Genomic DNA, 57,671 nt, shown 5'->3' on the forward strand with positions numbered 1-57,671 from the left:
CCACCAGACGCCGACCAGCAACAGCCCCGCCGCCAGAATGTGCAGCTGCGACGACGCTGACCGGCCCAGCGACGACATGAATGGACCGCTCCCTTGCGTGGTGATTGCCTGATTAAGTTGCAGGGGGGCAACGCGCGCATTGAGGTCGGCCAGCAGTTGCTCGCGTTCGGGGTCATTCAGATCGCGGTAGCGGCCCTGGAAGCCAAGCATCAGGACCCGCTGAAAGGCCGTCAGTACCAGCACCTCAGGTGCGGGCTGCAACAGTGCTTCGCGCATCTGCTCGTACAAAAATTCACCGGCCTGGTGGCTGCTGAAAAAACGCGTCTGCAAGGGTTTGCCGGCCCAGTCGGCATGGGCATTGTCCGTGGCGCAACCAAGGACTGTTTCATCCAGCAAGGCGCACTGGGCGTGGCTGATCAACTCGAGGCTGTGCTTGCTTACACCGGCGTCTTTGAGGCCCTGCTGAACCTGCTCGACCTGCTGCTCGCAGCGGGTCCATAAACCCGGGCTGTTTTGCATCGAAGCGCCCTGGCGCAACTCGACCACCAGCAGGTAGCTGTCTTGCAATAAGGCATCCAGGTCCGACGCGGTAAAAGCGGTTTTTATGCTGATGTTCAGGCTCATGTGCGCAGTACCGCAAACAGTTCAAGCTTGATGTCGGGCAAGGTGCCCGGCACGTAAAAGGCGCAGGTCCCTTCAGCCAGCATCGCCTGCCCTTTGGGATGATCAAGGTCGAGGGCGAAGTACTGGTTTTCCAGGCGCAGCGGAATGGCCGCCGGCACATGACTGAGGGCCTGCAATGGCACGCCGTCGAGTGCTGCGTTGACCAGATAATCCACCTCGTCCGGAGGCCCCGCCTTGCACAGGCGCGGGAACTGGATCTGCAACTGCGCAGCCGGCATGCGGCAACGCACCGAGAGGTAGAAGTCGGCACCTTGCGGCTCACGCAGGCGGGCATCATTGAGCGTGACTTGCCAGCGATTGGCTCCCGTCGCCTCCAGCTCCAGGGCAATAACCCGCGATGGCAGGCTGGCTTCCAGCAAGGTCGAAAGGGTGCGCATCAAGGGCGCAAATACGGTTTCCAACCGCTCATGCCGATAGGCTGGAATCTTGTCGATATCGTGTTCCAGAGAAAAGGTCAGCAGGCTGCCGGCCAGCTTGATCAGCTCCAGGTACACCTGCTCGGGATGACGGGCCGGCTGTGCCTTGAGATCGGCCAGTACCGGTTGATAGGTGTTCAACGCGTTGAGCAGCCAGAACAGCGACACATCGGCCACGGCAAAATCCGCCATGCGCTGGTTGCTCTCGCGCCGCATGCCCATCAACCGTTGCCGCTTGGCAGACAATTGGGTCAGCAGATTATCCAGTTGGACCAGCAGCCCCGGATGGGCCGCGAAGCTGAGCAGTGGCGGCACATAGTCAGGGTCTAGGTGCCAGGCGCCCTGCCCGTCGCGCACCAGACGTGCGACCGGGCACGTCAGATAATCGGCATTCTCATCGTTGGCCAGGCGCAGGCTCAGGACGTGCCCCAGCACCCCCATCGACTGCACCTCATCGGCGTAGATGTCCTGCACTTGGCGCCAGTGCTGGCGATAACGGGTCGGCCGGTCGGCCCGCGAGCCGTCGAACAGGCAGTTATTGCCATTGCCTTGCTCCAGCGGCAACGCCAGCAGCAAGGTTGCAGTCCGGGCGTTGCCGGGCAACAGGGCGGCCAGCTCCAGAGCAGGCGGCAGCCGATCCACATGGTCGGAATCGATCAGGGTGCCATCGGGCATGCGTACCCGCAGTTGAGTCGCCTTGAGCTTGCCCAGGCGTAAGGCCTGCAGGTCGAAGCCGACCGCCTCGACCCCCCAGGGGTGAACGAGGGCCAGGTGGGCCAGGCTCTCGTTGGCCCAGGCTTCCCAGCGAGCCTGCTGCTGGAATTGTTGCGGGGACAGCAAGGCACCCGCAGCCCACAGGGGGCGGTCGATTTTCATGACATCGTTTCCCTACGAAGGAGTGACTTAAGCTTTTGCCTTGGGCATCTGCGAAACCAGCGACAAGTTGACGTCCATGCCTTCAACCTGAAAGTGCGGTACCGCGTACAGCTTGACGCGGAAGAAACCGGGGTTGTCCTCGATGTCTTCTACCGTCACCTTGGCATCGCGCAGCGGATGGGAAGCCTGCAGATCGTCGCTCGGGTCAGTCATTTCGGTGACCAGGCCACCGATCCACTTGTTCAGTTGCAGTTCCAGCAAACGGCGGTCCTTGGTGGTCCCGATGTTTTCGCGCTGGATCAGCTTGAGGTAGTGGGCAATGCGCGACAGCAGGAATATGTACGGCAGGCGCGAATTGATACGGCTGTTGGCAGTGGCGTCGGCGGTGTCGTACAGCGCCGGTTTTTGCGCCGAGTTGGCCGAGAAAAAACACCCGTAGTCACGGTTCTTGTAGTACGAAAGCGGAATGAAACCGAGGTTGGCAAACTCAAATTCGCGGGTTTCCGGGATCATCACTTCGGATGGAATCTTCACCTGGTTGCCCGTACCCAGGTCATACAGGTGGATCGGCAGTTCGGTGACCGCGCCACCCGATTGCGGGCCGCGAATCTGCACGCACCAGCCGTTGCTGATAAAGCTCTTCACCATGTTTGCAGCGAAGGCGAACGAAGCGTTGGTCCACAGGTATTTCTCGTGGTCCGGGCCTTTGACGCTTTCGATGTAGTTGAAGCTGCGCACCGGCACGGTGTCCGGACCATAGGGCAGGCGGCCCAGTACGCGCGGCATGAGCAAGCCGATGTAACGGGAATCGTCGCTCTCGCGGAACGCCTTCCACTTGATGTATTCGGCACGGTCAAAGTAGTTGCCGATGTCTTTGATGGCAGCCACTTCTTCCATCGACTGCTTGCCAAAGAACGCCGGGCCTACCGATCCAATGAACGGCATATGGGCTGCGGCTGCCACTTTGGACAGGCTGCGCAGCAGGGCTATGTCCTGCGGGCTGCGGTTGAATTCATAGTTGGAAATGGCCGCGGCGATCGGCTCGCCACCCGGGGTGTCGTACTCCTGGGTGTAGGTATGGAAATACAGGCCGCTCTGGGCAATTTCAGGCGCGTCTTCGAAGTCCTGAACCAGATGTTCCTTACTGATATCCAGCAGTTCGATCCGCACGTTCTGGCGAAAATCGGTCTGGTCGATCAACGACTTCACGCCGCGCCAGGTCGACTCTACACGCTGGAAGTCAGGATGATGCATGACGGCGTCAAGTTGCCGGCTGATCTGTGCATCGAGGGACGCGATATGCTCATCGAGCAGCATCTTGTCCAGACGCTCGACTTTATGCGAAGACTGTTGGAGCAGGTCAAGGAATACACTTACAGCTGCTGTCACCCGTTCATCCGCAGAGGCTTCCGACAAGGACTCGGGGTTTTGAAAAGTTTCAATCGCTCCCAACTCCGCAACCGGGCTGAGGTTAATCTTGGCAAACAAGGCGCCGTATACACCCTGTGCGTTATCTGCATCGCGGGTTTTAGTGTGTTGCAGGGATGTTTGTTCTACCGACATGACGCTTAACTTCCTTATTAACGGGCCGGATGGCAATTAACTGTTTGCTTGTGGTGCCAGGCCAGCCAATTCGGCTCGCAGTTCATCGCTCAGTGCGTCGTCCTTGAGAATGCGCTCCAGCTCATGGCGAAAGGTGGCGTTGTCCAGCAGGTTGGATTTAAGGTCGCGCAACAGGTTGCGCATGGCCAGTAGAGCCCGCAGCTGCGGGATTTGCCGGGCTACCTGTTCGGGCTACCTGTTCGGGCTCAAAGTCTTTCATGCCCTGGAAATTCAACTCGACCGGGGTGTCGCAGTTGTCATCGAGCAAGGTATTGGGCACCGCCAGCGTCAAGGCTGGAGCAAACTCGGCCAGCACACTGTCAAAGTTGTTTTTATTGACCCCCTGTTTGTTTCTTTCCGATAACGTACGTTGCTCTTTGCCATTACTGTAATCGCCCATCACCATCAATTTAAGCGGCAGTTCCATCTTCTTCTGCGCACCGCCGGTGTGCAAATCAAGCTTGATATTGACCCGCGATGTTGGCACTTCATTCTGAAAACTGTTTGCAACCATAAATCCTCCAGACACAACTCTACGAGACGATAACCCGTCACACCACCAGACAACCCAGAGTAAAAGTTATACGTGGCGCCCCACAGGGACCTGTGTTTTTTGCTCGGCGCGGATTCTAGTCAATTCACAAGACAAAAAACAAACAATAAATGGCGAACTATTACTCAATAGTTACGAGCCCTTATAAATTTTATCTTGTATGTAAGAAGGGTCTGAAAGTTTATGGGAGTTATCTGAAAAACATATCCTAATGTTCTTATTAATTCCTAAACAGCAATAAAAGTACAGGCTTATTACACGATTCAAGCGAATCTTCAACAATCTCCCTGTTGGCAGCTCTGGTATGTAGGGCAATCCCGTTTCAACAACCATGAGGGAGGCGCGGTGATTTGCCGGGCGCACATCAGGCGACTGACCGGGGCCGGTCAGTCGCCTGATGTGCAGCGCTGGATATCAGGTTTTGTGCTTCAGCTCACCAGACCTGGCGCCGCGCCCCCTGACTTAATCGCCGGCGTTACGCTAAAGGCAATCCTTACAGAGTCGGCACTATTGCCATTTTGGGTGACCCGCACTTCCCTTGGACCGGCCGGGAACGCAAGCCCCTCATGGGACCAGTCACCGTTGGTATTGACCAGGGCCCTGCCCACCCGACGCCAGCGGCCGGCGGGCGTACCCTGTTCGATGGCAACCGTAGCGCCGGGTGTGCCCTTGCCGGCATAAGTCGGGGCATGGTTTTCATCGAACGACCCGCCATTGACGGGGAACGTCAATGTCACAGGGATCTGGACCACCTGCTCGACGTTGAAGCTATGCCTTGCACCTGCGCCATGGTCATTGTTCTGTACCGCCGCGACCCCCCAACGGCTGGCAGTGAGTTTCTTGCCGACGAAAGACCAGTCACCCCGGGGCCCGACCAGCACCGTCCCCACCACATACCAGCCACCGGTATCCGTGCCCTGGTTGATGGTGATCATCGCGCCCGGCGTCCCCCGGCCTTGATAGACAGGCACGTGGTTCACATCAAACAGGGCCTCTGCTCCCGGCGAGAGCAATGTCACCGGAACCTGAACTTTTGTAACGGTAAAGGTATTTCTTGTGGAGACGGAATTATCGCTGCCTTGTATCGCCCGCGCTTCCCGTGTGGCGGCAGGAAGCTTCTGACCAATACAGGACCAGTCACCGTTGGTATTGACCCTGGCCTCTCCCACCCGATACCAGTTACCTGTGGTTGTACCCTGCTGGACTGTGACCATGGCGCCCGGCGTGCCCCGCCCCTGATAGACCGGTATGTGGTGTTCATCGAACGTCGCCCCACGTTCAGGAGAGGTCAATGTGACGCGCACCTCAACCGCCCGGGCAACGGTGAAGGCATTCACTGCAATACTGGCCCCGATGCCGCTTTGGGTTGCCCGCGCCTGGTACTCTGCGGCGGCGAGTTTCTCACCGGCCAGGGTCCAGTCACCGGAGCTATTGACCGTTGTCCCGCCCACCAAAACCCATGAGCCCGAACCTGTACGCTGCTCGATAATTACCGTAGCACCCGGTGTTCCACGACCTCGGTAGACTGGCTCGTGATTGACATCAAACAAGGCCCCCTCCCCGGGAGAGCTCAATGCCACAAGAACCGGGGGTACAGCCGTTACCATGAAGGGGGTGACATCAGAACCGCTTGCGCCGTTGCTTTGTGTCGCCCGCGCTTCCCGAGAGGCAGCGGGAAGTTTCTGACCGGTCAAGGACCAGACACCGTTGGTATCCACCAGGGTCGCTCCCACCGCATACCAGGCGCCTGTGACCATACCCTGCTCGATCGTGACCCTCGCGCCCGGCGTCCCTCGCCCGCCATATACCGGCTCATGATTGGTATCGAACGCCGAACTGCCCACAGGAGACATCAGGGTTAGCGGGATAGTGACCGCCTGGGCAACGGTAAAGGCATTTACCGCAAAACCCGTACCGCCGTGACTGAGTGTTGCCCGCGCTTTGCGTTCACCAACAGTCAAACACTGGCCGATGAACAACCAGTTCCCGCAAGCATCGATTGTGGTTGTGCCCACCCGCTCCCAGTCGCCGCCGGGAGCCGCCTGCTCAATGGTGACCATCGCACCCGGCGCACCACGCCCCTTGAACACCGGTACGTGGTTCACATCAAACAAGGCACCCTCTGCCGGGCTGGTTAACGTACCGGGAACCTCCAGGGGCGAAACATTGGACTCAATAAGGTCGGTCGACCGGTCCATGTTGTCCCAGATGGGGTGGCGCAGTGCAGAGAACCGCGCGAGTTTGCTGCGGGTGTCAGCCTCCAGCGGCATGCCCCACTCTTCAAAAAACGGAGTGAGATCACGCTCTGCCACGGTCGCAGCCGTGATCATGAAGTGCTGCATCACAGCGAGATCGGTTGGCGGTTCGGGGATGCCTTTCGCGTTCTCCAGGCGAAACTGCTGGGACAGCCGTGCATAAAAATCAGCGCCGAAGCCACGGCGCAATTGATCGAACATCAGAAGCTGGACCCAACCATTGGTGAGCCCTAAAAAATTACGTTCAGCAATCGGTGTCTGGCGAAACTGCGCGACCGCATTGCGCACCGACACACTGTCGATACGGTTGGGGTAGCCCTGTGCCTCCTGCACTGCAAGCGCGGGGATATTCACGGTGACCTCAATAGCGCCCCTGTAATTGAACTCCTTCATCTGATAGGTGTGGCCGACTTCATGGTAAAAGCCCCACTGATCATTTTCAGGGCCTGCCAGAAGGTGGCGGCCCGCCGCGGTGGCGTTCTGGAAGGTGATGTGATAATCCGTCGCCGACGCGTAACCGGGGCCGACGTCAGGATTAATAATGTGGATACGGTGCGCGGATTTGTGTGCGGCATCATTGGCGTACTTAGATAGCCCATAGAGCGCGTTGGTGGTGGCGACAACGGAGTCCATCATCTCAATCCTGCGGTCCAGATCCAGACCCGGCAAAGATGTCGCCAGAACCATCTGAACATCAAACAGGACGTATTCTCCGACAAGTACGAAAAATGGAGCCGTATTCCAGGTCTCGACCTGCACGTCGAAGTCCGCCCGACTTGTCACACCTTTGACATAGGTTGGAACGGGTTGTCCGCCGTATATTTCGACGGTCGCTGGCGTGTTGTAGATCCGGTTTTGTACATAAACCATGCCATCCACTAATGCCTCAATCCGGTTTTGGCCGGGATTCAAGGCAACTAGCTGGCGTCCGGTGACCTTTCCATCATTATGGTTTGCATATTGGCCATATAGGCCTACCACCAGTTCAAGCCCCCTGACCGAGGGTTCTACGGTGACGGTCAATACTGTGCCTCTGCGCACATAACGGCCAGTGGGCTGGAAATGACTGTGATAATTCTTTCTGCCCTCCATTTTATAAGCCGCTTCTGCACTGCCCAGGGCTTCAGCGCGAAGGGTGGACTTTTGGTCGGTGACCACAAGTTGCAGAGTAGCATTGCACTCAGAAGCTAAACGTTTGTTTACGGACGCATTCATAACGATCTCTTTTTAGGCGATTGATAATAAAAAATAGTGGCGGGTCATACAGGGGTTCTAACAACACCTGCCGATGGGCACATTTAAACTTCAAGACCGCTCTGAAACAGAACTTTCAGAGCATCTCGAAAGCAGCGCAGTACTTCTGACCGGTGTTACCGGCGCTGAATAAATCTATAACTTTGCGGGCGATATAGTTAAGACACCCATCCCCCACATCTACCAAACATACACTTGCGGCGCAGACGCCATTGTCCTACCGGCACCTGCGGACAGACCCAACTAGCGACGTATATTGGTAATAGCGGTATACCAGGTGTCCCGACAGATCGCCCAAGTGGTATCCAGGGTTATATGTTGAGAAAGTTGATTCGTTAAACGCACTTTGGTGATGTTCCGCGGCGAGCTTATATGCCAATTATAAAACTCGGCACTCAATGATTTTTGAGTCCAGGGATCTATATTTGCGCGGCGCAATTCGGAGGGCAGATACATGGGGTGTTTATCGGCGGCAATCAGTCTGACTTCGTTAACATAATAGGGATTATTTTCGAACACGGACAATATGGGCTCGCCCGCGGCATTTTTAATAACCACATTGGGAACAATATTCTCTGGCAAAACCAATGGCGCTCTGGAGAGTCTGTAATATTCCCGAACCTCGTCAAACGCTTGCAAACTGGTGTTGCCGTACCGTCTTGCAGCAAGGGGGATAACATGTTTTGCAGGGCCGTAAGGGTTCAGGTTACGCGTTCCAAGCCATATTTCCCTCGGATCACCTTTGTTGAAAGACAGGTCCTGAAGTTTTGGCACGCCCCCCGCATGTTGCAGCTTGTACTGCCCGCGGCCCACGGCGTTGCCTACACTTTTAACCGCCTTGCCCGCTGCCCCGGCAATCGACGGCGCCGCCGATGCCAGGCCCGTGGCCATGCCCACATAGCCCAGAATCCGCCCTGCGTTTTCATTGCCGGTGGCCAGCAAGGCCATCGAGGCGACGTCTGCGGCCAGTGACACCGCGCTCAGGGTCGCGGTGGTCACCGCCGTTATGTAACTGGCCGTCAGGGCCGCGGTCGGTGCCGCCAGGGCACCAAAAGAGGCCACGGTGCCGACCACTGCCAGCGCTATCCCCACCGCCGGCAGCAACCAGTCCAGCCACGAATGGCCCGACGGGTCGATGCGGTTCACCGGGTCGCCCGCGCAGTAGGCATAGCCATTAAGGCCGCCTTCACCGAAAGGGCTGAGGCTGTCACGGCTGTGGAAGCGCATCAGCACCGGGTTGTAGATGCGGTAGTCGCCGAGGAAGTACCAGCCGCTGTCTTCTTCACGCAAGACCCCCGCATACCCCAGACGGCTGGCGCCGGGCTGGCTCTGACCGTAGGCGCCGTAGACCGGGGTCTGGATTTGGTCTTTGGCCTCCGTAGTTACTGAACCCTGGGCATCGGTGCCCAAGAGCATGACTTCACGCACCGCTGAGGCCAGCCGGCTTTCGGCCACCGGAACATTTCCGGCAAGGACCCAGCGGGTTTGTGTGCTTTCACCCACCTCGCAGCTGAGCTGGCCGCCGGTGTGGTAGCGCCAACGTGGACCGGCAGCGTCTTCGGTCTTGATGATGTTGCCACCCGGTCCGTAGTGCCAACGGCGCTGGCCGGTAGGCAGAGTTACCCCGATCAGTCGGCCTAAGGCGTCGTAGTGCAGCGGATTACCGCGCTCGTCGCGTTTGAGATTGCCCAGAGCGTCGTACTCCAGGGTGACCGGTGCCGGGTAATCGGGTCGGCTGTGGTTGATGTGTATTAGCTGGGTAAGGTCGGAAGGGTTGTAGCCAAACACGCTGACATTGTTTTCGCTGCCGTCGGCAAATACCGTTTCGAGGCGGCATACGTTGTCGAGGGCGTCGTACTGGAAATGCTGCTCGCGGTAGGTTTTGCCGTGGGCGTCTTCGGGTAATTTCTCGCCCACTAGCTGCTGGGTAATCATCCGTCCGCGCAGGTCGTAATCGAAGGTTTCACTGCGTACCAGTGTGCCGTCACGGGTCAGTTCGCGTTTACTCAGCTTGCCGTCTTGGCGCCACTGTTGGGTTTGCACTTCCACCTGTTGCCCGGACGGGGTACGGGTGTCGGTAATGCGACGGGCCGGACGGCCGAGGCTGTCGTACCCCAGGGTCACGGTCATGTCTCGCGAGCCGTCTTTTGATTGGGTGCGCTGCTGGTGAATCCGCGAGGCCGCATCGTAGGTAATGGTGACCGTGACGTCTGGGCCTTGCTGCGTACTAAGGCGCCCGAATTTGTCGTACTGGCAGCGCTGTTCGGCGCCGTCAGCATCGGTCAGACGCGTGACCTTGCCCGCTGGTGTGGTGGTTTGCTGTTGTGAACGAGGTTGATCACCGTGCCAGGCGTAATCGGCTTGGGTCAGCAAACCCGACGGCGACCAATGATCTTTTTGCAGCCCCAGATTGCCCTGTGTTTCCAGCAAACGGCCACTTAACGGATCGTATTTGTTGAACACGCTGATGCCGGGCGCCTGCATCGACAGCAGCGCACCGCCCAGTTCTGGTTGGCGTTCTGTGACTACTTCGGTGCCATCGGGCAGTGTCCGGGTATGGGCGTGGATTTGTCCTTCGGCGTATTGCCATTCAGAGACACTCTGGCCGACCTTTTCCCACACCAATCGGCCCAGACCGTCGTATTTACGCTCGCCCAATACGACTTCGTTAATACCCAAAGAAGGATGAGAGATCGAGACCGTGGCTGGTAACTCACCGTCATGCCCTTCGGCGTAGGTGCGCTTGATCACACTGCCATCAGGCAGCGTGGTCGACACCAGTCGATCCCGCACATCCCATTCCTGCAAGGTCTTGCGGCCCATGGCGTCGGACTGGCTGATGCAACGTCCAAGCCCGTCATAGCGCCAGCTCAGCTCGTGCTGCAGCACGCCGTCGGCGCTGTACAACTGCTCGGTCAGCGGCTTGCCATCGAGGGTGTGGGTCGTCACGGTTTTGGCCCCGTCCACGCCATTGGCGTCGGTCTGCCAACGGGTGCCGGTCAGTGCTACCGGGTCGGCAACCGTGTGTTGGGTGACGCCATCGGCGGACGTTTCAGTCAGCACATTGCCCCAGTCGTCAAAGGTGCGTTCGGTGGTCAGGCTCAGGGCTGGAGTGTCTTCGTTACCGGGGTCGTAGCTGGTCTCACGAAATACCCGGCCCAACACGTCATATTCGCCGGTCCAGGCGGTATAGGTCTGACCACTGTCGGACTGTTTCTCACGTCGTACTTCCCGACCCATACCATCCAGCCAGACCGTTTCCTTACGCCCGGAAGCGCCGATTCGGGTCTGGCAGCGTTCGTTCGCTGACAACGAATAGGCCCAATTGACCTCGGCCTCGAACGCCGAATCCGGGGCGGCGACCTCTTGTACTACACGGCCCAGGGCATCGTGGGCAAAGGCGATGCGCATTTGCTCATCGGTCTGCTCGGTGACCATCAAACCCGAGTACAGATCTTGCGAGGATTGGGAGCTGGACTCATGACCGTCGTGCCCGGTGATGGTCACGTTTTCCTGCAACACCGCACGCTCAAGCGACCGTGCATTGCGGGCTTGGTTGAGCTGGTAGCTGTAGGAGCGGGTGGTGCTTTTACCCTGCACGGTCTGAGTTTCACTGAGCATGCGACCGTGGTGGGGCGATGCTGGATCGACGATAAAGGTCTGGCTGGAACGGCCCAGCTCGGTACGTTTTTCGCCCTCCACCAGCAACAGTTTCTCCTCGCTGCTCTGGATAAAGGTCGGCAGTGCAAACTCGGGCGCATCCTGGCGCACAGGCAATGATTGATAACGGTATCGGGTCTGTTTGACCGGGCCCTCGGTGCCGGGTGGCGGGCTTGCGGTGCGACTTTTCAGACGGGTGATGCGACCCAGCGGATCGGCCGGGCAATGGTCGGTCTCACCGCTGACCGGGTAGTACTCCGACGCTTCAATGCCACCCAATGCATTGCGGTGCCACACCGGATTGCCCAAGTCGTCATAGCGGGTCTCTTCCTCGGTACTTAACTCACGCAACACTCGCTGCCCGTCCAGATGCGCCTTGCGAGTGATCACCTTGTGCGGGAACTGGAAGTAAGGCAGTTGCCGGGCAATCGGTAGCCAGGGCTCGTCGTAATAGGTGGTCTGGGTTTCCTGCAGGGTCTGGCCCTGTAACGTGCGTTCGCGGGTCAACAAGTGAAAACGGTTAAAGGTGCGGGACACTGTTTGCAAAACAGTACCCCGGGCATCCATAAGGGTTTCGGTAGAGCCATAAAGGAAATCGCCACCCCCTGTCAGGTTGTAAAGATTGTCCTCGCGGTTGCGCCACTGGCGCACCGCCGGCCAGCCGAAGTAGTTGTTGGAGCCATAAAGGCCGTAGTCATAACGAACCAGCTGCACCGGCTGGCCGTCCCCCGGTTCCTTGCGGGTCTGACTAACCACCGGCATCCGTGGGAACGGCGCGCCCGGCGGCAACGCCAGGCCGTTGGCCTCGCTGTAGGTCACTTCCTCGGTACTGCCGGTGGGCTGGGTGCATTTGCTCAACAGCAACAGACCCGAGCTCGCAGTGCTGTAGTCAAACTGCCAGACATTGTCGGGAAGTCCGTCCACCGTCACCCGGCGTAACTGCCCGGAGATGCGCTGAAAAGTCATCACCATCTGCGAAGGAGTATCCGGCTGCAGGGTCAGATGGGTTTGCAAGCCGTCGTAGGAAAGCGCCACCACAGTTCGGCCCTGGGCATCGCTGATCTTTTGCAAGTAGGCGGCGTTGCCAATCGAGCTCCAGTCAAAACTCAGGGCACTGCCATCGGCCCCCACCAGGGTGCTGACCACCCACAGGCTCGGATGCCCGGCCAACGGAATCAGGCGCTCGGAGGTGCCGTCGTTATGCCGCACCCACATTTCCTGGCGCTGCACCGTGACCGTCACCACCGGCAAGCGAACGTCCGCAAAGCGCATGTTCTGGCCAACAATCTCCCCACGAAAACGCTCGCCGGAATTGAGCTGCAACTGCTGACTGGCCCCGTCCCAGGACGTGGTACCGAGCATCCAGCCCAGACCGAAACCCTGATCCTCGGTCATCAACGGGCTGTAGCCGAGGCGCAATTGGCTGATCGGCCCGCGCAGATCGTTGGCGGCTCCAGTGGGCAAGGTCACCGAGGCCGAAAACATGCCGGTGCGTGGATCAACCCCGGCACTGATGCTGCTCATGAAGTTGTAGGCGCCGGAATAAACGTCGCCGCTTCCAGGCAGGCTGGCTGCAGATCGGGCCTCGGGAATGTGCTCAGAAGGGTTAATCATGCTTGCAACTTCTTGGTTTGCTGGAAGAAGTCACAGGATAGAAATGCCGGGTTGCGGCTAACAACGGGCGCACGTTGTAGAAGGCATCGCGACACAAACACGCAGGTTAGACGTTTGGTTTACGCACGGGTGCCATGTGCGGGCGTAGCCAGCACCACATCAAAAAACGAAGTGATCACACGACTGGAGCGACGCTCGGCCAGACCGAACAGATGATCCATGGCGCGATGCAGGGCGCGAGAGGTAAACACTTCACCGGTGCTGCACCGGCATTTACACCAACCGCCCTACCCTGTAGGGGCGAACTTGCCCCGCGATGATCTCAGGCCCACCCCAGTCATTGCACCTGTGCGCGTGGCTTTCAAACAGCTCGCGAGCAAGCTCGCTCCTACAGAGATAGAGACCATCCGTCCTGTAGGAGCGGGCTTGCCCGCGATGGTCTCAGGTGCACCGCAGTTATCACCCCAATTCGCGTTGTTTTTACACAGCTCGCTCCACCCCGCCGGGGGCAATCTGCGACCGCACCGGCTCTTGTCCCTGGCGCAAGCGCAGCGCTGCCAAAGCGGCAACCACCAGCACCAGCGCCATTACTTTCAGGCCGTTCACAGCGTCGCCGGTGCTCATTTCGATGGCGCCCATGACCGACGGCCCGACGAAACCACCCAGCAGACCGCATGCATTGACGAAACCCAGGCCGCCAGCCAGTGCAACGCCCTTAAGCCGCGAGGCCGGGTACAGAAAGATGATCGACTGCACCACAAAGAACATCACCGCCGACAGGCAGAAACCCATCAGGCTGAACACTGGCCCCGATACCGCGGCAATCCCCAGCCCCAGCGCCATGGTCAGCAAGCCTGCCACCAGCATCTGCCGCGCGCGCCGGGGGGTGGTCGCGTAACGCGGCAGCCAGACCGCGCCCAATGCCGCCGCGATCCATGGCAGGGAGGTCAGCAAACCGACACTCATGGTGCTCATTTCTCCATACCGGCTGATGATGCCCGGCAGGAAAAAGATCACCGTATACACCGTGATCTGATGGCAAAAATAAACAAAGATCGCCAGCAGGATTTGCTTGTTCAGACACTGTTTCAAGGAGTGCCCGCCTGCCCCTGCGCCCTCCTCGGTCTCCCGGGCAATTCGCTGCTCGATGCCCAGCGCCTCTTCAGCACTGAGCCACGTTGCGCTGGACGGACGGTCCGGCAGCTTGCACCACACCACCCAGGCAAACGCCACCGCGGGCAACCCTTCAAGCAGGAACATCCACTGCCAGCCATGCCAGCCCAGCAGCCCGTCCATGCGCATTAATGCTGCGCCCACGGGCCCGCCGATGATGTTGGCAAAACACACGCCAAGCAGAAAATACCCGGTGGCCCGTGCCCGCTGCTCGCGATTGAACCAGTAGGTCAGGTACAGCATCACCCCGGGGAACAATCCGGCTTCGGCAATGCCCAGCAGCAACCGCAACACATAGAACGACGTCTCCCCTGGACAAAGGCCATGGCCGCCGAGATCAGGCCCCAGGTCACCATGATCCGGGCGATCCAGAAGCGCGCGCCGACCTTGTGCATGATCAGGTTGCTGGGGATTTCCGACAGTGCATAGGTCAGGAAAAACAGCCCGGCGCCAAGACCATAGGCCGCTGCCGAGATCCCCAGATCAACGTCCAGATGGTGCTTGGCCAGGGCAATGTTGGTGCGGTCGAGAAAGCTCAGCACGTAGGCCGCGATCAGCAAGGGCATCAGTTTGACGAACATCAGCTTGTTCAGCACCCGCTCGTCGCGGGGAGTGGCATGGGTGGCGCTATTCATGGGACCAGCCTCTTGTCGAGCGACATTGGCACCCCGCCAGCACGGCCGGAGGGCGCATCGATGTTGTTGTGAGAATCAGCTAGCGCAGACGACGGTGTCGGGCGCCGGCAAAACAGTTGCAGCAGCGCTCCGCCCAGGGCGCAGCCGGCCATGACCAGGAAGCACACGCTGTAGCCATGCAGGCTGGTCCAGCCGCCGCCCATGGAAATCAGGCTGCCCATCAGCACTGGCGCCAGGCCGCCACCGATAAACATCGCGGTGGTGATGATGCCGTTGGCCGTGGAAATCGCCGAGGGTTCGGCCGAGTCGCAGGCCACCGCGTAATAGATCGGCCACACCGCGTTGGCCACCAGGCCGAACAGCAGTTGCACGACGATGATCAAGGTCATGGTGCTGGCAAAATAAAAGGCCCCGACGCTGACAGCCATCCACAGCCCGCAAATGATCAACGTGATACGCCGGCCGATAATGTCCGACAGCGATGGCCATACCAGCTGCCCGAGAATCCCGGTCAGGGTGAAGACCACGCTCATCCCGGCAGACTCTGCCAGGGACAGCCCGGCAATGTTGTAGAGGTAGGCCGGCAGGGCAATGTTGACGCCCATGTACACCACCTGAGTCAGCAGGGTGCTGCCGGCCGTGAGGGCGATATTGCGATTGCGCAGGGTCGCGATAAACGTGCGCAAGGCATGGCCCTTGACCTGGCTCGGCGGCGCGCTGTCGGGCGCAGTCATGCCCTGGGCGGCGATGTCGACGTACAGTTCGGTGATCCGTTGGGCCGTGGAGTAGCGGGCCCAGAAAATCATCAACGGCAAGGCCACGACAAAGGCGAAGAAAAACACATAACGCCAGTTCTCTTCGCCAAAGGTGCCAATCACAAAGCTGGCGACGAGCCCGCTCAGCATCGCGCCGATCGGGTAACCGGTGTGGTGCGCGCCAAGGGCAAAACCGCGGCGCTCAACAGGCCACCATTCGGCGGTGTTGCTCACCCCCACCGGCTCGCCCCAGCCGGCGCCGAGGTTGACCCCCACCCGCAGCGCCACAAAGGTTGCCAGGTTGCCACTCAACGCCTTGAACCCGCTGAGAAAGGAAATAGCCGTGTACCCCAGCACCAGCGGCACCTGAAACCGTGCCCGTTTCCAGCCACCGCCGTAGCGGTCGCTCCACATCGAACCCGGTATATCCAGCAGGGCCAGAGCAAGCATGATCACCGTAGCCACGGTGCCCCATTGATCAGCGGACAAATCGAAATTTTTCGAGATGGTCGGCCCCAGACGCAGCACGATCTCGCGATCGTAGGCGTTGAGAATCCAGATCATCCAGCACACCAGCAGCGACACCCAGGAATGCCGGTGGATGCTGCGCAGCGATGCTTTTTTTAAGGTAGCCATGGGCCTCTCCAGGCGCGCGAGGGCGCGTACTGACACAAGGTTGCGCAAGGTTGAAAAACGCCTTAGCTGGCGAAGCGGCGCTCGGCGATTCCCTGCACGCCCAACCCGGTAATGGCGAACAGCGCGCCGCGCTGCTGGCCGTCGGCCGGGAAACGCGGCAACGGCGGCCTGGCCATCGAGGTGACAAACAGGGTGTCCAGGTTCGGTCCGCCGAAGGTCAGGCTAGTGACCTTTTTCACCGGCATTTCAAGCACACGGTCAACCTTGCCGTCCGGGCTGTAACGCACCAGTTGCCCGGCGTAGACCAGGGCCTGCCACAGGCAGCCTTCGGCATCCACGGTGCAGCCGTCGGCCGCGCCACCGCCACGGGTATCAACCTTGGCGAAGGTGCGTCGATTGCTCACTGCCCCTGTGACGAGGTCGTAGTCATAGGCCCAGATTTCGCCGGACCAGGTGTCGCAGAAATAGAAGGTTTCTCCCGACGGGCTCCAGCACGGGCCGTTGGACACAATGATGTTTTCATCGAGGGTGTGCAGGCTCAGGTCCGCATCCAGGCGGTAGAGCCTGGCGCTGGCACTGTCTTCCAGGGTGTCCATGGAGCCGAACACAAACCGGCCCTGGCGGTCGACCTTGCCGTCATTGAGGCGGTTGTCGGGCAGTCCCGGTTCCGGATCGATGATCAGGGCCAGTTCGCCGCGGTGCAGGTCCAGGGTATGCACCCCGTTCTGAAGGGCGACGATGGCCTGCTCACCGCTGTGGCGCAGGGTCATGGAGCCGATTTTCTGGCCCACGTCCCAAGCCCTTAACTCGCGACCGTCAGCGGTACAGCGCAGGATCCGGCCATCGGCGCTGTCGAGCCAGTACAGCCGTTGTTGCCCGACGTCCCACACCGGCCCTTCGCCGAGGGTGGTTTTAACGTCGACGAGTACTTCGATACGCATGGTGTTATCCCTTTTTTGTTGTTGTGCGGGATGGGCATGGCCGCGCCGTGACGCGGCCTGCTCGCGGTTTAGAAGTTGACCTGGTTGCGCCCCTTGAGGCCGAGGATTTCCCGGGCTTCATCCGGGGTTGCCACGCGCCCGCCCAGGGCTTCGACTACCGTGCGGATGCGCCGTACCTGATCGGCATTGGACGCCGCCAGTTTGCCGGGGCCGTCCCACAGGGAATCCTCCAGCCCCACCCGGGCATTGCTGCCCATGGACAGGCCCATGGTTGCCAGCGGGATCTGCCCGCGCCCGGCGCCGAGGATCGACCACACATAGTCTTCGCCAAACAGCCGGTCGGCGGTACGACGCATGTGGGCCAGGTCTTCCGGGTGGCCGCCAATGCCGCCGCGCAGGCCGAATACCGACTGGATAAACAGCGGCGGCTTGAGCAGGCCGCGCTCCATGAAGTGGGCAGCGGTATAGAGGTGGCCGATGTCGTAGCACTCGATTTCGAAACGGGTCCGGTTCTCGGCGCAGGAATTGAGGATGTGGGCAATGTCGCGGAAGGTATTGCGAAAGATCCGGTCGTCGCTCTCCTCCAGATACGGACGCTCCCAGTCATGCTTGAACTCGGTGAAGCGATTGAGCATTTCGTACAGGCCGAAGTTCATCGAGCCCATGTTCAGCGAGGCCAGTTCCGGCTTGAATTGCAGCACCGGCTGCAAGCGCTCTTCAACCGTCATGTTCGGCGCGCCGCCAGTGGTGATGTTGATCACCACATCGCTGGCCGCCTTGATCTGTGGCAGGAACTCGGCAAACAGTGCCGGGTCCTGGCTGGGGCGGCCATCGTTGGGGTCACGGGCATGCAAGTGGACGATGGCGGCACCGGCCTGGGCAGCACCGATCGCTGCCTCGGCAATTTGCTGCGCAGTTATCGGCAGGTGGGGCGACATCGAGGGTGTATGAATGGCACCGGTAACGGCGCAAGTAATGATCACGGGGCGTTTTTTGGACATGACGATTCTCCGACTTTTATTCTTATGAAAAAAATCCTGGGGCCTGCGATGCGACGACGGCGCTAAAACCTGTAGGAGCGAGCTTGCCGCGCGAGCTCTTTGATGCCGCGTTGAAGCGCTCGCGCGGCAAGCTCGCTCCTACAGGGGGCAGCTGGTTAACAGGGCTGCGGCCTACAGGTATTCGACATTGCCGTCGACACTGATGGCCTGGCCGGTCACATTGCGGGCGGCGGGCGAACAGAGGAACAACGCCATGGCCGCTACGTCTTCAGCCGTCACCATGCGTTTGAGGGATATTTTGTCGAGGTATTGCTGACGCATCTCGGCTTCAGGCAGCCCGACCTGCTCGGCGCGGGCGCGAATCACAGCGTCCATCCGCGGCCCTTCGACGATGCCGGGAAGCAAGGCATTGACCCGGATGTCGCTTTCGCCCAGCTCCGACGCCAGGGATTTCATCAAACCGACGATAGCCCACTTGGTCGCCGCATAGGGGGTGCGCCAGGCATACCCGAGGCGACCGGCGACCGAAGCGATATGCAACATGTGGCCGTGGGACGACTCTTTGAGCAACGGCACTGCATGGTGGGCAAAGCGGTATTGCGCCGTAAGGTTGATGTTGATGGTGGCCTGCCACTCGGCATCGCTGATGGCGTCAATGCCACCGGTGGGCCCGGCGATTCCTGCGTTGTTGACCAGTACATCGAGGCCGCCGAAGTGCTCGCGCTGAACCTTGAACACCGCTTCGATCTGCGCTGCGTCACTGACGTCGGCGCGGGTGGCCACAGTCCCCGGGTACTTGTCGCGAAACGCGGCCAGCGCCGGCTCGCTGACATCACAGACATGCACCAGGGCACCGGCTTCCAGGTAGGCCGCCGCCAGCACTTCACCGATCCCGGCAGCCCCGCCGGAAATCAACACTCGTAACCCGGGATAGGGCTGCAGCCGCTGTAAGACACTCATGCACGTTTACCTCCAGAAACAGACGACCGCGAAAGGTCGTTCTTGACGAGCAGACGCGCCAGCGAATCGGCGGCCTGCATGATGTCATCGGTCACTGCGGCGCGCGCCCCGCCGCCGTCACGGGCGGCCAGCGCCTCGACGATGCGTGTGTGGGCTTCCATTGAGCGCTGCAAGTGAGCCTTGTCGGGGGCGACCAGGGCGAAACACGGCCCCATGTGCAGCCAGAAATTCTCCACGGCGGCCATGGTCAGTTCTGCCCGGGCCACGGCGTAGATACGCCGGTGAAAGGCGAAGTTGGTCCACAGGTAACGGGACACATCGACTTGATCCGCAGCCTTTTGCATCTGCTGGCAAAGGTCGGAAATTTCATCAAGGTCGACTTTATTCAGCAACAGCACCGCCTTCTCTGCCAGCAAGCCTTCGAGGGCGACCCGCGCATCGCGAATCTCCCGCAGGCGTTCGACCGTCATCATGCGCACCCGCAGACGGGAAGTTTCGGTGACTTCAAAGGCGTTTTCGGCGCTCAGCCGTTGCAGGGCTTCACGAACGGGCATGGGGCTGGAACCCAGAGCCTCGGCCAGCCCACGGATGGTCAGCTTCTGGCCGGGCTGGAAACGGCCACTCATCAAGGCCTCGCGGATCTGGCGATAGACCTGGTCTTGCAGGGTATCGCGAGAAACCTGGCGCAATGCGGGAATAGGAATCGGGCCATCTGTCATGAGTCAAAACCTGAGTTGTCGTTCTTATGGCCCTCAATATGTGATCACAAATCAAATATGTCAAATGGTTTCAGAACGGACGAATTCAGCCCTCTGACATCACCACCATCACTCGACGCTGGTCAACCCGATTGTCTATGACAAGCGGGTTAACCGGTTTTACGTCGGGGCCGAGGGGCTGGGGGGGAATGCGGCGCAGATTTTCATCAAATCCTGAGCCCATCAAGCAGCCCCCCTGTAGGAGCGAGCTGTTCTAAGATAACGCGCACTGACAGGATGACTGCGGTGTGTACGGGATCATCGCGGGCAAGCCGGCTCATGCAGGGAGCGGGTGGTCTCGACCCTGTTACTGACGGCTCAGTCAGCCTGCGGGCTGTCTGTGGCTTGAGCCTTGCGATAAGTCGTGGCGCTCCAGTAACGGCTGCCACTGCTTTGATGGCGGGTCCATCCGCCGACTTCCAGTTGCTTGGCGATCAATCGATTCATGAAGCCATGGCCAAGCAGAAGCACGGCGCCTTCGCCGCTCAGGGACTGCAGCCGTTGCGCTGCCGTTTTGGCCCTTGCCCTGGCCATGAGGGCTGACTCGACTTGCCCCGAGAAACCGCACAGCCATGTGATGCGCAGGATAAATGCCCAGGTAAAGGGTGACAGGCGTGGCAGTGTCCAGCGTGCATGGGGCATTTGCGCTTCGCAGAAAATCTCATCGACATGGGCCGGTTCAAGGCCCAGCGCCCGAACCGATGTCAGCGCCCGGGGCGCACTGCTCGACACGATCACTCTGGCGCTGGCGGCCAGCGCCACACTGGCCTGCGGCGCGGGCTGGTCAACGATTTCAGAGAGGTCGTAGTGGGCGATCCAGCGCTTCATGTCGAGCGCTGAAACCTTGTCGACCCTGACCAGATCCGGCTGGCCATGGCGCATCAAGATAATTTCCCTGTCCACTGTCTTGCGTCCTTGTTCTGTCATGGGGGCGCAATAGTATCAGCCGGCTGATACGAAGCACTCAGGCGATGCTCCGGCCTCCCCTGCCTGCGGTTCTTGCAGCCCGATAAACCGCCGGACCCTTTGCGCCCCCGGCTCCTGGCGGATAGCAGCAGGCGATGCATCCAGCTGTACGAGGCCGTTTTCCATGAAGATCACCCGATCGGAAATCGACAGGGCAAAGTCCATCTCGTGGGTGACAATCAACAGGGTCATGCCTTCGCGGGCCAGGCTGGCGATGACGCTGAGCACCTCGCCCACCAGCTCCGGGTCCAGGGCCGAAGTGGGTTCGTCGAACAGCAGGATGTCCGGGTCCATGGCCATGGCCCGGGCAATGGCCACCCGCTGTTGCTGGCCGCCGGACAGTTGATGGGGGTATTTATGGACATGTTCCAGCAGGCCGACCTTGTCCAGCAACTGGCAGGCGCGCTGTTCGCTCAGGGCGCGGCCGGCACCATGGTAACGGGGCGCCAGGCTGATGTTCTGCAGCAGCGTCAGGTGCGGGAACAGGTTGAAATTCTGGAACACCATGCCGATGCGCCGTACGCCCTGGCGAACCCGAAGATTGCCCGGTTTGTCATCCGCATTGATGAAGCTTTCACCGAACAGCAGGATTTCCCCCTGCTCGATGGCTTCCAGGCCATTGACCGTTCGGATCAACGAAGTCTTGCCGGAGCCCGACGGGCCGATGATGGAAATCACCTCGCCACTGTGCACCTTCAGGTCAATGCCCTTGAGCACATGATGATCGCCGTAGCGCTTGTGCACGCCTTGCAGTTGCAAGGCCGGGGCGGCGCCTTTGGCCGCAGTGGCGGTCTTGACTGGCGTCGTGACCGGCAGATTGTCCCGCAGCCCCCGGGCCGAGAGGCTGTCCAGGGTTTGCGGGGTGCGCTGGCTGAGATCCAGATAGTTTTCCAGACGCTGCAGGGCGAAGCCGAATACGGTGACGATCAGTACGTAATACACCCCCACTGCCGCCAGGGTTTCCATCACCAGGAAGTTCTGCGCGTACAGCCGCTGGCCGACCGTCAGCAGTTCGGTCAATGAAATCACCGACACCAGCGAAGTCAGTTTGACCACCGTGATGTATTCGTTGATCAGGGTCGGTAATGAGATGCGAAAAGCCTGGGGAATTACGATCAGCCGTTGCAGGCCGAACACGCCGATACCCAGCGCGCGGCCGGCTTCCTTCTGGCCCTTGGCGACCGAGATCAGCCCGCCACGATGAATTTCCGCCATGTAGGCGGCCTCGGTCACCACCAGTGCCAGCAGGCCGCAATAGAACGGCACCGACAGGATCGGTCCGGTTCCCGGTAGCAACTGCGGCAGGTTGTAGATAAATACCACCAGCACCAGCAGCGGAATGCTGCGAAAGAACCAGATGTAAATTGACGCCGGGATCCGCAACAGGGGCGAGCGCGACAGCTTGGCCGATGCCAGGACAAAACCCAGCAGCATGCCCAGGAACCAGGCCAGGGTGCTTAGCTCGATGACGGTGAGGCTCGCTGCCCAAAAGTCCGACAGGGAAAACAGCGAAAAAAAGTAAGACCAATCAAATTGCATAGACACCTCACACAAGTCGCGCCCTCTGGCGAGGGCGCGATTTCAGGCATTACTCGGAGACCGGTTCCAGGTCATAGGTCTTGAGCATCGCGGCGTACTCACCGTTGGCCTTGCTCTCGGCCAGGGCCTTGACCAGCGCCTGATACGTATCCTCAGCGTCTTTCTTGACGTAGATGCCCAGGGTCTGCGGGTACACCAGCTTGTGCGAAGTGACCACCACCCGGCCGTTGGTACGCTGGGCGATCATGTGTGCGGCACCGGCGATTTCCACCTGGGCCTGAACGTTTTTCGACAACAGTGCCTGGGTCACTTCAGGGGCCGAGGGGAACTCCTGGACAGTGATCGCGCCCTTGTTGTTGGGCACGCAGTAGTCGCGGGACAGCTCGTTGAACTTGCCGCTCCAGGTGGTGCCCTGCTCCAGGCCGATCTTCAGGCCGCACAAGTCCTCGGGCACCTGAGGGTTCAAATCACTGCCCTTGGGCACCATGATTGCGGCGCCGGTGTTGGCATAGGGGATGGTGCGCGCCTGAGCCTGGCGCTCGGGGGTGATGTACATGCCGGAGATGATCGCGTCGTAGTGCCCGGCGTTGAGGCCGTTGATCAAGTTGGGGAACTTGGTATCGACGAAGCTGGCCTTGGCCCCCATCGCCTTGGCCAGTGAGCGGGCCAGATCAGGGTCGGAGCCGACCACATTTTTGTTCGCGTCGTAGGACTCGAACGGTGGGTAGGTGATTTCCATGCCGACCTTCAACTCGCCGGGGGTTGCGGTGCTGGCGAAGGCGGCACCGGCGCACAATAGCCCGGCGGTCAGGAGGCTGAGTCGGGTCAGGGCGTAGTGGGTTTTCATCGTGGCAAGCTCCGTGGGTGTTTTCAGGATTGAGTGGCAGTGTTTTTCAGGTGACCGAAGCTCGATGGCTTGCGGGCCCGGGACGGCAATTCAAGCTCGCCACTCGCTACGCGCTTTTGCAGGTACTGGTAGGTTTGCAGGGCCTGGCCCCACATGTGCTCGCCAATTGCCAGCGCCTCGTAGTCCTGGGCGTCAGAGGCAAAGGCCGGCAGCGGTTTGATCAGGGTGTGGTAATCGCAGGCGTAGAACAGCGGGAAGCTGTAGCGCTCCTGAGCGACCTTGCGTACCCGGTGGGCTGTGGCGACAAACGTCCCGGCGGTCATGATTTCCAGCATGTCGCCGATGTTCACCACGAACGCCCCGCTCACCGGCGCAGCGTCGACCCAGCGGTTCTGGTCATTGAGCACTTCCAGCCCCGGCTGATCGGCATGCAGGATGGTGAAGCACTCGTAATCGGTATGTGCACCGATGCCCGGCGCGTCCACGGCTTCGGCGTTGAAGGGGTAATGGATCAGCCGCAACTTGGACGGCGGGCGAGTCACCAGAGCGTCGAAGTAGCCCTCCTCCAGCCCCAGGGCCAGGGCAAAGCCATCAAACAGGCGCCGGCCGAGGGCGAACACGGCCTGGTAATAGCTCTGTACCGCGTGCTGGAAGCCCGGTACGTCAGGCCAGTGATTTGGCCCCAGCAGCGGCGTGCCGTTGAGGACCAGCGGGTCATCGGCAGGCACTTCATAGCCAATGTCGAACGCTTCTTTATGGTCCGGCTTGCCCTTGGAATAGACCTCTTCACCTTCGGGTACGAAGCCCTTGTGGCTCTGCGAAGTGCCGATGTAGTGGCGCATCTTGGCGTCCAGCGGCTGGGCGAAATAATCCCTGGCGGCCTGGCGCAACCCTTCGATCAGCGCCGGATCGATCCCGTGCCCGGTGATGTACAGAAAACCCACTTCACTGGCGGCCCGGCCCAATTGCTCGGCCACAGCCAGGCGATGCTCCAGTTCGATGCTGAACAGCCCGGCAATATTGACCACCGGAATGCTGTTGAAGTTGGCCAGGGTTGGCGAGGCATTACTCATGGTGGGCTCCTTCACGAATGAAGCGGTCGAAGTGTTCGCGTTCGGTGCGGCCCATCCACTGGTTGAGGGTCCAGAGATCGGCCACCGGCATGTTGGTAAACGGCAAGTGATGCAGATAGCCATCGGCCCCGAACTCCGGAGTCAGGGTGCTGACCGAATAGCCGCGTTGCTGCTGCGAAGCCCAGACGGCTTGCCAGTGGTCCTGGTGAAAGGCCAGTTCCCGGGCATATTCCGGGGCGCCGGGGTGCGGCACTTGCGGGCCCTGGTCATAACCGACCCGGGCCTGGATGTGATGCACCCGTTCAACGAAGCTCGAAAGGTCATCGGCCGGGTCGTCCAGCAAGCGCTCACAGCACACCACCCAATGGCTGATGTCACTGGTGAAACGTAACCGGGGCAATTGGCGGATCAGCTCCAGGGTCACCCAGGGGCTGTAGAGGGAACGGGCGCGGTGCGTTTCGAAACTGCAGAACACGCCATGCTTGGCGGCCAGCTCCATGGCGTGGCCAAAGAACTCCACCTGCACCGCCAGAGGCCAGCGGTCATTGCCCGCAAGCAGATTGACGAAACGCGGGGACAGCTCAGAGGCCAGGCCGAGTTTGCGATCAATGTCCGCCAGGTGCCGGGCCGGCGTGGCGCTCTGATCGGGCAAGACATCGGCGTCACTGAACAGGGTGCAGATATAGGGAACGTGATTGCTGCGCAGAAAAGCGCCGAACTCCCCACGCTCACCGGCCTGCAGTGGCAAGCGGGCTTCGATGCCATTGAAACCGGCAGTGAGCAATTCATCCAGGGCTTGTGCCTTGCTGGCAGTAAAGCCCCACAACGTACGGAAGATTTCCAGTTTCATGCATTCCTCTCGACTGCGTCAGGGCCCGGCTATTTGAGCCATGGGCGTTACTGGGCAGTAGAAAGGGGGGACTGCGGGCTGCTGCTCGGATGGCATCGGTCCCGTGAGACGAATCCTAAATCGACAACGGCAAATCATTGAATAGGCTGCAGCAAATAGAAAGTTCAGAAAAACATGAACTAACCACCATGTAGTCGCTGACGAGGCACGAGGCTGCGATGGACTGCGCAGCAGGCCCCGCCACTGAAGGTCCTGCGGCCCTGATCGCAGCCTCGTTCCTCGTCAGCGACTACAACTCCCGCTTTTCGTAGCTGTGTCCGGTTGCGCAGCAATCGTAAACCGCAGCGCACCTGCTCCCGGGCGAGGCGCGGTTTATCTTCTATGCTGTCGCAAACCTTGCTGGCAGAGGGTGCCTGAACCAGGATCAAACGGAGGTCGGTAATGCCTGCTTATTCGCGTTATATGCCCAGCCACAGTTTCGAATTCGAAGCCCATCAGCCCTGTACTTGCAGCTCGCCGCTGATTCAGGACTTTCACCAGAGAATGATGATCGACCTGTCCCGGCGCGACTTCTATCGCAGGTTGAAAAGCCCCCGGGTACCGGGCTCGGACCTGCCGGGTATTGCAGGGCAAATCACCGGCAATGAAGCCGCTGCACGCGCCATATTGCTGACCAATCTGCGGTTGTTCGATGGCAGCCCGGTGCTTGACGAAAAGGTTTGCATACTCATTAAAGACGGCGTGATTGATGCAATGCTGCCTGTTAACACGCCGGTTGAGGGCGCACTGGTTATAGATTGCGCACAGCGAGTGGTGATGCCCGGGCTGATCGATGCCCACTGGCACACTACCCTGGCCGCCATCACCGAACTTGATGCGATGAGCTCGGATGCAGGCTATGTGCATTTGGTGGCCGCTCATGAAGCAGAACAAACCTTGATGCGAGGCTTTACCACGGTGCGCGACCCCGGCGGGCCGTCGTTTGCATTGAAACGGGCCATAGACGAGGGGCTTGTGGTCGGGCCGCGCATTTTCCCTTCGGGCGCCATGATTTCCCAGACCTCGGGCCACGGCGATTTCAGGATGCGCTCCGAGGTCCCTCGCAGCGCCCTGAGGTCAATGAGTTTTACCGAGCAGATCGGCGCCGCCGAGATCGCTGACGGTGATGCTCAAGTGCTCAGGCGCACCCGCGAGCAACTGCTGCTCGGGGCTTCGCAGATCAAACTGTTGGCCGGTGGTGGCGTGGCCTCTTTGCACGATCACCTGGATAGCACTCAGTTCATGGAGTCGGAATTGAAAATGGCGGTGGCCGCCGCAGCCGATTGGGGCACTTATGTGATGGTCCATGCGTATATGCCCAGAAGTATTCAGCGGGCCATTCGGGCGGGGGTCAGATCCATTGAACATGGTCAGCTGGCGGACGAAGAAACTGCACGCATGATGGCCGACAACGACATCTGGTGGAGCCTGCAACCTTTTCTGCAAGATGAAGATGCCAATGTTTACCCCGACCCTGTGCGTCGTGAACGTCAGCGTCTGGTGGCTCAGGGGACTGCAAATGCCTATGAGTTTGCCCAGCGTTTCAATATCAGGACCGCCTGGGGAACCGATGTTCTATTCAACCCCGAAAAAACCGCGACCCAGGGTCGACAGCTGGCAAAAATGACGCGCTTTTATGCGGCCAACGACGTGCTGAACATGGCGACAAAACATAATGGCGAACTCTTGGCCATGGCCGGAGCCCGCAACCCCTACCCCGGCAAACTTGGCGTGATCGAAAAAGGCGCACTGGCAGATCTGCTGGTAGTCGATGGCGACCCGACGCAGAGCCTGGGGTTTTTGGAAGACCCGGCCAACGGCATCAAACTGATCATGAAGGGCGGGGTGGTGTTCAAGAAAAGCTTCTGACGCAAACCGCTGTAACCCCGCAGGGTGGGCCCGGTCGGCCTGGGGGCAAGGCCGGGTGTTTCTGCCCGGCCAGTACCCGAAAGCCCCCCCTTAGCGCATCACCGCAACAGCCGCCGGCGCCTGAGGGTTCTGCCCCTTCACCGCCAGCACCACGACCACCATACCCAGGCCACACACGGCGGCCGAGATGACGAAGGCCACGTTGTAACCGCCGCCATACTGCACCACCAGCCCGGTCAGCGTGGGTGCGATGATCCCCGCAAGGTTGGCCAGCAAGTGCACGAAGCCCCCGGTACCGCCGACCCGGCTTTTGGGCACGATGTCCTGGATCAGCGCCCAGCAAATCTGCGGGGTCACGAACAGGAAAATACTGGACACGGTGATGCAGGCCACCGCCATGCCCAATGAAGAAACTTGTGTGGTAATCAGCACGCACACTGCGGCGACCCCCAGCCCCAGGGCGAGCATGATCTTGCGAGCGAGGATCACACTGCCGAGTTTCTTGCCCAGCGCATCGGTCAGAAAACCGCCGCCCAAAAAGCCCAAAGCAGCGCCCAGCCAGGGGATCACGCCAATGATGCTCATGCTCTTGATGTCCAGATGCTGGTAGTCCATCAGGTAGCTGGGTAACCAGGTAAGGAAGAAGTACAGCACGTAGTTGAAGCAGAAAAATGCGGTCGCCACTGCCAGCACCGGTACCGAAAAGATATAGCTGAACAGGCTGCGGCCTTCTTCGACACCTTCTACCAGCACTTCCTCACGGCTGGCCCGAATCATTTCACACTCGGCCCGGGAAACTTTCGGATGCTGCTCGGGGGTGTCCTTGAAAATCATCAGCCACGCCAACAGCCACAAAGCGCCCAGCACCGCGATAACCACAAACGACACACGCCAGCCGAAATTAAACGCCACCAGCCCGACCACAGGACCGGCCAGGGCCGCACCCAGCGGCTGCCCGCAGTTGGTGAAGCCCAGCGCCCGGCCCGCTTCTTCCCGCGGGAACCAGTTGGTAATCGCCTTGTTGGTGGTGGTACCCATTGGCCCCTCGCCCATGCCGAACAACACGCGAAATATCAGCAACTGAAAGTAACCGGTTATCACTGCGGTCAAACCGCAGAACAACGACCAGGTACCGGCCGCCCAGGCGAACACCTTCTTCGGCCCGTACTTGTCGGCGGCCCAGCCACCGATAAAGCACAGCGCGCAGTAGCCGATGAAAAAAGCACTGAAAATGAAGCCCATTTGCGCGTCGTCAATGTGCAACTCGCTCTTGAGCAGCGGTGCAACCACCGAGAGTGCCGCACGGTCCAGGTAATTGAGCATGCCTGCAAAGAACAGTAAGCCGGCGATGTACCAGCGATAGTTGCCTTTCATGTTTGTGTGCCTTTTTTATTATTGGAAACAGCTGAGCGGGTTCAATCGATCAAGGCGCGCTCGATGCAGTAGTCATCGATCACTTGCAGATCCGGGGCGAAGCCCAAACCGGCAACAGAGGGCAGGTCCATGCGTGGTTTAAATGCCAGGGCCGGGTACAGCAGGCGCTCGAACTCAATGAACGGCACTTCCACGGCCACATCCGCGGGCAGTAACGTGCACAGATGAGCCACGGCCAGCAGCCCGGGACCAAAGTAAAAGCAGTGCGGTACCACCTTGACTCCATGCTCTGCGGCCAGGGCAAACACCTGGAGCATGGCGCCGATGCCGCCGACTTTCGCCACACTTGGTTGTACGATGTCTATGGCCTGATGTTCCAGCAAAGCCTTGATACCTTGCATCCCGGCAGCGTTCTCACCGGCAGACACAGGCACCCCGCTACGACGCACCCGGGCCAGACCGTCGACGTCGTCGGGTGGCCACACCGGTTCTTCCAGCCAGGTCAGTTCGAGGGCAGTCAGACGCTGAGCGATTTCACTGGCCTGGGCTACCGACCATGGGCAGTTGACGTCGACCATCAACTCGCCCGCCGCCACAGGCAGCGCCTCACGGGCAGCGGTAATCGCGTCGATACAGGTTTCATGCAGTTTGATCTTGCGAAAGCCCAGCTCGCGGGCGCGGCTGACCTGGCGGCGCACTTCATCCGGATCGTTGCCATAACTGACCAGGCTGGCATACAGCTCAAGCGTGCGCGGTGTGCCGCCCAGCAGTTGATACAGCGGCACGCCAGCCGTCTGGGCCGCAAGGTCCCACAGCGCAATGTCGATGCCCGAGAGTGCGTAGACCATAGCTCCGGTAGAGCCAAAACCATGCACCGCCCGGCGCACCCGCTCCATGGTTTGCTCGTGGTCTTCAAGCCGCGTGCCGATAAACATCGGCCCCACCACTGCGCTCAGCGCCTTGAACGTCACCGGGTTGGAACCATGACCGAACGCTTCGCCCCAGCCCACCAGCCCGGTGTCGGTCGTGACTTTCAGCATCAGGCTTTCCATCCGCCGGTGGCTCGGCGAGGCGGCATTAAACGCGTCGTCGTCCTTGGCCAGGCCATGGTTGTGCCGCTGCACCGACCCCGCGGTGAACGGAATACTGATGCGGATAATTTCGATACTGCGGATGATCACAGGCGGGTTTTCCCATTTTTATAAGATTATTGGGTTTGCCGAATTACACATAAGTCATCGTACAACACCAAAGGTAACTGTGAAACATTTTGTCGTATTCAGGCAAGCCTGAACCATTACACACCCCTTGTAGGAGCGAGCTTGCTCGCGAGCTTTTCAACGCGCTACGCGAGCGGGCTGTTGCCTGAGGCCATAAACCCGATCAGCCTTTGGCTATCTCCGGCACCAGAAGCCATTCGGCACTGTCATTCCATACGTCCATGCGGGTGATTTTGCCGTTACGTACTTCGAAGCGGTCCAGATAACGATTACCCGAGAAGCTGCGACCGTCCGGCCACTCGCCATACAGGGTGCCGTTGGAATACACCACGGTGTGGTCACCGCGATCCATCCAGTCGAAATTGCCCAGGGCTTTCTTCACCCAGGCGTAACGCGAGCCGTTGAATGCGGTGATCGCCAGGGGGTCAGGCATGACCCGGCCACCCGTGAAGGTGATCTTTACGTCCTCGCTCATAAAGGTCGCTGCCCGGACCGGATCCGGGGCCATGGAGGCCTCAAGAAAATTGCTAACAATCTGTACGTCTTTATTGGTTTCAGACATCGTTGAAACTCCTGAATCAGTGAATTTACCGAGGATAAAGCGCGCCTCCCCATGGTGCAAGACGCTTTAATTTAGAGCGTAAACAGCCTTTGTACACGGCAGAAAACCCGTATTTAAAGGACTGTTACGAGTGGCACCCTACTTGCTAGCAATAAATATGTAAATGCTAGCAATCAGGAGATCCCACTATGGCCATCCGGCTTCCAAACCTGCAACGCCTGCTGTTTCCCGTGGCTGCTGCCGTCACCCTCAACATGGCTATGTCCGGTGGCGCGCAAGCGGGCGAACCGCCGATCAAGGTCGGGCTGGTGGCCGCCCTTTCTGGCCAGTCGGCCAAATCCGGCGAAGCCCTGACCCGGGGCCTGACCATGGCGATCAATGAGGTTAACGCCAGCGGCGGCGTGCTCGGGCGACCACTGGAACTGGTGCGCCGTGACGACGAAAGCAATCCGTCAAAGGGCATGCTCGCCGCTCGTGAACTGGTCCAGCGCGAGAAAGTCGCCGTGCTGTTTGGGGGGCTTGATACCCCGGTTTCCCTGGCTATCGTGCCGCTGGCCAATCAGATGAAAGTGCCGTTCATGGGCATTTGGGCTGCCGGGACCAAAATCACCGAGAACGGCGCCGCCGACAATTATGTTTTCCGGGTTTCCGCGGTCGATGAGCTGGTGGATGAGGCCCTGGTCAAGTACGGGGTCGACCACGGCATGCACAAGCCGGGGATGATTCTGATCAACAATCCATGGGGCGAATCCAACGAGGCCGGTTTTAAGCGCGCGCTGGAGAAACGCGGGCTGGCCAACGCCGGGGTCGAGCGGATTCAGGACAGTGACCTGGATGTCGTGCCGCAACTGACCCGCTTGAAAAACGCCGGGGCCGATACCCTGCTGCTGGTCGGCAACGTCGGCCCCTCGGCACAGGTGGTCAAGTCTCTGGACCGCATGGGCTGGGACGTGCCGGTGGTCTCGCACTGGGGCCCGGCCGGTGGCCGCTTTGGTGAGCTGGCGGGGCCTAATGCATCCCGGGTGCATTTCATCCAGACCTACGTGTTCACCGAACACAACAACGCCAAAGGCGATGCCCTGCTGAGCGCCTTGAAAACCGCTTACCCGCAGATCAAGACCCTGGCCGATGTGACACCGGCAGTGGGAATTGCCAATGCCTATGACGCCCTGCATCTGGCCGCCCGGGCCATCGAGAACGCCGGGAACACCGACGGCAAGGCGGTACGCGACGGTTTCTACGCCATCCGCGACTACGACGGGTTGATCAAGCACTATCAACAGCCGTTCACCCCGTTGAAGCATGACGCGCTGGGGCCTGACGACTATGTGTTCACCCACTTCGTCAATGACCGGATCGTACCGCTCACGCCTGAGGAGTAAGCCATGTTCACCGCCGCCACCGTCACCGGCCTCGGGCTGGGCAGCATGTACGCGTTACTGGCGCTGGGTTTTCACCTGACCTGGGTTGTCTCGCGAACCGTCAACTTTGCCCAGGGCAGCGCCATGATGGTCGGCGCAGTGCTGGGCTACACCTTTTGCATCACCTGGGGCTGGTCACTGTGGCTGGCCCTGCCGCTGACGCTGTGCCTTTGTGCCCTGTACGGCCTGGTGATCGAGCGCTGGCTGGTGCGGCCGTTCCACAGCCGCGGCTCGCAGGCCTGGCTGATGGCAACCGTCGCGGGCGGGATTCTGGTGGATAACCTGGCGCTCTTTACCTTTGGCAAGGAGCCTCGTCAGTTCGAGAGCAGCCTGGTCAACCTCAAGGTCGAGTTGTTTGCCAGCAATATTGGCGCCCTGCAATTGCTGATCCCGCTGGCAGGCGCGGGCATTGCCCTGGCGCTGTACCTGGTGCGGCGTTACACCCGGCTGGGCAAAGTGCTTGAGGCCTGCGTGCAAAATCCACGGGCGGCGATGCTGATGGGGATCAACGTCAATCGCGTGGTGGCCATCGCCTTTGCCCTGTCCACGGTGTTCGCCGGGATCGCCGGCCTGTTGATTGCGCCGCTGTTCAGTGTCAACGCGGAAATGGGCATGCTGTTCGGCCTCAAAGCGTTTGCGGTGGCCATTCTCGGTGGCATCAGCAGCGCAGGCGGCGTATTCACCGCCGGGTTGCTGTTCGGCCTGACCGAAGCCTTGATCACCCTGTATTTCGGCTCCGCGTTCACCCAGATATTCACATTTGCGCTGGTCATTCTCGCATTGGCAATACGCCCCAACGGTCTCTTCGGCAGCCAGGCACTGGTGAAAGTATGAAAAACCCCAACACCCTGGCCGCACCGGCCGGCATTGCCCTGCTCGCCGTGGCCTGTGTGGTCATGGCTTTCACTCTGGACAGCTACTCATTACTGGTCTTCACCCTCTGTGCCCTGGCGGCGGTGGTCGGCGTGGGCCTCAATATCCTGATCGGTCTCAGCGGGCAGATTTCCTTCGGTCATATTGCCTTCTATGCCATCGGCGCCTATGTCTCGGCACTGTTGACCATGGCCGGCTGGCCGCTGTGGCTGGCCCTGCCAGTCGCCGGTGCGGTTGCAGGGCTGATCGGGGCGCTGCTGGCGATTCCCGCACTGCGGGTCAGCGGCCCGTATCTGGCGATGATCACCATTGCGTTTGCCTTTGTGGTGCATCACAGCCTCATCGAATGGCGGGAGGTGACTGGCGGCTCCAACGGTTTGATGGGGATCCCGCTGCCAGAGTTTGCCGGTCTCGATCCGGCCGTACTGCTCGCGCTGCTGGCTGGCGCACTGATGATTGGAGCGCTGCTGTTTTATCAGCGCCTGAGCCACAGCAGTTGGGGCAAGGCCATGCGCGCGGTCAAAGCCTCGGAAATTGCTGCCCGCTCACTGGGCTTCAACCCGGTGCTCAGCAAAACCCTGGCGTTCGCCTTGTCGGCCGCCCTGACCGGGCTGGCGGGCGGTTTGCTCGCGCCCTTGATGATGTTCATCAACCCGGAGTCCTTTCCGTTCACCCAGTCCATCCTGTTTGTGCTGGCCGTGATCGTCGGGGGCAGCGGCATGCTGTTCGGACCGCTGATTGGCGCACTGCTGATTGTGCTGGTACCGGAGCTGCTATCGGATTTTGCCGAGTACCGCCTGCTGATTTTTTCCGTACTGCTGCTGGTGGTGTTGTGGATCGCACCCAACGGCCTGCTGGGCGCCCTCGCCCGCCGCTGGATCAAGCCGCCACGGCTGCTGGCGCCGACGCAGATCGATCAGCCACGCATCGCCGCGTATCTGCGCAGCCGTGGCCCGTCCACCGGCTTGCGGGTCACCGACATCGGGATTCGCTTCGGTGGCGTGCAGGCCGCGCAACACGTCAGCCTGGAGGCGCCCGCCGGCAGCATTACCAGCATCATCGGCCCTAACGGCGCCGGGAAAACCACGGTGCTGAACATGATCAGCGGGTTTTATGCGCCCGACAGCGGCCAGATTGAACTGCAACAGCCACTGGCCGGGCTGGCGGCCTGGAGAAGCGCCCGGGCCGGTATTGCCCGCACCTATCAGACCACCCTGCTGTTCGGTGAAATGTCGGTCATGGACAACCTGCTGGTGGCGATGCAGAAAGGTCGCCTGGGCCTGCCATTCAGTCTTGCCGGTGCCGGGCAGCGCAGCCTGGCACTGGATCTGCTGGCCCTGGTGGGCTACCGCGGCGAGGTCAATATTACCGCCGAAGACTTGCCCCATGTGGACCGTCGCCTGGTGGAAATCGCCCGGGCACTGGCCACTGCCCCTGCGGTCTTGCTGCTGGATGAACCGGCTGCGGGCCTGAGTCGGCGCGACACCGATGAACTGGCCGTGCTGCTGCGCAAGCTGGCGGACTTTGGCCTCACGGTGATTCTGGTGGAGCATGACATGGCGCTGGTGATGGCCGTGTCTTCCCACCTGCTGGTGCTCGACGCCGGCAAGCCGATCGCCTCGGGGCCACCGGCTGAAATCCGCCAGAACCCGCAAGTGATTGCGGCGTATCTGGGGGGCACCGACTATCAGGCGACACCTCGTGAACAGGTCTGGGACGGTAGCCGCGATGCACGCCTGTACGTCAAGGACCTGGTCATCGATTACGGCGCATCGCCAGTGGTGGACAAGGTCAGTCTGCTGGTCAATCCCGGCGAGCTGGTGGCGATTCTCGGCGCCAACGGCGCGGGCAAATCGAGCATCCTGCAGTGCCTGGCCGGGCTGCATCGCGCCACCAGCGGCAGCATCCTGCTGGACAATGAAAACATCGAGCAGGCCAACGCCAGCACCATCGCCGCAAAAGGCCTGGCGCTGGTGCCGGAAGGCCGTCAGGTTTTCCCTTATCTGAGCGTGCGCGACAACCTGCTGCTCGGAGGCTATTCGCGCCGCGAGGCGTTTGATGCCGAGGCTGAAATCGAGGCCATTCTCAAACGCTTTCCGCGCCTGCGCGACCGTATCGACAACCCGGCCGGGCTGCTTTCCGGGGGCGAGCAACAAATGGTTGCAGTGGGTCGCGGCCTGATGGCCAAACCCAAAATCCTGCTGCTCGATGAGCCCTCGCTCGGCTTGTCACCGGCCATGATCGGCGAGCTTTACGACGCACTGGCCGCGCTGCGCGACGAGGGCGTGACCATCCTGCTGGTGGATCAAATGGCCAACCTGGCACTGCAAGTGGCGGATCGCGCTTATGTGCTGGAAACCGGGACCATCATCAAAGCCGCCAGCGCTGCACACTTGCGTGAGGACACCGAACTGGCGGCCGCTTACCTGGGTGAAGGAGTCAGCGCATGAACGCCATGAAAATCATCAACGCACGGCTGGGTGACGATCACCGCACCAGCGTGCTGTATGTCGAAAACGGCTACTTCGTCGAGTCCTTCAGCGCCGACACCCGTCACTGGCAGACCCTGGACCTGTGCGGCCGGCTCATGTTGCCGGGCCTGATTGAAACCCACATCCATCTGGACAAAGCCTGCATCATGCAGCGCTGCCGGCTGCATGAAGGCACGCTGGCCGAAGCCGTAGCGCAAACCCGGGCCGCGAAGGCAGAGTTCACCGAAGACGATGTGTACCGGCGCGCAGCCCTGGTGCTGGATAAGGCGATACTGCAAGGCACCACGCACATGCGCACCCACGTGGAACTGGACCCGCAGATCGGCCTGACCGGGTTCAATGCCGTACGCCGGTTGCAGGCGGATTATGCCTGGGCGATCAGCCTGCAAATCTGCGTGTTCCCCCAGGAAGGCCTGCTGAACAATCCGGGGACTGAAGCCTTGTTGTGTCAGGCTCTGGAAAGCGGTGCCAGCGTGCTGGGCGGCTGCCCCTACATGGACAGCGACCCGAACGGGCAGATCCGCCGCCTGTTCGAACTGGCGGTGCGCTACAACTGCGACCTGGACTTGCATCTGGATTTCGACCTTAACCCTGAAGGCATGACCGTGATGGAGGTGGCGCGGTGTACACAGCAGCATGGCTGGGGGGGGCGCGTGACCGTCGGCCACGTGACCAAGCTCTCGGCCCTGCCCCGCGAGCCACTCACGGTGCTGGGCCTACACCTGGCGAAAACCGGGGTACAGGTGACATGCCTGCCCAGCACCGACCTGTACCTGATGGGTCGCGAGGCCTTTCACAACAAGCCCCGGGGGCTGGCGCCACTGGCGCAACTGCATGCGTGCGGGGTGACCTGCTCGGTGTCCACCAACAACCTTGGCAACCCGTTTACACCCTATGGTGATGCGTCCCTGATCCGTCAGGCCAACTTGTTTGCCAACGTCAGTCAGATGGGGACAGAAGGGCAACTGCGCCAATGCCTGGCCTGGGTTTCAAGCGAATCGGCGCGCCTGTTGCGCTTGACCGATTACGGCCTGCTGGCGGGCTGTCGTGCCGATTTCATCGTGTTTGACGCATGCTCGCCTGCGGCGGTGATTGCCGAAATCAGCGCACCGCTGATGGGCTTCAAGGGCGGCCGGCAAACGTTCAGTCGCCCGGCTGCCACCTTGCACAAACCCGAACCAAAAACCCTGTAGGAGTCGTGCGATACGCACATCAACAGGCGATGTCATCTTGGGTGCAACTTCAATCACTCAACGCCTGCCTGAGGTTGAATTCCTCTGGCGCACTTTCTTCAAGGGCCAGCTGCGCTTCCAGTTCATCCAGGTGTTCCAGCATCACGGTCACGGCTTTGTGGTTATCGCCATGCTCCAGGGCGGTGATGATTTGCTGATGCTCATCGGAGGCGCAAGACGGCACGTCATTGCGCTGAAACAGCGCCACGATCAATGAACTGCGGACCATCAGGTTAGCGAGGATGTCACTCAATACGGCATTGCCGCTGATCTCGCCCAGCATCAGGTGAAACTCGCTCAGCTCGCGCACGATGGCCCGGCGATCGGTGTCGCTGGTGGCTTTGCGCTCGTTGTTCATGTGGCTGGCAATGCGCTGGCGTTGTTTACGCATCACCGCCGGGGTGATGGCTTCGACAATCGCCCGTTCAATGGCGCGCCGGGCGCTGAAAATATCCCGGGCTTCCCTCGCCGTCGGCTGGGCAACCATGGCTCCGCGATTGGCTTCGATGGTCACCACTTTTTGCATGGCCAGACGCTGCAGCGCTACTTGCACATGGTTGCGGTTGGCCTGCAGGGTTTCGACAATCTGTGCTTCGACCAGTCGGGTACCCGGCGGCAGGCGATGCTGGGCGATAGCCTTGAACAGCGCATCGACGATACGTTGCACCTCAAGCTGTTTGGCGGTGACAGTGCTCAACCCCATCCTTACCTCTATTGTCCGGAAAACCTCATGCCAACACACAAGGCTGCGGCTGACGGGCAATCGGCGGCATTATCCGCCAGTAGCCCGGACCCGGCAAACCCGGGGTTCAACCACTAGTCTGCCTGCCCCAGGCCTGTGCCCTCACCCCGCGGGTCATGCATGGCGCTGCGCCGGCCAGCGGCATCAATGGCGATGATTCCGGCGTGGCCGGTCATGGGGCTGCGGGCGGGGATGATTTCCACTTCATGCCCCAGGGTCGCCAGGCCTTCAATGGTCGCGGCCTGCATGTCGCCCTCAAGCTTGAGATTGTCAGTGCTGTCGAAAAAACTGCGCCCCAACAGAAAGCGCGGGGTTTGCAACGCCAGGTCGATGGGTTGCTCAAAGTCGATCAGTTGGGTCGCCAGCACCATCTGGGTCTGCGGTTGACCATCGCCACCCTGGGTGCCGAAAAACCAGCGGCGGCCATCGTCAGCCAGATAGCAAGACGGATTGAGCGTGTGCGCCGGACGCTTGCCCGGGGCCCAGCCATTGACGTGCCCGGGGTTGGCATTGAATCCGGCTGCACGGTTGTGCCACAGCACACCGGTATCGCCAAGGATGCAGCCCGAACCGAAATCGTGAAACAGGCTCTGGATCAGACAGGCCGTACGCCCCTGGGCATCGGTCGCGGCCATCCATACCGTGTCGGCCGGGCGCCCTGGTTCGTTCCACGGGGCGGCATGATGATCGTCGATGGCATCGGCATACGCCCGCACCTGCAGGTCTTCGAGACTGGCCGTGAAATCCCAGGGCTTGCTCAGCGGATCGCATAACTGCGCATTGCGCCGCAGCAAGCCCTGTTTAATCGCTTCGACCAGGTAGTGGTAGTACAGCGCGCTGGCGTTGCCGGCTTGCGCCAGGGGCTTGTGTTGCAGTGCGGCCATGGCCTGCAAGGTGTACAGACCCTGACACGGGGGCGCGACATTGTAGAGACGGCCTGCGCGGTAGCGCACTGAAATCGGCGCGACTTCAGGAGCCCGGGTCGCGGCCAGGTCGGCAGCCGTCAGGCCACAACCGAGGCGATCAAACTCAGCGCCGAAGGCCTGGGCCAGGTCGCCGTGATAGAAATCCTCCAGGCCTTCTTTGGCCAGGTGCCGCAGGGTGTTGGCCAGTTCCGGCTGGCGCAGGGTGTCGCCCTCGCGCAGCCATCGTCCATCGGTCTTGCACAGACGATGCAGGTCGGGCAATTGCTCGATCAGAGGCTGGCGCAGGGTTTGCCAGAACAGTTGCGATTGCGAAACCGCGGTGCCTGAATCGGCCACGCTTGCCGCGTCTTCCAGCAGGTCGGCCCAGCCGAACCTCGAACCCCACTGGTGCCGACTGATATTGGCGGCGGTCTGCCAGCTGGCCATGGCCCCCGCCGTACTGGCAACCGCACCCGGCCCACGGACACTGATGGCTGCGCCTTCAGGTAAACGCTGCCCGGCCTGGCCGATCCCCACGATGGTGCGCACCTTGCTGTCGTGGATCATCCATAGGGCATCGCCGCCCAGGCCGGTCATATGCGGGAAAACCGCAGCCAGCATGGCACTGGCCGCCAGCATCGCATCGATGGCAGTACCGCCCGCATCGAGAATCCGCATACCTGCGGCGCTGGCATCGGCATGCGGGGTACAGATCACGGCACGGCTGGAGGTAGCGATCATGGTTAAAGCACACTCTCTTTGCTAGCTATCGGTAGATTGATTGTTAGCAGAGCAAGATGTGTGCCTTGAAGCGCAGGTCAACGGCCACACTAGATGTTTTGCAGCTCAATCGCCCGGCGAAAAGACTCAAGAAACACCGCCTCGGCGCGAGTCATGCGCTGCTCGCGGTTCCACATCAGGAACACGTCGACATCCGCCACGCCCTCGGCGGGTGGCAGGCGCCAGATCAGGCCGTTATGCAAGTCGATGTCCACCAGGTGCTCGGGCAGGCAACCGATGCCGTAACCGGCGATGATCAGGCGGCGGATTTCTTCAAAGCTTGAAGATGACGCAACGATTTTTCCGGTGAAGCCTTGCTGATCACGAAAGACCGTCAACGGCGATAGATTTCCACCAATCTGGTCACTGGTGAAACTGACAAAGTTTTCTCCTAGCAACGCCTCAAGAGAAAGTCGGCGCTGACCGAAAAGCCGATGGCGCTTGCCGCAGAAAAACGCATAGCGCTGGCGCATGAGCGGCAAGCGTTCGAGCTTGGTGTGAGCAAAACGGGACAAGCCGACACCGACGCTGGCGGTCTTCTGGTTTAGCGAACTCTGGATATCGGAACTGCGCATGACTTCCACTTCAAGCTCGACCCGAGGGTGCAGGCAGTGAAAGTCGGCCAAAAACTCATCGTACAAAGCTGACTGCACCTGGCTGATCGACAGCACGCGCACCTTGCCGACGACGTCTTCCTCAACACCTTCGACAGCCATCCCCAGCCGGGAAACGTTGCCGTAGATTTCCTGCGCGATGGCCAGTACTTCCTCGCCGGCCTGGGTCAGGTCGAAACGCGGGCCCCGGCGCAAAATCAACGGGCAATCGAGCTGCTCTTCCAGGCGCTTGAGCGACTGGCTGACCGCCGACTGGGTCACATACAACCGCGCCGCAGCACGACTGATACTGCGCTCCTGGCCAATAGCCAGATAGGTACGCAACAGATTCCAGTCAAGCCGGTCCTTGAGAAATCGCCTGCCCTGCCATGCTCCGGGTACTTCACTCATCACGCTCTCACTCATGGGGCCGCCATTAGTAGCACCGCTAATATACGGAATAAGTATTAGCAAATTGATTAATTATTGGCCGCAGGCGATAAAGCCCGCAAGCGCCACAGAGCGCTACGTGATTGATCCTGAACCCTGCCAAATAACAAATGCTAAAAGGGCTCTGCATGCGAACCTCTTCCAGTCAGCCGCGACGCGCGGCCGCAGCCGCATTCGTTGGCACCACCATCGAATTCTATGATTTCTACATCTATGCCACGGCAGCGGCACTGATTCTGGGGCAAGTGTTTTTCCCCAGCAGTAATCCGGCCCTGAGCACTCTGGCAGCGTTCGGCACCTTCGCTGTGGGCTTCATCGCCCGGCCCATGGCCGGGATGGTGTTCGGGCATTTGGGCGACCGTCTCGGGCGCAAGAAAATGCTGCTCTTCACCATGTTGTTGATGGGCCTGGCAACCACCGGTATCGGCCTGCTACCCAGCTACGCCAGTGTCGGCATCTGGGCGCCGATCGGGCTGGTGACATTGCGCATCGTGCAGGGCATATCGGTTGGCGGTGAATGGGGTGGCGCAGTGCTGATGGCCAGCGAACATGCACCCGCCGGGCGCAAGACCTTTTATGCGTCGTTCGCCCAGCTGGGCAGCCCTGCCGGTCTGCTGCTGGCGCTGATTGCCTTTCGCCTGGTCACCTCACTGGATGCAGAAGCGTTCGCTGACTGGGGCTGGCGCCTGCCGTTCCTGGCCAGCGGTGTGTTGATGATCATCGGTCTGGCGATTCGCTTCGGGGTCGAGGAGTCACCCGAGTTCAAGGCCATCGCTGAAAAAGGCGAGACTGCCAAATATCCGGTGCTGGAAGTGCTGCGCACCTGCAAGCGGCAGATCTTCTACGCCGCTTGCGCGGTGACCATTGGCTCGGCCGGTTTCTTCTTTACCAACACCTTCATGCTCACCTACGTCACTCAATATCAGGGCATCTCCCGCGCGACCATTCTCGATTGCCTGTTTCTGGTGACGATCCTGCAGTTCATTTCCCAGCCAATAAGTGCCTTGCTGGCAGAACGCATCGGCGAGGGCCGTTTCCTGATGCTTGCCGCACTGCTGTCGATGGCTGTGCCCTACCCCATGTTTTTGCTGGTGGGCACGCAAAACCTGGCGCTGATGACCCTGGGCATTGCCATGGCAGTCGTCACCCTGTCCGGGCTGTATGCAGTGATCGCCGGCTACATGGCCCAAGCCTTTCCTGCCCACCTGCGCTATAGCGGCATCTCTATTGCTTACCAGTTGATCTGCGCCATCGCCGGCGGCTCGACACCCATCATCGGCACCTTGCTGGCCACCCGCTATGCGGGGCAATGGCTGCCGCTGGCTATTTTCTTCAGTTTACTGGCGGGTATCTCACTGTTCGGTGTGTGCGGCCTGGCACGCCTGCGTGGCGAAACCATGGCAGCAGCACCTGCACCGCAGCCCGCAATTTAATCAGGAGTTCCCATGTTCAAACCCGACACCATCGATGCCGTTGAATGGCAGGCGCGTTGCGACCTGGCGGCCCTCTACCGGCTGGTTGCGCACTTTCGCATGACCGACCTGATCGATACGCATATCACTCTGCGCATTCCCGGGCCGGAGCATCACTTTTTGATCAACCGCTACGGCGTGATTTTCGATCGCATGAAAGCCAGCGATCTGGTGCGCATCGATCAGCACGGCAACGTCATCAATGGGGATGCGGCACACAGCCGCGTCAACGCCGCCGGTTTTATCATCCACTCGGCGATCCACATGGCGCGCCCGGATCTGGACTGCGTGATCCACACCCACACGGCGGCGGGCATGGCCGTTGCGGCCCAGGAGCATGGCCTGCTGCCAATCACCCAGCACGCCCTGAAGTACTACGCCAAGCTCGCCTATCACACCTATGAAGGCATCGCCCTGTCGCTGGATGAACGCAAGCGCCTGGTGGCCGACCTGGGCACGCATAACGCCATGATTCTGCGCAACCACGGCTTGCTCGCCGCCGGCAGCGGCGTGGCCCAGGCATTCCATGAAATCCATTTTCTGGAGCGTGCCTGCCAGGCACAGGTTCAGGCGCTCTCTGGCAACAGCAAACTGGTTTACCCCAGCGAAGAGGTGTGCCGCCTGACAGCACAACAGTTCAACCGTGATGAGTCGCCAGAGATCGTGCAACTGACCTGGAAGGCCGTTCTGACCCTGATCGAAGACCAGCGCGAGTCCTATTGCTCATGACCACCCTCGTATTGCTGAGCAAAGACCACAAGCTGCTCGCACAATTGCAGGCTGCCTTCGCTGAACACGCACCATCACTGCAGGTGGTACTCGCAGATGATCCCGCAGCCGCTCAGGCCCGGGTCGCGGCGTGCTGGCATCCGCCCGCAGGCAGCCTGGCCCGCTTGCCGAATCTGCGTCTGGTGCACTCGGTGGCAGCAGGGGTTGATCACCTTGGCAGCGACACCAGTGGCCCGGTGGTGCCGGTTTGCCGGGTGGTCGATCCCGATCACCGCCAGGGCATGACCGAGTATGTGCGCTGGACCGTGCTGCATTTCCACCGGGACTTTGACCGAGTCATTGCCCAACAGCGCAGCCGTCTCTGGGAGCGCCACCCGCAGCGGCCCGCCGGGCAGTTCAAGGTGGGAGTGATGGGCCTCGGTTCACTGGGCGCAGCCATCGCCAGCGATCTGGCTGGTGCCGGATATGACGTTCGCGGCTGGGCACGCAGCCCGCGCCAGCTTGACGGGGTCGCCTGCCATTACGCCGAGGTCGGGTTTGAGGGTTTTGTCGATGGCCTTGATCTGCTGGTCAACCTGCTGCCGTTGACCGATGCCACGCGAGGCATCTTGTGCAGCCGCACCTTTGACCGGCTGGCCCGCGGTGCCGCCATCGTTAACGTGGGGCGCGGCCAGCATCTGTGCATTGACGACTTGCAGCTGGCACTGCACAGCGGCCAGTTGCGCGGCGCGGTGCTGGACGTGTTCGAACATGAACCACTGCCGGCCGAGCACGCGCTGTGGCACATGCCGGGTGTGGTCATCACCCCGCATATGGCGTCTGCGGCGTCCCACGCCTGCATCGCCCGCCAGGTCGCAGAAAACACCCGCCGGCTTTTATCCGGCGAAGTCTTGAACAACCTGGTGGACCCTTTACTGGGCTACTGACGCAACACGCCAGAGGTATCGCATGAACGTATTGAACTGTAACGGCGAACGGCTGTGGAACAGCCTGATGGAAATGTCCACGATCGGCGCCACCGACCAGGGCGGCAACTGCCGATTGGCCCTGTCTGCCGAAGACCAGGCCGGGCGCGAGCTGTTCATGGGCTGGTGCAAGGAAGCCGGGATGAGCCTGGCTTTCGACGCCATCGGCAACCTCTTCGCCCGTCTTCCCGGGCTGGACGATCATCTGGCCCCGGTGGTGATGGGCAGCCATCTTGATACCCAGCCCAAAGGTGGCCGCTTCGACGGTATCTATGGCGTGCTGAGCGGTCTGGAAGTAGTGCGTTGCCTCAACGAACAGGGGGTACAGAACCGCCGCCCGATAGAAATTGCCGTGTGGACCAACGAAGAAGGTGCACGTTTCACCCCGGCCATGTTCGGCTCGGCGGTATTCACCGGCAGCCTCGCGCTGCAGACCGCACTGGATGCCTGCGATGTTGACGGCATCAGTGTGGCGCAATGCCTGGACGCCACCCGGCATGTCGGTGAATTGGCGCTCCAGCGCCCCTTCGACAGCTATTTCGAAGCCCATATCGAGCAAGGCCCGATCCTCGAAGACAACGGCTTGCCGGTGGGTGTGGTGACCGGTGGACAGGCCATTTGCTGGCTGGATGTCACGGTGCGGGGCATGAGTGCCCACGCCGGCACGACCCCCATGGCCCTGCGCAAGGATGCCCTGTTTGGCGTGGCGCAAATGGCCGCGCAACTGGAAACCCTGTGCGCCGATTTCGCACCCCAGGGGCTGGTGACCATCGGCCAACTGAATATCGCCAAGTCATCGCGCAATACCATTGCCGGTAGCGTGACGTTCACGGTCGACCTGCGCCATCACCAGGACTCACAGATTGCCGTCATGGAACAAAGGGTGCGCGAGCACTTCCAGGGCATCGCCGACCAACGTGGCCTGCCCCTGGCGATCGAGCGCCACTGGCTGAGCCCGGCCACCCCGTTTGACCGCGAATGCGTGGCGGCTGTGCGTCGAGCGGTAGAGGCCCTGGGCTACCCGCATCAGGACATCGTCAGCGGTGCCGGGCATGACGCCATCCTGCTGGCCCGGCATTGCCCCACCACCATGGTGTTCATCCCTTGCGTGGGCGGCTTGAGCCACAACGAAGCCGAAGACGTACTGCCGGCAGACGCGCGCATGGGCTGCGATGTGCTGCTCAACGCGGTGGTCGAGCGACTGCAACGCTGACACACCAGACAAGGGCACATAGAAGCCCGCACTAACAATAAACAAGCGCCCGGACGCGGGCGCCCGCACTACTCAATACCTGCCAAACAAAAAAACTATATCCATGAGCCCACGCTCGATCTGGAGACATAAGGCATGAACAGTTCTGCGCGCATACCCGACCCGTTGCCTACCGAGGACGCACCGGTCAACATGAGAAAAGTGGCGGTGGCCAGCGTCATCGGCACCACTGTCGAATGGTACGACCTGTTCGTTTTCGCGACCGCGTCGGCGCTGGTATTCAACAAAATTTTCTTCCCCGCCTTCGATGCCCTGGTGGGCACCCTGCTGGCGTTCGGCACCTTTGCTTCGGCCTACGGTGCACGCATCGTGGGCGCGGCCCTGTTTGGTCACTTCGGTGACAAGCTGGGACGCAAATCAATGTTGCTGATCTCCTTGATGGTGATGGGCGCCGCGACCTTCGCCATCGGCTTGCTGCCGGACTATGCCACCATCGGCATCTGGGCCCCGATCCTACTGTTGACCCTGCGCATCATTCAGGGCCTGGCACTGGGCGGCGAATGGGGGGGCGCCGTGTTGATGGCGGTGGAACATGCCCCTGCCAACCAGCGCGGCCTGTACGGTTCATGGGTGCAGATCGGCGTACCCGCCGGCACCATGATTGCCAACCTGGCCTTTCTGGCCATTGCCAGCATGCTTTACACCGAAGACCTGCTGGCCTGGGGCTGGCGTATCCCCTTCCTGGGCAGCGCCCTGCTCATCGGCCTGGGGCTGTACATCCGTCTCAACATCACAGAAACACGCGCCTTCAAGCAGGCGAAAAAAACCGAAGAGCAGGTCAAAGTCCCGCTCGCGGAAATCTGCCGCAAGTACTGGAAACAGGTGCTGCTGGGCGGAATCGCGACGATGTCGACCGGGGCCTCGTTCAACATTATCGTCGCCTTCGGCCTCACCTACGGCACCCAGACCCTGGGCTTCAGCCGCCCGGCGATGCTCAGCGTAGTGCTGGCCTCCTGCGCGCTGTGCATCTTCATGCTCCCGGCTTTCGGCGCGCTGTCGGACCGCATCGGACGCAAGCCGGTGATCATCGGCGGCATCATTGCCGAAGCACTGGTGGCGTTCCCGATGTTCTGGTTGATGGACACCCGCGAACTGCCGCTGGTGTTCCTCGGCTACATGCTGCTGATGACTGCTTTTGCGGCCAACTATGGCCCGATTGCCACCTTCCTCGCGGAGCTGTTCGGCACCAAAGTGCGTTATTCGGGACTGTCGGTTGCCTACATGCTGTCCGGGCTGCTCGGCAGCGCCGCTACGCCGATCATCACCACCGCCTTGCTGTCGTGGACGGGCAAAGGGTCTTCCGTGGCCTGGTACATGATCGGCTCGGCCGTCATCTCGCTGATCGCCTTGCTGCTGCTGACTGAGACCTTCAAACGCGACTTGAGCAGTCCCCATGCCAGCCATGCCTGACCCCTGTCAGACCTGCCCTGCCCCCTTAGCCTTGATGAGGTCATACATGAAACGCATTAGCGCAGCTCCCGGAACGATCGGCCCGGTCGGCCCCTACTCCCAGGCCGTTATCAGCGGCAATCTGGTGTTTACCGCCGGGCAAATTCCGGCGCTTGACGGGCTCGACTCACAACCTGAAAGCTTTGAAGAACAGGTACGTCAGACGTTGCGCAACCTGGAGGCAATTCTGATCACAGCAGGTTCCGATTTCGATCATGTGATCAAGGTCAATGGCTACCTGACCGACCCGGCACAACTGGAACCGTTCAACCACGTCTACAGCGAAGTGCTCGGGCATGCGCCACCGGCCCGGACCACGGTCTGCGTATCACTATGGGGCGTGGCTCTGGAAATTGACTGCATCGCTGAACTAAAAGGCACCCGTCCATGAACAACGATGAACTACGGGAAAAACTTCAACGCGTGAGCTTCGCCACACTGGGGCACTACCTCGAAGAAGGATTCGTCAGCCACGAGATTCGCTCGCAGCTGAACGGGGTAAAAGTGGTCGGCCGCGCCTTCACGCTACGGGTTGCCAATGCCGACGCTTATGCGGTCAACCGGGCGTTGGCCGCTTTGTGCGAGGGCGACGTACTGGTGATCGACATGCAAGGCGATCACCAGCACGCATGTGTGGGCACCGTGACTGCCTGCGCAGCCACGATCCGGGGGGCGAAGGCAATCATTGTCGATGGGGTGGTGACTGACATCGTCGAACTGCGCGAAGCGGGCCTTCCGGTATTTGCCCGCGGTACCAGCCTGCTGACCACCAAGTTGCGCAGCGATCCGGGCAGTGCCATGGGAGTGGCGGTCACTTGTGGCGCAGTGACTGTGCGCCCCGGTGACTGGGTGCTGGCTGACGATAATGGCGTGTTCATCGCCAGTGACGAAGTGCTCGGTGGCGTGATTGATCTGGCCCTCGCCAGCGATGCCGCCGAACCCATGCTGATCGAGCGCATACGCAACGGCGAACCCCTTGAACAGCAGTTGCAGGTGGAGCCGGGGTAGCAGACCTGTTCAGGCCGGCGCCCGCCAGGATACCGGCTTCGCACTTCACAGCATCATGATCGGCCTCAGCAACGCCTGCCCTTCATATAGGGCTGAAAGATAACGCTCACGCATCTCGCCCACGGTCATGCGGGAAGCATGGGTGGTGAGGGTCAGGGCCGCCTGCAGTTGCCGGTCGCGATCAATCAGCGGCACGCTCAATACCCGCATGCCCACTTCATACTCCTGGTCCACCACCACATGGCCACGCTCGGCGCACAGGGCTATTTCATCGCGAATCCGTGCTTCATCCGTCAGGGTGTAAGGCGTTATGGCACGTGGCGGGTTGCGCGAAAAATAGGCGTCCAGTTCCGGCGCAGTCAGGCTCGCCAGCCATAGCCGGCCACTGCCGGTGCAGTACATCGGCACCCGTGACCCCGGGCGGATCGACATTGAGGTGATGTGGCTGTAGCGGCTACGAACGATATGCACGATGTCATCACCGTCGCGCACCCCCACCGAGACATGCTCCTGAGTGCTGCGGGCCACCTGCTCGACAATCGGGCGCAGCATGCGCGGCAACACCGCTGAGTCGACGTACGCCTGGCCAATGCGTAAAGCCTTGGCGGTGAGCCAGTAATAACGGCCATCGGTTTGCACGAAGCTGTCATGCACCAGCGTCAGCAAAAATCTGCGGGCAGCGCTTTGGGTCATGCCGGCCAGCCTGGCCGCCTCGGGCACACTCAATCGCGGATGCTCCTGGGAAAACAGCTGCAACAACGCCAGGCCCTTTTGCAGGCCGACGATCAAATCACGGGAATGGATGGTGGGCTGTTTCACCGGCTGTGCTCTTATTATTGGAAATTAACGCGATTATCGCACTGGCAGTGCGATTATCAATGCACAAGCGCCTCGACTTGATTGTCCGCTTTACAGCCCGCTCGCAGTATTGGCCCACAACACAGCCAATAAGCGGGAGCTCCACATGATTCAGGGTTCGACTGAACTGGTCGCCATCGTCGGCTCACCTATTGCTCAGGTGAAGTCGCCGGAAAACTTCAACCGCTGGTTCACCGACCATCAGCAGAACATCGCCATGCTCGCCATCGACTTGCAGCACAGTGCACTGCAAGACTTTGTAAAAGCCCTGCGCGGCTGGCAAAACATGCGCGGCTGCGTGGTGACAGTGCCTTACAAGCAAGTGCTCGCCAGTCATATGGACAGCCTCAGCGACCGCGCAAAAGCCTTGCACTGCGTCAATGTGATCCGCCGCGAGCCTGACGGGCGCCTGGTGGGTGACATTGTTGATGGTGAAGGTTTTCTGAATGCCGCACGCGCGCAGGGTTTCAGTGCGCAGAACAAACAGGCCCTGGTGATCGGCACCGGCGGTGTAGGCAGTGCCATTGCCTATTCACTGTGCGAGGCCGGCGTCAGTCGGCTGGCCATCAACGATCTGAGTCAAGAGCGCGTAGAGGCGCTCGGCAACCTCCTGCGCAGAGACTTTCCAGACGTTGTCATCGACCTGTGCCCGGCCTCGCTGAGTGGCTTGGACCTGGTCGTCAACGCCTCGCCGGTTGGTATGGATGCCAGCGATGACGGCCCCATGCCGCTGCCCGCTGCCCTGATGGAAACCCTCACCAGTACGACACTGGTGGCCGATGTCGTGACGTCCCCTGTCATTACACCGTTTCTCGCCTTCGCCCGGCGCATGGGTTGCCCGATCCAGACCGGTCCGCAAATGGCCCTGGCGCAACTGGGCAACCTCGGCCATTTCATGGGCGTGACCCCCCTGCAGATCTGACCCGCCGGTGCTCTTGAAAGGTGATGAACCATGACTAAAACGACTCCCCAGCCGACGCAAATTCCTGCCCTGAGTTATGACGTGATTGTCCTGGGCAGCGGCGCTGCAGGGCTCGCCGCCGCAGTGACGGCCAGTAGCCGGGGCCTCAAAGTGTTGCTGGTGGAAAAGGCCGCGGCCTTTGGTGGTACATCGGCAATTTCCGGCGGCGCGGTGTGGCTGCACGATACCGATCAGGCCCGGGCAGCCGGCCACCATCTGCCGCAGCAGAACAGATGCGCAATTACCTCAAACAGGTGATCGGCAAGGGCTATAAACCCGAACTGGTCGAGGCTTTTATCGAACAGGGCCGTGAAGCCCTGCGCTATCTGCAAACCCACAGCGAACTGAAATACAGCCTGCGCCCCCTGTCCCCGGACTATTACCCTGACCTGCCCGGCGGTACGCAGACTGGCCGTGCACTGGAAATCGACGAGTACGACGGGCGCCGGCTGGGCGAGCATTTCAAAGACCTGCAACGCCCACCGGACGGCATGCTGTTGTTCGGCGGCATGATGGTCAATCGCGTTGATATACAGCACTTCCTCAGTTGCAAACGCTCGGCGAAATCGCTCTGGCACTGCCTCAAACTGATGGGGCGTTATGCCATCGACCGCATCAGTCATCCGCGTGGTACCCGCCTCACGGTCGGAAATGCATTGATCGCCCGCCTGGCCACCACGGCCCTGGCCAATGGTGTCGACCTGTGGCTGCAAGCCTCTACAGAATCTTTGATAGTCGAGAACTCAAGGGTTACAGGTGCCCGGATCAGCTGGCGCGGGCAGACCCGTTCGGTACTCGCTCAGGGCGGCGTCGTGCTGGCCACCGGCGGGTGCGCCGCAAGCCCCGGGGCAGCCGAACTGCGACCGGTTACCGGTGCGCCACACTGGAGCATGTCGCCTGCCACCAATACCGGCGATGGGCACCAGCTGGCAGCTTCGGTCCAGGCGGCAATGGGCGAACACCTGAAGGCCAACTTCTTCTGGGCCCCGGTCTCGGTGTTGCATAAGGCTGATGGCAGTGTGGAGCGCTTCCCGCATCTTGTGACCGACCGTGCCAAACCCGGCGTGATCGCAGTCAATGGCGCGGGCCGGCGTTTCGTCAATGAGTCCGACTCCTATCACCGCTTCGTCGAAAGCATGTTCGCCAACGATGGCGCCAATGCGCCTTGCTGGCTGATTTGCGATGCCGACGCGCTCAACACTTATGGCCTGGGCCTGGCGCGGCCACGTCCGGTGGACAACAGCGCGCTGATCGATGCCGGCTACCTGTTGCGTGCCGACAGCCTGGCGGAACTGGCGCGTCTGGCCGGGGTTTGATGCTAACAACCTGCAGCAGACCCTGACGCAGTTCAACGCCGACGCCGAACAGGGCATGGACCACCAGTTCGGCAAAGGCAGCACGGCCTACAACCGCTATATGGGCGACCCCCTGCACACCCCCAATCCATGCATCAGGCCGCTGCGCAAACGCCCTTTTACGCCATCCAGTTGTTTACCGGTGACCTCGGTTCTGCCCGCGGGCTGATCACCAATGCCCGGGCCAACGTACTGAACCGACTGGGTGTGCCGGTCCCGGGCCTGTATGCCGCGGGCAATGAAATGAATTCGATCATGGACGGCACCTACCCCGGCCCCGGCATCACGCTGGGCCCCGGCCTCACTTTCGGCTATCTCGCGGCGAGCGATATCGCCCGCCAGTTGCAAGAGCCCCTTTCACACCTGTCCCGCTCTGGAGAAAACCATGTATTACGAACTGCGCACTTACACCATTAAACCCACCAAACTCGGTGACTGGCTGGCCCTGTATAAAAGCGCTGCGCTGGCCGTGCAGCAAGAGTATCTGGGCAATCTGGTCGGCTTCTTCACCACCGAATTTGGCGAGGCCAATCAAGTGGTGCATATCTGGGGCTATGCCAGCCTCGACGATCGTATTGCCCGCCGTAGCGCAATGGCGGCCGACCCCCGCTGGCAGGCCTTCGCCAGCCAGAACAAAGAACTGGACGCCGTGGTAACCCTGGAGTCCCGACTGCTGCGCCCGACCGACTTTTCACCCTTGAACTGATTGATCACACCCTTGAGCCGCTGGCACCTGCGAGCGGCTGAACCCTCGCTAATAAGAACAATAATGGAGGCCGCCATGAGCGCCCTGCCGTCGGTCAATGTCGACCATTTGATCAACACCCGCCCCATGACTCCCATGCAGTGGCGAATAGTGCTGCTGTGTTTTCTGGTCATCGCCCTGGATGGTTTCGATGCCGCAATCATGGGTTTCATTGCCCCTGAATTGGCCCGCGACTGGGCCGTCAGCAAGCTGAGCCTGGGCCCGGTCATGAGTGCGGGGCTGATCGGCGTGGCCATCGGTGCCCTGATTGCCGGGCCCCTGGCGGACCGTGTGGGACGCAAGCCGGTGCTGATTTGCGCCGTAGCATTCTTCGGCGCACTGACCCTGGCCTCGGCTTTCGCCCCCGACCTGGACTGGATGGTGGCCCTGCGGCTGCTGGCGGGCCTTGGCCTGGGGGCGGCCATGCCCAATGCCGGGACCATGGTCAGTGAGTACACACCGCTGCAGCGCCGATCGATGCTGATTACCGTCGTGCTCAGCGGCTTCACTTTTGGCGCCGCAGCGGGCGGGTTTACTTCGGCTTACATGATTCCCGTTTTCGGCTGGAAAAGCATCTTGCTGGTGGGCGGCCTGCTGCCCTTACTGGCATTACCCCTGTTAATCAGCGCCATGCCTGAATCCTTGCGCTGGCTGGTCGCCCGACGACCTGCCCGGCACCACGCTCGCAGTGCCCGGATCATCCAACAACTGGCACCGGATCTGGCTAACGGCCAAGCATGCCTGAGCGTTGACGAGGCCCCTGCTACTGTCTCCAGCCCGATCGGGCAGATTCTCTCCAGGGGCTTTTTTACCGGCACCTTACTGCTGTGGCTGACCTATTTCATGGGGTTGTTCCTGGTCTACCTGCTGGGCAGCTGGTTACCGACGCTGATCAAGGACAATGGCATGAGCGTCAGCGACGCTGCGCTGATCACGGCTCTGTTCCAGTTTGGCGGGACTGTCGGTTCGCTGTTACTGGGCTGGTTGATTGATCGCAGTAACCCGCACCGCACACTCGCTGTGGTTTACCTGCTGGGCGGCCTGGCGATTTACCTGATCGGCACCGCCAGCCACGGCTTCGCCCTGTTCGCCCTGCTGGCGGCGGCAGCCGGGTTCTGTATGAACGGCGCAAACGCCTGCATGTATGCACTGGCGGCCAATTTCTATCCCACCCAGGCGCGCGCAACCGGGGTCAGCTGGATGCGCGGCATCGGCGGGCTGGGTTCAATCGCCAGCGGGTTCGCCGGAGCCCACATGCTCGGGGCAGGCTGGACATTCGCAACCGTCTTTACCGCCCTGGCAGTCCCGGCCCTGATCGCAGGCATCGCGGTGTTCCTCAAGGGCAATGTCATGCCACCGTCCGGTCTGGCCCAACCTCACTCCTTGTTGCGGTAACCCTTATGCAAAATAACCAGCCAATGTTCTGTGATGTCCTGGTCGTAGGTTCCGGCGCTTCGGGCCTGGCAGCTGCGGTCACCGCCGCCGAACTCGGACTCGACGTTATTCGTCGTGGAAAAAGAACCGGTATTTGGGGGGACCAGCGCGTGGTCGGGCGGCTGGTTGTGGATTCCTCGCAACCCGCTGGCCGTGGCAGACGGGATAGTTGAAGAGCTTGAGCCAGTCCAGGACCTATTTGCGCAATGAGCTGCATTGCGAGGTGCTCGACTCTCGCATGGAGATGTTCCTTGAACAGGGCCCGCAAATGGTCGAATTCTTCCAGCGCCATACCGACGTGCAGTTTTTTCTCCGGCAGCCAAATGCCTGATTTTCATGCCAGCGAAGGGTTCTCCAAAGGCGGTCGCTCGGTCTGCGCACAACCGTTCGATGGTCGGCGACTGGGCCCCTGGATTAAAAAAACTGCGGCGCCCGCTGGATATCATCAGCCTGGCAGGAATGGGCATTGCAGGCGGTGCCGATCTCAATCATCTGCTCAATGCCCGGCGTTCCCCGGCCTCAGCCCTGTATACCGCCAGGCGCTTGCTGCGCCATGCCCGCGACCTGATCCGCCATGGGCGGGGCATGCACTTGGTAAATGGCAATGCACTGGTGGCGCGACTGCTCAAGAGCGCGGTGGATCGCAAGGTCCGGCTGCTGACCGAGACGCCGGTGCGCGGGCTGCTTCGCGAGGGTGAACGGGTAGTCGGAGCACGGGTGGAGCGGTCCGGAAAATTGCTTGAAATCCGTGCACGACGTGGCGTGGTACTGGCCTGCGGCGGATTCCCCCATGATCAACAGCGGATCGCCCGCCTCTTTCCCCATGCGCCTGATGGCACCGAGCATTTAAGCGCGGCCCCCAAAGGCAATACCGGCGATGGCCTGCGCCTGGGCGAAAGTGTCGGCGCGGGCATTGCACAGGACATGCCCCATGCCGCCGCGTGGGCCCCGGTGTCTCGGGTACCGCGCGCCGATGGCGGATTCAGTGGTTTTCCCCATTTGATGGAGCGCGCAAAACCCGGGTTCATTGCCGTGCGTCAGGATGGCCGGCGCTTCGTTAACGAGGCCGATTCCTACCACGACTATATGTGCGCCGTGTTCAAGGGCACCGGAGCTGAACAAACGACAACCTCGTGGCTTATTTGCGATCACCGCGCGCAGCGACGTTATGGGCTGGGCTGGTCCAAACCCTTTCCGTTCCCCACGGCGCCGTATGTTCGCCAGGGCTATCTGTTCAAGGACGCAACCCTGGCAGGTCTGGCGCAGCAATGCGCGATTGATGAGACACAGCTGCAAGCCACTGTCAGCACATTCAATGAGTACGCAGAGAAAGGCTGCGATCCGTTTTTTCAGCGGGGAGAGTCGCTGTACAACCGGGCTCAGGGAGAGTCGCGGCATACTCCCAATCCATCGCTCGGCAGCTTGCGCCAAGGGCCTTTCTACGCGGTGAAGCTGGTGCCCGGCAGCCTCGGAACTTTCGCCGGGCTGAACACCGATGCTTGTGCCCGGGTGCTGGATAAACATGGGCGGCCCATGCCGGGTTTATTCGCCGTGGGCAATGACATGAACAGCATCATGAAGGGGTATTACCCCAGCGGAGGTATCACCCTCGGGCCCGGCATGACGTTTGGCTATATCGCAGGAAAAACACTCGCCAATCAGTCAGAAGAGGGTTAAGCAAGCCGCCAAGGGTTCAAGCACAAGGCAATAGAGTGGTGAACGGCGCTGAAAGTGTCGCTTTAAACCCGGCACTAAGACTCGCCAGTTACCGTAGTTATAGCGAATTGGTAGAGCCGATAAATTGCCACTCCAAGCACTCTGAACTAGAGATTAAACATCTCTTAACAAAAAAAAACGAGAAGCCTTATGCGCACGGAACGAATCTTGCCAAAGCCACGTGTTCTCGGCATAGGGGTTCTTTCCTTGCTGAGTCTTGCTTTGCAACAGGCTCAGGCTGGTTGCGTACTCACTCCCGGACCCGGCGTTGACAACTATGTCTGCGACAGCGGCAGCAGCCCCACCGGCCTCACCGACCTGGTGGGCAATGTCACCCTGACCCTGCCCGCCGGCGGCACCGGCACCATCAACGGCAACGTCCTGACCGGCCCCGGCGCCGACGTGGTCGATATGAATTCCGGGCGCATTGTGGGTACCCTGACCCAGGGCGATGGCGCCGATCGTTTCAGCATCAGTGCCGGTACGGTCACCGGAGCCGTTTCCCAAGGCAACGGCATCGATGACTTTGTGATGAGCGGCGGGCAGATACAGTCCCTGGCCCAGGGTGACGGCCGGGACACCTTTCTGATGACCGGCGGCACCATAGTCGGTGCGTTTGAGGACGGCGATGTCGCGAAGCAGACCGCTGGCACCATCGGCCGGGTCGACATGAAACTGGACAAGAACATCTATGACATGTCCGGCGGGGCGATCCTCGGCAACCTGGTGACCGGCTTTGATCGCGATACCATCATTGTTTCCGGCGGTACCATCGGCGGCAATATCAGCACCAGCGGCGGCGACGACAGCATCACCGTCAGCGGCGGCGTGATCAACGGGGAAATCCGCGCCAGCACCGGTAACGACACCTTTAACTGGATCAATGGCGGCCAGATCAAATCTGCCGTGCTGATGGGCGACGGTAACGACACCGCACTGCTCAGCGGCCTGAACCAAACCCTGCTCAACTCCACGCCCTCCTTTGACGGCGGGCTGGGCAATGATCAACTGACCTTCGACCACTCCACCGCCGGTAACCCCGGCCGTTACATCGGCTGGGAAACAGTCAATCTCAACGACAACTCGCACTTCGACCTGGACGGGGATTTTTTCCTCGGTGACAGCGCCAGCAACAGCGGGACGTTTTCCATCGACAACAGCAGCGTGCTTGCCGTCACCCAGGGCAGCATCCGCCCCTACACCGCCGGCCAGCTGGCCACCCTGAACAACGCCGGGATCATCGACATGACCACGGGCAGCAACAGCGCCACCGACACGCTGACGGTGCATGGCAACTATGTCGGCAACAATGGGCAACTGTGGCTGCAAACGGTGCTCGGGGATGACACCTCGGCCACCGACAAACTGGTGGTGTCTGACGGCACCATCAGCGGCAATACCCAATTGGCCGTGAGCAACCTCGGTGGCCTTGGCGGCCTCACCCAAAGCAACGGGATCGAAGTGGTGCAGGCCCTCAACGGTGCCACCAGCAGCACCGACGCCTTTGCCCTCAAAGGCTCGCTGTCTGCGGGGGCCTATCAGTACTACCTGTTCAAGGGCGGCGTCACCGCCGGATCGGAAAACAACTGGTACCTGCGCTCCTCCGTGGTGGCCGTAGAGCCGCCGGTGGTAGCGCCTGTACCGCCCGTGCCACCGGTGGTGGTACCGATCCCGCCGACCCCCACCGTGCCACCGCCGTCCACGCCTGACGAGCCTGTGGTCGAACCGCCGACGCCGCAGCCCGTGGCCCCGGTTACGCCCCCTGCGCCACTGCCGACCCAGGTGCCCGCAGAAATTTCACCGGCACCGGCCGCCACCACCCCGCCGCTGCCAACGGCAGTCGCCGGGGCCGATCCGATCCCGTTGTATCGCCTCGAAGTACCGGTGTATTCGGTCGTGGTGCCGGCTGCGCAATTGCTGACCCTGCAAGCCCTGGGCACCTTCCATGACCGCCAGGGCGAACAGAGCCTGCTGGGCGAAACCGGTGCGGTTGCGGCCGGCTGGGGCCGGGTGTACGGCAGTGACTTCAACAAGAGCTGGAGCGGCACGGTATCGCCGAGTTTCGACGGCTCGATCAAGGGCTATCAGGTCGGTCACGACCTTTACGCCTGGCAAACCAATGGCGGGCAGATTCAGCGCCTGGGCCTGTTCGTCGGCCAGAGCCGCTTGCAGGGTGACGTCAAAGGCTTTGCCGAAGGCTTCCAGGGCCGCCGCTCGGGCCAGGTCAGTCTCGATGGCGACAACTACGGTGCCTACTGGACCCTGACCGACCCTAAAGATGGCTGGTACGTGGATCTGGTAGCCATGGGCACCCGCCTGGACGGTGACAACAAATCCGACCGCGGAGTGAAGATGAACAACAGGGGCAATGCCCTGGCGTTGTCCGCCGAAGCCGGCTACCCAATAGCCATCTCCGAACACTGGGTGGTGGAACCGCAGGTTCAGGTGATCAACCAGCAGATCGACATGGACAGCCAGAACGATGGCATTTCCAAAGTTTCATATGACTCCCAGGACTACTGGACCGGCCGCCTGGGCGCACGTCTCAAGGGCCGCTATCTGGTGCAAAACACACCCGTTGAACCCTACCTGCGCGCCAACGCCTGGCACACCTTCGGCGGCAGCGACACGGTTACCTACGATGACGTTGACCGGATCAAGAGCGACCACAAATCCTCCTCCGCCGACCTGGGGGTCGGGGTGGTGGCGCGATTGTCTTCGACGGTGAGTGTGTATCTTGCGGCGGATTACAACACCAACCTGGACACCAATACCCTGGAGGGTGTCAGTGCTAACGCGGGGGTTCGTCTGAGCTGGTAGAGGGTCAACAACCTCTTGATGCAGGTGCATCAAGAGGTCTTGCTCCAGTGAAATACCTTGAGACCCACCGCGAATGCATGAGCTAAAAATAGTATTTGGCCACCAGTTCATATTCATCTTCGCCGTTGCTGGCACCCTGCTTGTCCTTTGCCATATCGAACTTCCTCTCCAGGCCAATGGCCAGATGGTCATGCAAGGTGATCAAGGCAACACCGGCAACCGAATAGCCGCTGCGCCCCGAACTGTTCTTGTCCGAAAACAGGTTGATACCGCCATAGACCTTGAAGAATCCCAGTTCGCCGATTTCCGGAAACGAATAGCTGCTGTAGGACTCCACCGCCCTCGCCTGGCGATAGCCGCTGGCACTGGCGGTCGAAGCATTTAGGTTGCGATACTCGCCATAGACCAGCGCGTGATACCAGGGCCCATTGGTGTAGGTCAGCCCTGACAACCAGCCTTCGACATTCGGGTGCCGTGTGTTGAGTTGGCCCTGATCGTCCAGCGAACGTTCACTCATTTCGGTATAGCCATACGCCAGGCGCAGTGACCAATGCTGCGACGGCCGCCAGATCGTGCCGAACTGGTACAGAGCATTGCGCGAACTGTCGACAAAAGTGCCCGAACCCACACTGCCGGGGTTGACTGAGTTATGTACCGGGCCCGTCCCCGAGCCATACATCAGCCCGTACTCGAAATCATTGACCCTGACCCTGTAGTAAAGCGTTCTATTGGGTCTGGAAAACCCCAACAACTGGTTACCGCCATAACCGTTGAACGTGCCCTGGCCTTTGGTCCCGTAGCCCAGGTACCAGTCCGTTATCGAGCCGACCATGTCGAACGTAAGGGACTTCTGTTGTCCCAGACTCAGTTGCCCCCAGCGCACGTTACGCACAAATACATACTGAAAGCGCTTGGTCTGGGCAGCGCTGCCGTCATAGTAGAACGGGTCGTACGGCCCATTCCTGGCGCATGCCTACAGCCCACTGAGGATTGAGCTGGTGGGTGTAGATCATGTTGATACGGTGGCCAATGCTGCCGGTGTGACGACCTTGAATGTAAACCTTGTCATTGGAGGCAAAGATGCCCTGCGCGTGAAGCTCCAGGCGATCGCTGTCGGTGCTGATCAGGTCAATGGCGGTCGCTGGCTGAATACCGTAAAACGCCAGAACACATCCCAGGATAAAACCATAATGCACACAAAAGCCTTGTCCAATACTGCGAACAGAAAAGACCATGGATTAGAGCTCCCGCTGCGCCACCAGGCACTGGCGCAGACGTTCAAGAGA

The 57,671-nt window shown here is 60.6% G+C and carries 40 protein-coding genes and 5 pseudogenes (1 of these 45 running past the window's edge); 18 read left to right on the top strand and 27 right to left on the bottom strand.

Annotated elements, in window-relative coordinates; translation table 11 throughout:
* From tssL to AOC04_RS11115, 18 genes and pseudogenes are all read right to left on the bottom strand, one after another.
* Positions 1 to 624, bottom strand: partial view of a type VI secretion system protein TssL, short form gene (gene tssL, locus AOC04_RS11035; RefSeq protein ID WP_060693306.1) — the 5' portion only. Its footprint begins 57 nt before the window's first position; 624 of the gene's 681 nt are visible here — the first part of the coding sequence; the start codon lies at positions 622 to 624; its stop codon lies off the left edge, out of view.
* The gene (gene tssK, locus AOC04_RS11040) at positions 621 to 1,976 is read right to left on the bottom strand and encodes a type VI secretion system baseplate subunit TssK (RefSeq protein WP_060693308.1); all 1,356 of its coding nucleotides are present in this window, start codon (positions 1,974 to 1,976) and stop codon (positions 621 to 623) included. The genes tssL and tssK overlap by 4 nt, the downstream gene beginning before the upstream one ends.
* Before the next feature lie 27 nt (positions 1,977 to 2,003).
* Positions 2,004 to 3,539 carry a type VI secretion system contractile sheath large subunit gene (tssC, locus tag AOC04_RS11045; protein ID WP_060693310.1) on the bottom strand — a complete coding sequence of 512 codons (1,536 nt, stop codon included), beginning with the start codon at positions 3,537 to 3,539 and terminating at the stop codon, positions 2,004 to 2,006.
* 36 nt (positions 3,540 to 3,575) lie between these two features.
* Positions 3,576 to 4,092: pseudogene (gene tssB, locus AOC04_RS11050) on the bottom strand (type VI secretion system contractile sheath small subunit).
* 467 nt (positions 4,093 to 4,559) lie between these two features.
* A complete protein-coding gene (locus AOC04_RS11055; RefSeq protein ID WP_060693313.1) occupies positions 4,560 to 7,601 on the bottom strand; it encodes a M60 family metallopeptidase in 3,042 nt (1,013 codons plus the stop codon).
* A 282-nt stretch (positions 7,602 to 7,883) separates the two neighbouring features.
* Entirely contained in the window at positions 7,884 to 12,914 is a 5,031-nt protein-coding gene (locus AOC04_RS11060) for an RHS repeat domain-containing protein (protein WP_060693315.1), read from the bottom strand.
* Between the two features lie 119 nt (positions 12,915 to 13,033).
* Positions 13,034 to 13,165 carry a hypothetical protein gene (locus tag AOC04_RS24330; RefSeq protein ID WP_257719957.1) on the bottom strand — a complete coding sequence of 44 codons (132 nt, stop codon included), beginning with the start codon at positions 13,163 to 13,165 and terminating at the stop codon, positions 13,034 to 13,036.
* A gap of 229 nt (positions 13,166 to 13,394) precedes the next feature.
* Positions 13,395 to 14,780: pseudogene (locus AOC04_RS11065) on the bottom strand (MFS transporter).
* Between the two features lie 40 nt (positions 14,781 to 14,820).
* Positions 14,821 to 16,113 (bottom strand): annotated as a pseudogene (locus AOC04_RS11070) (MFS transporter); the annotation flags it as partial.
* Positions 16,114 to 16,175: 62 nt separating this feature from the next.
* Positions 16,176 to 17,054 (bottom strand): SMP-30/gluconolactonase/LRE family protein, encoded by an 879-nt coding sequence (locus tag AOC04_RS11075; RefSeq protein WP_060693318.1) that lies wholly within the window; start codon positions 17,052 to 17,054, stop codon positions 16,176 to 16,178.
* Between the two features lie 68 nt (positions 17,055 to 17,122).
* The gene (gene kce, locus AOC04_RS11080) at positions 17,123 to 18,055 is read right to left on the bottom strand and encodes a 3,5-dioxohexanoate:acetyl-CoA acetone transferase (protein WP_060693320.1); all 933 of its coding nucleotides are present in this window, start codon (positions 18,053 to 18,055) and stop codon (positions 17,123 to 17,125) included.
* 171 nt (positions 18,056 to 18,226) lie between these two features.
* On the bottom strand, positions 18,227 to 19,015 hold the full coding sequence (locus AOC04_RS11085) for an SDR family oxidoreductase (RefSeq protein WP_060693322.1): 789 nt from the start codon (positions 19,013 to 19,015) through the stop codon (positions 18,227 to 18,229).
* Entirely contained in the window at positions 19,012 to 19,734 is a 723-nt protein-coding gene (locus AOC04_RS11090) for a GntR family transcriptional regulator (protein WP_060693324.1), read from the bottom strand. The genes AOC04_RS11085 and AOC04_RS11090 overlap by 4 nt, the downstream gene beginning before the upstream one ends.
* 357 nt (positions 19,735 to 20,091) lie before the next feature.
* The gene (locus AOC04_RS11095) at positions 20,092 to 20,676 is read right to left on the bottom strand and encodes a histidine phosphatase family protein (protein WP_060693326.1); all 585 of its coding nucleotides are present in this window, start codon (positions 20,674 to 20,676) and stop codon (positions 20,092 to 20,094) included.
* Positions 20,677 to 20,715: 39 nt separating this feature from the next.
* Positions 20,716 to 22,278, bottom strand: a complete 1,563-nt coding sequence (locus tag AOC04_RS11100; protein ID WP_060693328.1) for an amino acid ABC transporter permease/ATP-binding protein — start codon at positions 22,276 to 22,278, stop codon at positions 20,716 to 20,718.
* A gap of 49 nt (positions 22,279 to 22,327) precedes the next feature.
* Positions 22,328 to 23,125 (bottom strand): ABC transporter substrate-binding protein, encoded by a 798-nt coding sequence (locus AOC04_RS11105; protein WP_060693331.1) that lies wholly within the window; start codon positions 23,123 to 23,125, stop codon positions 22,328 to 22,330.
* Between the two features lie 23 nt (positions 23,126 to 23,148).
* On the bottom strand, positions 23,149 to 24,198 hold the full coding sequence (locus AOC04_RS11110) for an isopenicillin N synthase family dioxygenase (protein WP_060693332.1): 1,050 nt from the start codon (positions 24,196 to 24,198) through the stop codon (positions 23,149 to 23,151).
* Positions 24,191 to 25,048, bottom strand: a complete 858-nt coding sequence (locus tag AOC04_RS11115) for a sugar phosphate isomerase/epimerase family protein (protein ID WP_060693334.1) — start codon at positions 25,046 to 25,048, stop codon at positions 24,191 to 24,193. The genes AOC04_RS11110 and AOC04_RS11115 overlap by 8 nt, the downstream gene beginning before the upstream one ends.
* 441 nt (positions 25,049 to 25,489) lie before the next feature.
* Between AOC04_RS11115 and AOC04_RS11120 the strand changes: the two genes are divergently transcribed.
* A complete protein-coding gene (locus AOC04_RS11120) occupies positions 25,490 to 26,956 on the top strand; it encodes a metal-dependent hydrolase family protein (RefSeq protein WP_060693336.1) in 1,467 nt (488 codons plus the stop codon).
* A 90-nt stretch (positions 26,957 to 27,046) separates the two neighbouring features.
* Here the strand turns inward: AOC04_RS11120 and AOC04_RS11125 are convergent, their stop codons facing one another.
* The 3 genes from AOC04_RS11125 to AOC04_RS11135 form a co-directional block, all read right to left on the bottom strand.
* Complete coding sequence (locus AOC04_RS11125) at positions 27,047 to 28,330, bottom strand: MFS transporter (RefSeq protein ID WP_060693337.1); 1,284 nt, start codon at positions 28,328 to 28,330, stop codon at positions 27,047 to 27,049.
* Positions 28,331 to 28,371: 41 nt separating this feature from the next.
* A complete protein-coding gene (locus tag AOC04_RS11130) occupies positions 28,372 to 29,511 on the bottom strand; it encodes a mandelate racemase/muconate lactonizing enzyme family protein (RefSeq protein ID WP_060693340.1) in 1,140 nt (379 codons plus the stop codon).
* Between the two features lie 202 nt (positions 29,512 to 29,713).
* Positions 29,714 to 30,112 (bottom strand): nuclear transport factor 2 family protein, encoded by a 399-nt coding sequence (locus AOC04_RS11135; protein ID WP_060693343.1) that lies wholly within the window; start codon positions 30,110 to 30,112, stop codon positions 29,714 to 29,716.
* A 188-nt stretch (positions 30,113 to 30,300) separates the two neighbouring features.
* On the opposite strand from AOC04_RS11135, the gene AOC04_RS11140 reads away from it, so the two are divergent.
* From AOC04_RS11140 to AOC04_RS11155, 4 genes are read left to right on the top strand one after another with little or no spacing between them, the layout of a single operon-like run.
* Positions 30,301 to 31,494, top strand: a complete 1,194-nt coding sequence (locus AOC04_RS11140) for an ABC transporter substrate-binding protein (RefSeq protein WP_060693345.1) — start codon at positions 30,301 to 30,303, stop codon at positions 31,492 to 31,494.
* Between the two features lie 3 nt (positions 31,495 to 31,497).
* Complete coding sequence (locus tag AOC04_RS11145) at positions 31,498 to 32,367, top strand: branched-chain amino acid ABC transporter permease (protein WP_060693347.1); 870 nt, start codon at positions 31,498 to 31,500, stop codon at positions 32,365 to 32,367.
* On the top strand, positions 32,364 to 34,856 hold the full coding sequence (locus AOC04_RS11150; protein WP_060693349.1) for a branched-chain amino acid ABC transporter ATP-binding protein/permease: 2,493 nt from the start codon (positions 32,364 to 32,366) through the stop codon (positions 34,854 to 34,856). Before AOC04_RS11145 ends, AOC04_RS11150 begins: the two co-directional genes overlap by 4 nt.
* On the top strand, positions 34,853 to 36,091 hold the full coding sequence (locus AOC04_RS11155; protein WP_060693351.1) for an amidohydrolase family protein: 1,239 nt from the start codon (positions 34,853 to 34,855) through the stop codon (positions 36,089 to 36,091). The genes AOC04_RS11150 and AOC04_RS11155 overlap by 4 nt, the downstream gene beginning before the upstream one ends.
* 49 nt (positions 36,092 to 36,140) lie before the next feature.
* Here AOC04_RS11155 and AOC04_RS11160 read toward each other — a convergent pair whose 3' ends face one another.
* From AOC04_RS11160 to AOC04_RS11170, 3 genes are all read right to left on the bottom strand, one after another.
* On the bottom strand, positions 36,141 to 36,833 hold the full coding sequence (locus AOC04_RS11160) for a GntR family transcriptional regulator (RefSeq protein ID WP_060693353.1): 693 nt from the start codon (positions 36,831 to 36,833) through the stop codon (positions 36,141 to 36,143).
* A 113-nt stretch (positions 36,834 to 36,946) separates the two neighbouring features.
* Positions 36,947 to 38,518, bottom strand: a complete 1,572-nt coding sequence (locus AOC04_RS11165) for a gamma-glutamyltransferase family protein (protein WP_060693354.1) — start codon at positions 38,516 to 38,518, stop codon at positions 36,947 to 36,949.
* A gap of 89 nt (positions 38,519 to 38,607) precedes the next feature.
* Positions 38,608 to 39,576 carry a LysR family transcriptional regulator gene (locus AOC04_RS11170; protein ID WP_237178916.1) on the bottom strand — a complete coding sequence of 323 codons (969 nt, stop codon included), beginning with the start codon at positions 39,574 to 39,576 and terminating at the stop codon, positions 38,608 to 38,610.
* A gap of 152 nt (positions 39,577 to 39,728) precedes the next feature.
* On the opposite strand from AOC04_RS11170, the gene AOC04_RS11175 reads away from it, so the two are divergent.
* The 7 genes from AOC04_RS11175 to AOC04_RS11205 all read left to right on the top strand — a co-directional run bounded on the left by AOC04_RS11175 (position 39,729) and on the right by AOC04_RS11205 (position 46,496).
* Positions 39,729 to 41,033 (top strand): MFS transporter, encoded by a 1,305-nt coding sequence (locus AOC04_RS11175; RefSeq protein ID WP_060693358.1) that lies wholly within the window; start codon positions 39,729 to 39,731, stop codon positions 41,031 to 41,033.
* A gap of 12 nt (positions 41,034 to 41,045) precedes the next feature.
* A complete protein-coding gene (locus tag AOC04_RS11180; RefSeq protein ID WP_060693360.1) occupies positions 41,046 to 41,801 on the top strand; it encodes a class II aldolase/adducin family protein in 756 nt (251 codons plus the stop codon).
* Complete coding sequence (locus AOC04_RS11185; RefSeq protein WP_060693361.1) at positions 41,798 to 42,727, top strand: 2-hydroxyacid dehydrogenase; 930 nt, start codon at positions 41,798 to 41,800, stop codon at positions 42,725 to 42,727. The genes AOC04_RS11180 and AOC04_RS11185 overlap by 4 nt, the downstream gene beginning before the upstream one ends.
* A gap of 22 nt (positions 42,728 to 42,749) precedes the next feature.
* Positions 42,750 to 43,979 carry a Zn-dependent hydrolase gene (locus AOC04_RS11190; protein ID WP_060693363.1) on the top strand — a complete coding sequence of 410 codons (1,230 nt, stop codon included), beginning with the start codon at positions 42,750 to 42,752 and terminating at the stop codon, positions 43,977 to 43,979.
* 135 nt (positions 43,980 to 44,114) lie between these two features.
* The gene (locus tag AOC04_RS11195) at positions 44,115 to 45,449 is read left to right on the top strand and encodes an MFS transporter (protein ID WP_060693365.1); all 1,335 of its coding nucleotides are present in this window, start codon (positions 44,115 to 44,117) and stop codon (positions 45,447 to 45,449) included.
* Between the two features lie 46 nt (positions 45,450 to 45,495).
* The gene (locus tag AOC04_RS11200) at positions 45,496 to 45,879 is read left to right on the top strand and encodes a RidA family protein (protein WP_060693367.1); all 384 of its coding nucleotides are present in this window, start codon (positions 45,496 to 45,498) and stop codon (positions 45,877 to 45,879) included.
* A complete protein-coding gene (locus tag AOC04_RS11205) occupies positions 45,876 to 46,496 on the top strand; it encodes an RraA family protein (RefSeq protein ID WP_060693369.1) in 621 nt (206 codons plus the stop codon). Before AOC04_RS11200 ends, AOC04_RS11205 begins: the two co-directional genes overlap by 4 nt.
* 45 nt (positions 46,497 to 46,541) lie before the next feature.
* Here the strand turns inward: AOC04_RS11205 and AOC04_RS11210 are convergent, their stop codons facing one another.
* Positions 46,542 to 47,315, bottom strand: a complete 774-nt coding sequence (locus tag AOC04_RS11210) for an IclR family transcriptional regulator domain-containing protein (RefSeq protein WP_060693371.1) — start codon at positions 47,313 to 47,315, stop codon at positions 46,542 to 46,544.
* A gap of 145 nt (positions 47,316 to 47,460) precedes the next feature.
* Between AOC04_RS11210 and AOC04_RS11215 the strand changes: the two genes are divergently transcribed.
* From AOC04_RS11215 to AOC04_RS11240, 6 genes and pseudogenes are all read left to right on the top strand, one after another.
* Positions 47,461 to 48,276: a shikimate dehydrogenase family protein gene (locus AOC04_RS11215; protein ID WP_060693373.1), complete on the top strand. Its 816-nt coding sequence runs from the start codon at positions 47,461 to 47,463 to the stop codon at positions 48,274 to 48,276.
* A gap of 30 nt (positions 48,277 to 48,306) precedes the next feature.
* A pseudogene (locus AOC04_RS24380) lies at positions 48,307 to 50,087 on the top strand (FAD-dependent oxidoreductase).
* Positions 50,056 to 50,376, top strand: coding sequence for an NIPSNAP family protein (locus AOC04_RS11225; protein ID WP_060693375.1), 321 nt, complete (start codon positions 50,056 to 50,058; stop codon positions 50,374 to 50,376). Before AOC04_RS24380 ends, AOC04_RS11225 begins: the two are co-directional and overlap by 32 nt.
* 75 nt (positions 50,377 to 50,451) lie before the next feature.
* Positions 50,452 to 51,810 carry an MFS transporter gene (locus tag AOC04_RS11230; RefSeq protein WP_060693377.1) on the top strand — a complete coding sequence of 453 codons (1,359 nt, stop codon included), beginning with the start codon at positions 50,452 to 50,454 and terminating at the stop codon, positions 51,808 to 51,810.
* 5 nt (positions 51,811 to 51,815) lie between these two features.
* A pseudogene (locus AOC04_RS11235) lies at positions 51,816 to 53,526 on the top strand (FAD-dependent oxidoreductase).
* Between the two features lie 189 nt (positions 53,527 to 53,715).
* Positions 53,716 to 56,385 (top strand): autotransporter family protein, encoded by a 2,670-nt coding sequence (locus AOC04_RS11240; RefSeq protein WP_060693379.1) that lies wholly within the window; start codon positions 53,716 to 53,718, stop codon positions 56,383 to 56,385.
* Between the two features lie 82 nt (positions 56,386 to 56,467).
* On the opposite strand, the gene AOC04_RS11245 is transcribed toward AOC04_RS11240, so the two are convergent.
* Both AOC04_RS11245 and AOC04_RS24175 read right to left on the bottom strand, forming a co-directional pair.
* Complete coding sequence (locus tag AOC04_RS11245) at positions 56,468 to 57,277, bottom strand: porin family protein (RefSeq protein WP_237178862.1); 810 nt, start codon at positions 57,275 to 57,277, stop codon at positions 56,468 to 56,470.
* 40 nt (positions 57,278 to 57,317) lie between these two features.
* Positions 57,318 to 57,620 carry a hypothetical protein gene (locus AOC04_RS24175; RefSeq protein ID WP_237178863.1) on the bottom strand — a complete coding sequence of 101 codons (303 nt, stop codon included), beginning with the start codon at positions 57,618 to 57,620 and terminating at the stop codon, positions 57,318 to 57,320.
* Between the last annotated feature and the right edge of the window lie 51 nt (positions 57,621 to 57,671).

Source organism: Pseudomonas versuta (assembly GCF_001294575.1).
Taxonomy (GTDB): Bacteria; Pseudomonadota; Gammaproteobacteria; order Pseudomonadales; family Pseudomonadaceae; genus Aquipseudomonas; species Aquipseudomonas versuta.

Bases quoted from the DNA above. Each gene is read 5' to 3' on its own strand.
- tssK (WP_060693308.1), bottom strand. From the start codon at position 1,976: ATGAAAATCGACCGCCCCCTGTGGGCTGCGGGTGCCTTGCTGTCCCCG.
- tssC (WP_060693310.1), bottom strand. From the start codon at position 3,539: ATGTCGGTAGAACAAACATCCCTGCAACACACTAAAACCCGCGATGCA.
- AOC04_RS11055 (WP_060693313.1), bottom strand. From the start codon at position 7,601: ATGAATGCGTCCGTAAACAAACGTTTAGCTTCTGAGTGCAATGCTACT.
- AOC04_RS11060 (WP_060693315.1), bottom strand. From the start codon at position 12,914: ATGATTAACCCTTCTGAGCACATTCCCGAGGCCCGATCTGCAGCCAGC.
- AOC04_RS11075 (WP_060693318.1), bottom strand. From the start codon at position 17,054: ATGCGTATCGAAGTACTCGTCGACGTTAAAACCACCCTCGGCGAAGGG.
- kce (WP_060693320.1), bottom strand. From the start codon at position 18,055: ATGTCCAAAAAACGCCCCGTGATCATTACTTGCGCCGTTACCGGTGCC.
- AOC04_RS11085 (WP_060693322.1), bottom strand. From the start codon at position 19,015: ATGAGTGTCTTACAGCGGCTGCAGCCCTATCCCGGGTTACGAGTGTTG.
- AOC04_RS11090 (WP_060693324.1), bottom strand. From the start codon at position 19,734: ATGACAGATGGCCCGATTCCTATTCCCGCATTGCGCCAGGTTTCTCGC.
- AOC04_RS11100 (WP_060693328.1), bottom strand. From the start codon at position 22,278: ATGCAATTTGATTGGTCTTACTTTTTTTCGCTGTTTTCCCTGTCGGAC.
- AOC04_RS11105 (WP_060693331.1), bottom strand. From the start codon at position 23,125: ATGAAAACCCACTACGCCCTGACCCGACTCAGCCTCCTGACCGCCGGG.
- AOC04_RS11110 (WP_060693332.1), bottom strand. From the start codon at position 24,198: ATGAGTAATGCCTCGCCAACCCTGGCCAACTTCAACAGCATTCCGGTG.
- AOC04_RS11115 (WP_060693334.1), bottom strand. From the start codon at position 25,048: ATGAAACTGGAAATCTTCCGTACGTTGTGGGGCTTTACTGCCAGCAAG.
- AOC04_RS11120 (WP_060693336.1), top strand. From the start codon at position 25,490: ATGCCTGCTTATTCGCGTTATATGCCCAGCCACAGTTTCGAATTCGAA.
- AOC04_RS11125 (WP_060693337.1), bottom strand. From the start codon at position 28,330: ATGAAAGGCAACTATCGCTGGTACATCGCCGGCTTACTGTTCTTTGCA.
- AOC04_RS11135 (WP_060693343.1), bottom strand. From the start codon at position 30,112: ATGTCTGAAACCAATAAAGACGTACAGATTGTTAGCAATTTTCTTGAG.
- AOC04_RS11140 (WP_060693345.1), top strand. From the start codon at position 30,301: ATGGCCATCCGGCTTCCAAACCTGCAACGCCTGCTGTTTCCCGTGGCT.
- AOC04_RS11145 (WP_060693347.1), top strand. From the start codon at position 31,498: ATGTTCACCGCCGCCACCGTCACCGGCCTCGGGCTGGGCAGCATGTAC.
- AOC04_RS11150 (WP_060693349.1), top strand. From the start codon at position 32,364: ATGAAAAACCCCAACACCCTGGCCGCACCGGCCGGCATTGCCCTGCTC.
- AOC04_RS11155 (WP_060693351.1), top strand. From the start codon at position 34,853: ATGAACGCCATGAAAATCATCAACGCACGGCTGGGTGACGATCACCGC.
- AOC04_RS11160 (WP_060693353.1), bottom strand. From the start codon at position 36,833: ATGGGGTTGAGCACTGTCACCGCCAAACAGCTTGAGGTGCAACGTATC.
- AOC04_RS11165 (WP_060693354.1), bottom strand. From the start codon at position 38,518: ATGATCGCTACCTCCAGCCGTGCCGTGATCTGTACCCCGCATGCCGAT.
- AOC04_RS11170 (WP_237178916.1), bottom strand. From the start codon at position 39,576: ATGAGTGAGAGCGTGATGAGTGAAGTACCCGGAGCATGGCAGGGCAGG.
- AOC04_RS11175 (WP_060693358.1), top strand. From the start codon at position 39,729: ATGCGAACCTCTTCCAGTCAGCCGCGACGCGCGGCCGCAGCCGCATTC.
- AOC04_RS11180 (WP_060693360.1), top strand. From the start codon at position 41,046: ATGTTCAAACCCGACACCATCGATGCCGTTGAATGGCAGGCGCGTTGC.
- AOC04_RS11185 (WP_060693361.1), top strand. From the start codon at position 41,798: ATGACCACCCTCGTATTGCTGAGCAAAGACCACAAGCTGCTCGCACAA.
- AOC04_RS11190 (WP_060693363.1), top strand. From the start codon at position 42,750: ATGAACGTATTGAACTGTAACGGCGAACGGCTGTGGAACAGCCTGATG.
- AOC04_RS11195 (WP_060693365.1), top strand. From the start codon at position 44,115: ATGAACAGTTCTGCGCGCATACCCGACCCGTTGCCTACCGAGGACGCA.
- AOC04_RS11200 (WP_060693367.1), top strand. From the start codon at position 45,496: ATGAAACGCATTAGCGCAGCTCCCGGAACGATCGGCCCGGTCGGCCCC.
- AOC04_RS11205 (WP_060693369.1), top strand. From the start codon at position 45,876: ATGAACAACGATGAACTACGGGAAAAACTTCAACGCGTGAGCTTCGCC.
- AOC04_RS11215 (WP_060693373.1), top strand. From the start codon at position 47,461: ATGATTCAGGGTTCGACTGAACTGGTCGCCATCGTCGGCTCACCTATT.
- AOC04_RS11225 (WP_060693375.1), top strand. From the start codon at position 50,056: ATGTATTACGAACTGCGCACTTACACCATTAAACCCACCAAACTCGGT.
- AOC04_RS11230 (WP_060693377.1), top strand. From the start codon at position 50,452: ATGAGCGCCCTGCCGTCGGTCAATGTCGACCATTTGATCAACACCCGC.
- AOC04_RS11240 (WP_060693379.1), top strand. From the start codon at position 53,716: ATGCGCACGGAACGAATCTTGCCAAAGCCACGTGTTCTCGGCATAGGG.
- AOC04_RS24175 (WP_237178863.1), bottom strand. From the start codon at position 57,620: ATGGTCTTTTCTGTTCGCAGTATTGGACAAGGCTTTTGTGTGCATTAT.